We start from the raw sequence: 57,671 nt of genomic DNA, 5'->3' as shown, positions 1-57,671 counted from the left end.
CGCAGCTTGAGGATCTTGGCCAGCAGGCGCTCGGCCTGGGCCTCGCCGTCGCCGCGCTCGGCGCACAGCAGCACCAGCAGGCCGGGGCCGATCTCGCCGACCACGGCGCCGGCCACCCGCACGCGCGCCTCGCTGACGCGCTGAATCACGGAAATCAAATCAGGTCCTTGGGGTCGTCGAAATGCGCTTCCATGTCGCTGGGCAGCAGCTGTATGCTGGCGCGCAGGCCGGGCACGGCGCTCATCAGGGCCTGCTCGACGCTGGCGCGCAGCGCCGCCGCGCGCCCCAGCGTCCAGCCGGCCGGCATGTGCATGTGCAGGTCGACGAAGCGGCGCTGGCCGGCCTTGCGCGTGGCCACATGGTCGAAGCGGACGATGGCGGTGCTGCCCCGGTGGTATTCGAATCCGGCCAGGGTCTTGGCGATGTCGGCCAGCACCTCGGGCTCGACGGCTTCGTCCATCAGGCCCTGCGATGAGCGCCAGATCAGGCGCCAGCCCTCGCGCAGGATGTTGAGCGCCACGCCGAAGGCCACCAGCGGGTCTAGCCACAGCCAGTCCGTGAGCGCCACCAGGGCGATGCCGACCACCACGCCGACCGAGGTCCAGACGTCGGTCACCAGGTGCCGGGCGTCGGCCTCCAGCGCGATCGAGCGGTGCTGCTTGGCCGCGCGGAACATCACCCAGGCCAGCAGGCCGTTGAGGGCCGAGCTGCCGGCCGAAAGCGCCAGGCCCCAGCCCAGCTGCTCCAGCGGCTGCGGCGAGAACAGGCGCTGGCCTGCCGTCCAGGCAATGCCGGCGGCGGCGGCGATGATCAGCACGCCCTCGAAGCCGGAGGAGAAATACTCGGCCTTGTGGTGGCCATAGGGATGGTCGGCGTCGGCCGGGCGCGCGGCCACGGTCACCATCATCAGGCCGAACACCGCGCTGGCCAGGTTGACGAAGGACTCCATGGCGTCGGACAGCAGGCCGACCGAGCCGGTCAGGGCCCAGGCCAGGGTCTTGAGCGCGATCGTGATGGCGGCGACGAGCACCGAGGCCCAGAGCATGCGCTGCGGCGTCAGCGCGCGGGTAAGACCAGTCTTCATGCGTCGATTGTCGTGCAGCGCCATGTCAGAATTCGCCCGATGCGGCAGGCATGGCAGCGAACAGGATGGTGGGTGCTCGCCTGGTGCGTGATCACCGCGGCGGGCGCCCTGGTGTTTGCGCGCCAGGAGCTGCTGCGCCTGCGCGAGGGCTTCGAGACCGATGCCCGCATCGCCCACCGGCTGCTGAGCCAGCGCGTGGTCCAGCACGAGGCCGTGCTCGCCACCCTGGCCCTGCTGCAGCCGGCCGGCACGGCCGAAGGCGGCACGCCGCCCGAGCAGCGCCTGCCCTCGCTCTACCCCCAGATCCTGGCCGTGCAGCGCCGCGACCGCGGCGCCGACTGGCCCGACGCGCGCCTGCGGGCGGCCGAGGCGCCCTCGCAGGCGCAGCGCGGCGCGGCCCTGGCCGCGGTGGACTTCGAGCTCGGCCGCTACCAGCTGCTGCTGGCCGCCGAGCCCGCCAGCTTCGCCCTGAGCATAGACCTGCGGACCATGGTGCCCTGGTCCGAATGGCCCATGGCCGCCGACACCAGCCCGGTGCGGCTGACGCTGGAGCACCAAGGCCAGCGCTTCGTGCTCCAGCCAGGGCGCCCGGCGCCGGCGGCCGGCTGGCACTTCGAAGCCCGCAAGGCGCTGGCGGCGCAAAGCCAGCCCTTCGAACTGGTTGCCACGCGCCAGGTCGGCTGGGCCGAGCTGCCCTGGGGCCGCATGGCCGGCTGGGCGCTGGCGGTGCTGGCCGCGTTGGCGGCGCTGCGCCAGTGGCAGCGCCAGCGCGTGGCCAGGCGCCGTGCCGAGGAGCTGCTGCGCCTGGGCCAGGTGGCGCGCCTGAACACCCTGGGCGAGCTCGCCGCCGGCATGGCGCACGAGCTGAACCAGCCGCTGACCGCGGTGCTGGCCAACACCCAGGCCGCGCGCCGCCTGCTGGCCGAGGATCCGCCAGAGCTGGACACGGCGCGCCAGGCCATGGGCCAGGCCGAGGCCCAGGCCAAGCGCGCCTCGGACGTGGTGGGCCGGCTGCGCCGCGTGGTCGAGCGGCCCGGCCTGGGCGACCAGGCCCAGACCGTCAACCTGGCCGAGGCCGTGCGCCGCGCCCTGCACCTGCTGGAGCCCGAATGCCGGCGCCGCGGCGTGACGCCCGAGCTCGATGCGCCGGCGGCCTTGCCGGTACGGGCCGAGCCGGTGGCGCTGGACCAGATCATCCACAACCTGCTGATGAACGCGCTGCAGGCGCTGGAGCAAGTGCCGCCGGCCGAGCGCCGGCTGGCCCTGGGCCTGCAGCAGCACGGCCAGCAGGGCGAGCTCACGGTGGCCGACAGCGGCCCCGGCATCCCGGCCGAGCTGCTGCCGCGCATCTTCGAGCCCTTCTTCTCCACCCGCGAGGGCGGCCTGGGCCTGGGCCTGAGCCTGAGCGAGACCCTGGCCACCAACCTGGGCGGCGCGCTCACCGCGCAGGCCAACCCGCCGCGCGGCGCGCTGTTCCGCTTGAGCCTGCCCCTGCAGGCCACCCCAGCATGACCCACCAAGCAAGCGCCCCAGGCGCAGCCGGCACGGGCGCCATGCTCTCGCCCACCATCCACCTGGTCGACGACGACGCGGCCGTGCGCGACAGCCTGGCCCTGCTGATCGGCACCGTGGGCCTGCGCGTGCAGACCTGGGCCGACCCGCGCGCCTTCCTCGAGGGCTTCGACCGCCAGGCCATAGGCGCCATCGTGCTCGACGTGCGCATGCCCGGCCTGGGCGGGCTCACCGTGCTCGACACCCTGGTGGCCGAGGGGGTGGACCAGCCCGTCATCCTGCTGACCGGCCACGGCACGGTCGACATGTGCCGCCGCGCCTTCAAGGCCGGCGCCGCCGAGTTCCTGGAAAAACCGGTGGACGACGAACAGCTGCTCGAAGCCCTGCAGCAGGCGGTGCGCCAGCATGTCAAGTCGCGCGAGCGGCGCCAGGCCGGGCGCCAGGCGCGCGAGCGCTACGCCCAGCTCTCGGAACGCGAGCGCGAGGTGCTGGGCCTGATCGTGGCCGGCCTGACCAACAAGGAGATCGGCCGGGCGCTGGACCTCTCGCCGCGCACGGTGGAGACGCACCGCGCCAACCTGTTCGCCAAGCTCGAGGCCGACTCGCTGGCCCGCCTGATCCGCGACTACGCCGCCCTGGTCGAGGACGAGGCCGCTCCGTAGTTCTACGGAGCGCGGCGCGTAGCCGCACGCATGGGCGAAACGCCCGGCTTTTTCTACAGTTCTCCCACGGTGGAACGCACCGTTGCAACCACAACCCAAGGAGAACTCCATGCAGAAACTGATCCAGGCCGCCGCCCTCGCCCTGAGCTTCGCCGCCACCGCCGCCAGCGCCCAGGCCGTGCGCGTCGAGAAGAACATGTCGCTGGAGCTGGCCAACCAGATCGCCGGCGCCACCGTGGCCGCCTGCAGCGCCGCCGGCTACAACGTCTCGGCCACCGTGGTCGACCGCGCCGGCACCGTGCGCGCCGTGCAGCGCGCCGACAACGCCGGCCCGCACACCCTGGAAGCCAGCCGCCTCAAGGCCTTCACCTCGGCCTCGGCCAAGAACAACACCCTGGCCATCATGGAGATCTCGCAGAAGAACCCCGGCGCCGCCAACCTGGGCCAGATCCCCGGCTACCTGCTGCTGGGCGGCGGCGTGCCGGTCAAGGTCGGCAACGAGGTGATAGGCGCGGTCGGCGTGGGCGGTGCCCCGGCCGGCAACCTGGACGAGCAATGCGCCATGGCCGGCATCGCCAAGGTGCAGGACCTGCTCAAGTAAGCACCTACTCAGCGGTTCCGCCATGAGTTCCCGCAAGAATGTGCGTCGCTTCGGCAGCTGGTTGGGCCTGGCCCTGGCGGCCGCCTGCGGCCTCGGTGCGCTGGCGGCGGCGCCGGTCTCGGCCCAGGTGCCGCCCTCGGCCGGCGAGGCCACGCGCTACGCCGGCCTGCACGCGGCTGCCTGGCGCGGCGACCTGGCCCAGATCGACAAGCTCGTGGCCGCCGGGGCCGACCTGAATGCGCTCGACGGCCATGGCCGCACGCCGCTTCAGGTGGCGAGCTTCGCCCGCCAGCGCGCGGCGATCCGCGCCCTGGCCCGGGCCGGCGCCGACCTCGACCGCCTGGAGCGCGACCGCTACGACGCCGTGACCATCGCCGCCGTCGCCGACGACGAGGAGACGCTGCGCCTGCTGCTGAGCCTGGGCGCCAGCGCCAAACAGGTCACCAGCCGCTACGACGGCACGGCCCTGATCGCCGCGGCCCACCTGGGTCACGACGGCGTGGTGCGCCAGCTGATCGCGGCCGGCGCGCCGCTGGACCATGTGAACAACCTGCACTGGACGGCGGTGATCGAGTCCATCGTGCTGGGCAACGGCGGGCCGCGCCACCAGGCCACGCTCAAGGCCCTGATCGACGCCGGCGCCAAGCTGCAGCTGGCCGACCGCCAGGGCAACACGCCGCTGCAGCTGGCGCGCTCGCGCGGCTACGGCGAGATGGTCCGGCTGCTCGAGGCCGCCGGCGCCAAATAAGTCCTGGTCAGCTCAGCGTGACGCGCGCGAACTTGCGCTTGCCGACCTGCAGCACATAGGTGCCGGCGGCCAGCTTGAGGCCCTTGTCGCCGACCACGCCGCCGTCCACGCGCACGCCGCCGCCGTCGATCAGGCGGTTGGCCTCGCTGCTCGAGGGCGCCAGGCCCGCCATCTTGAGCAGAGCCGCGATGCCCAGCGGCGCCCCCGACAGCGCGAGCTCGGGTATTTCGTCCGGAATGCCGCCCTTGCTGCGGTTGACGAAGTCCTGCTCGGCCGCCTCGGCCGCCGCCGCGCCGTGAAAGCGCGCCGTGATCTCGCGCGCCAGCGCCACCTTGGCGTCCTTGGGGTTGCGCCCGGCCTGGACCTCCTCGCGCAGCGCCTCGATCGCCGCCAGGGGCTGGAAGGACAGCAGGGTGTACCAGCGCCACATCAGGCTGTCGGAGATCGACAGCACCTTGGCGAACATGGTGTTGGGGTCCTCGGAGATGCCGATGTAGTTGCCCTTGGACTTGGACATCTTCTCCACCCCGTCCAGGCCCTCGAGCAGCGGCATGGTCAGGATGCACTGCGGCTCCTGGCCGTATTCCTGCTGCAGGTGGCGGCCCATCAGCAGGTTGAACTTCTGGTCGGTGCCGCCGAGCTCCAGGTCGCTCTTGAGCGCCACCGAGTCGTAGCCCTGCATCAGCGGGTAGAGGAACTCGTGCACCGAGATCGGCGTGCCGGCCTTGAAGCGGTCATGGAAGTCGTTGCGCTCCATCATGCGCGCCACCGTGTAGCGCGAGGCCAGCTGGATCATGCCTGCCGAGCCCAGCGGGCTGCACCACTCGCTGTTGTAGCGGATCTCGGTGCGCTCGGGATCCAGCACCAGGCTGGCCTGCCGGTAGTAGGTCTCGGCGTTGAGCTTGATCTGCTCGGGCGTGAGCGGCGGGCGCGTGCTGTTGCGGCCCGAGGGGTCGCCGATCAGGCTGGTGAAGTCGCCGATCAGGAAGATCACCTGGTGGCCCAGGTCCTGCAGCTGGCGCAGCTTGTTGAGCACCACGGTGTGGCCCACATGGATGTCGGGCGCCGTGGGGTCCAGCCCCAATTTGATGCGCAGCGGCACGCCCTGGGCCTCGGCGCGCGCCAGTTTGCGCAGCCAGTCCTCCTGAGGAATCAGCTCCTCGCAGCCGCGCAGGGTCACGGCAAGCGCTTCACGGACCCGGTCGGTAACCGGGAAAGTTGTAACAGAGGCTTGATTCATAAGGGTTTTTTCGTAGGCGGCGGGGGCCATCGCCGGTATACTTGGCCCCTTGTCGGCCGCTGATTTTAAGTGGCCTGTTTTTTGCTCGATGTTGCGGCATGTAGTTCTTGTGCCGTCACCCCCGATACTGTTTCCGGAAGACCTGTTTTGAAACAAGGCCTGATCACTGCTGGCTTGGCCATTGCCGAGCTGATTCAAACCCATCCCAAGCGCATCACGGCGGTGCTCGCCGCACTGCTTTTGGGCGGCGGCGGCGGCGCCTTCGCCGTGGCCTCGCTGGCCCCCGACGCGGCCCAGCTGCCGGTCAGCGAAGTGCTGGAAGCCGTGCAGCCGCTGCCGCTGCAGGCCCAGATCGATGCGCTGGACCTGCATTCGCTGAGGCTGTTCCGCAGCGATGCCACCCGCTCGGCCGACACGCCGGAAGGCCTGCTCAAGCGCCTGGGCCTGGTCGACGCGGCCGCCGCGGCCTTTCTGCGCGGCAACCCTGTCGCGCGCCAGGCGCTGTTCAGCCGCGCCGGCCGCAGCGTGACGGCCGAGGCCAGCGACCAGCAGGAGCTGCTGTCGCTGACCACGCGCTGGATCGACAGCGAGTCCGACACCGACTTCAAGCGCCTGGTGATCGAGAAGACCCCCCAGGGCTTCGCCGCCCGCGTGGAAACCGCCCCGCTGACGGCCAGCATGCGCCTGGGCAGCGGCACCATCCAGTCTTCGCTGTTCGCCGCCACCGACGACGCCCGCATCCCGGACGCCGTGGCCACCCAGATCGCCGAGATCTTCGCCGGCAACATCGACTTCCACCGCGGCCTGCGCAAGGGCGACCGCTTCTCCGTCGTCTACGAATCGCTGGAAGCCGACGGCGAGCCGCTGCGCACCGGCCGGGTGCTCAGCGCCGAGTTCGTCAACACCGACAAGACCTACGAGGCCATGTGGTTCCAGGAGCCCGGCCAGAAGGGCGCCTACTACGCCATGAACGGCGAGAGCCTGCGCCGGGCCTACCTGGCCTCGCCGATGGAGTTCTCGCGCGTGACCAGCGGCTTCAAGATGCGCTTTCACCCGGTTCTGCAGAAATGGCGCCAGCACAACGGCGTCGACTACGCGGCGCCCACCGGCACCCCGGTGCGCAGCGTGGGTGAGGGCGTGGTCAGCTTCGCCGGCGTGCAGAACGGCTTCGGCAACGTGGTCATGATCAAGCACCGCAACCAGCACGAGACCGTCTACGCCCACCTGAGCCGCATCGGCGTGCGCAAGGGCCAGAGCGTGGGCCAGGGCGACACCATAGGCGCCGTGGGCTCCACCGGCTGGGCCACCGGCCCGCACCTGCACTTCGAGTTCCGCGTGGGCGGCGATCAGCGCGACCCGCTGGCCATGGCGCGCCAGAGCGAGAGCGTGGCGGTGTCGGCCGCAGCCAAGGCGGCCTTCGCGCAACGCGCGGCCGCCATGCGCATGCAGCTCGCGGCCGCCGGCCAGGTGCAGCAGACCCGCGTTCAGTGAACGCGGGCGCAGCGGCCGCTGCCGGCGGCAGCCCCATCGACGCCGCCGCGCCACGCTACATCGGCCTGATGTCGGGCACCTCGCTGGACGGGGTGGACGGCGTGCTGGCCCGCTTCGGGGCGGACGGCCTGCGCGTCGAGCAGCACGCCTTCGCCCCCTTCCCGGCGGCGCTGCGCGCCGAGCTGCTGGCCCTCAACACCCCTGGCGACAACGAACTGCACCGCGCAGCCCTGGCCGCCAACGGCCTGGCGCGCCTTTACGCCCAGGTGGTGCAGGCGCTGCTGACCCAGGCCGGCCTGGCGGCGCAGGACATCGCCGCGGTCGGCGCGCACGGCCAGACCGTGCGCCACCGCCCGCTGGAGTTCGACGGCGAGCCCGGCGTGCCGGCCGTGGGCTACACGCTGCAGCTGAACAACCCGGCCCTGCTGGCCGAGCTGACCGGCATCACCGTGGTGGCCGACTTCCGCAGCCGCGACCTCGCAGCCGGCGGCCAGGGCGCGCCCCTGGTGCCGGCCTTCCACCATGAGGTGTTCGGCCAGGCCGGCCAGCCGGTCTGTGTGCTCAACGTCGGCGGCATCTCCAACCTCAGCGTGCTCGGCCCCCAGGGCGCGGTGCTGGGCTTCGACTGCGGCCCCGGCAACGCGCTGATGGACCACTGGTGCCAGCAGCACACCGGCCAGCCCTTCGACCGCGACGGCGCCTGGGCCGCCAGCGGGCGCGTCGCCCCGCCCCTGCTGGCCGAGCTGATGGCCGAGCCCTACCTGGCCAAGGCCCCGCCCAAGAGCACGGGACGCGACCTGTTCAACCCGGACTGGCTGGCCGCACGCCTTGACGCCCACCCGGGCCTGGCGCCGGCCGACGTCCAAGCCACGCTGACCGAGTTCACGGCCAGCGCCTGCGCGCTCTGCGTGCAGCAGCACGGCAGCGCCAGCCCCCGCCTGGTGGTATGCGGCGGCGGCGCGCTGAACGCCCATCTGATGCACCGGCTGAGCGAGCGCCTGCCCGGGCTGCGCGTCGACACCTCCGAGGCCCTGGGCCTGCCGCCGCTGCAGGTCGAGGCCGCGGCCTTCGCCTGGCTGGCGCACAAGGCGCTGCAGCGCGAAACGGGCAGCCTCTCAAGCGTCACGGGCGCCCGAGGCGCCCGTGTGCTGGGGGCGATCTACCCCCGTTGAAGAAGCCGGCCCTCGGCCGGAGTCAGGCCGGCGCCGGGCCGCCCCAAGCCGGCCTGGGCCCCCTCGGGGGGCAGCGAATACACGAAGTGATGAGCGTGGGGGCGCGTCGCGTCAGACCGAGAACGAGGAGCCGCAGCCGCAGGTGGTGGTCGCGTTCGGGTTCTTGATCACGAACTGCGCGCCCTGCAGGTCTTCCTTGTAGTCGATCTCGGCGCCGAGCAGGTACTGGTAGCTCATCGCGTCGATCAGCAGCGAGACCCCGTTCTTGGTCATCGTGGTGTCGTCCTCGTTGACGATCTCGTCGAAGGTGAAGCCGTACTGGAAGCCCGAGCAGCCACCGCCCTGCACGAACACGCGCAGCTTGAGGTCGGGGTTGCCCTCTTCGGCGATCAGGTCGGCCACCTTGGCCGCCGCGCTGTCGGTGAAGAGGATGGGGGCGGGCATTTCGGTCTGGACGTTTTCGGCGACGGCGCTCATGGAGATACTCCGGAAAGGGATGGCCTGAATACTACTTCAAATTGCTCGGGAATTCCGGCGACCGGCTTTTGCCGGCATCGGGGGCATGGGCTTTCCCCCCCCCCCCTCAAACGACAAGGCCGCAGCAGGCGAACCTGCTGCGGCCTTGTGGGCAGGGCCAGCGGATTAACGCTTGGAGAACTGCTTGGCGCGGCGTGCGGAGTGCAGGCCGACCTTCTTGCGCTCGACTTCACGCGCGTCGCGCGTCACGAAGCCGGCCGCGCTCAGGGCGGGCTTGAGCGTCGCGTCGTAGTCGATCAGGGCGCGGGTGATGCCGTGGCGGGTGGCGCCGGCCTGGCCGGATTCACCACCACCGTGCACGTTGACCTGGATGTCGAAGGTCTCGACATGGTTGGTCAGATGCAGCGGCTGCTTGGCGATCATGATGGAGGTCTCGCGGCCGAAGTAGGCCTGGATGTCCTTGCCATTGACCGTGATCTTGCCGGTGCCTTTTTTCAGAAACACGCGGGCGACGCTGGATTTGCGACGGCCGGTGCCATTGTTCCATTCACCAATCATTCTCAAGGCTCCTTACAGTTCCAGCACTTTGGGCTGTTGGGCGGTATGCGGGTGCTCGGCGCCACCGTAGACCTTGAGTTTCTTGATCATGGCGTAGCCCAGCGGGCCCTTGGGCAGCATGCCCTTGACGGCCTTCTCCAGCGCGCGGCCGGGGTGCTTGGCCTGCATGTCGCGGAAGTTGGTGCCGTAGATGCCGCCCGGGAAGCCGGAGTGGCGGTAGTAAACCTTGTCGAGCTCCTTGGTGCCGGTCACCTTGAGCTTGGCCGCGTTGATGATGACGATGAAGTCACCGGTATCGACGTGAGGCGTATAAATGGCTTTGTGCTTGCCGCGCAGACGGAGGGCAACTTCGCTGGCTACCCGTCCGAGCACCTTGTCGGTGGCGTCAATCACAAACCACTCGTGCGTCACGTCAGCGGGTTTGGCGCTGAACGTCTTGGTCATGAGTCTTTTCTCTCGAAAAATGGTTTGGCGGGCCCTTTTCCACGGTCGGTGTTCTTCTGACGAGAACCTCTTAGGTGGGACTGCTTACTTAGAAAGCCTTCGCCGCGGGGCCACAAATCGCTGCGAAGCCAAAGATTATACGAAAAATCAAGCACTTGCGGCAAGGCACCGGGCGCAAGGGCGGGCGAAGAGGTACCATGCCGCCATGTTCAGCTACCGCCACGCCTTCCATGCCGGCAACCACGCCGACGTGCTCAAACACCTCACGCTGATCGCCACACTGCGGCATCTGATGCAGAAAGAGGGCGGCCTGACCCTGGTCGACACCCATGCCGGCGCGGGCCTGTACCGGCTGGACAGCGACTTCTCCGAAACCGGCGGCGAGGCCAAGGACGGCATCCTCAAGCTGCTGGCCATCAAGCCGGACGGCGACTGGCCCGAGGCCCTGCGCGACTACATGGAACTGGTCGCCGGCTTCAACCCCGACGGGCGCATGCGCATCTACCCGGGCTCGCCCTTCGTGATGCAGCGCCTGATGCGCGAGCAGGCGCGCGACAAGCTCAAGCTGTTCGAGATGCACCCCACCGACAGCAAGGTGCTGGCTGCCAACATCGCCCAGCTGCAGGCCGGTCGCCAGATCGCGGTGGCGCGCCAGGACGGCTTCGAGGGCCTGAAGGCCTTCTTGCCGCCGCCGCCCTCGGCCAGCGGTTCGCGCCGCGCCCTGGTGCTGATCGACCCCAGCTACGAGATCAAGTCCGACTACCCCAAGGTCGGCACCTGCATCCAGGACAGCCTCAAGCGCTTCGCCACCGGCAGCTACCTGGTCTGGTACCCGGTGATCCCACGCCCCGAGGCGCACGAGCTGCCGCGCCGCCTCAAGACCCTGGCCAACCAGGCCGGCAAGCCCTGGCTGCACGCCACGCTCAACATCGGCCGGGCGCCGGGCACGGAGAGCCACGGACTTAGCGCCAGCGGCATGTTCCTCGTCAACCCGCCGTTCACGCTCAAGGCCCAGCTGCAGGCCGCCCTGCCGACCCTGGTCACCCTGCTCGGCCGCGGAACCGGCCAGGCCTGGGCCGTGGAAAGCTCCAGCTGATCATCCGGGAAAACCCTCGACTTCGGACCCACAATTAACCGACCGATCGGTCGGTTAATTGTCTATACTCTGCTCCTGGCGCCGCATGACGCAGGCGCAGGAGACCGGCATGTACACCCAATCGATGGACCTGCCCGACGACGCGGCCGAACCCCGTTCGGCCGGCCTGAAGGCGGTTCCCCAAGCCCTGCACCCGTCCGAGGCGGAGTTGCAGGCGCAGTTCGACACGCGCATCGACGCCGACGGCAAGATCGAGCCGCGCGACTGGATGCCCGAGGCCTACCGCAAGACCCTGGTGCGCCAGATCAGCCAGCACGCGCATTCCGAGATCGTCGGCATGCTGCCCGAGGGCAACTGGATCAGCCGCGCGCCCAGCCTCAAGCGCAAGGCCATCCTGATCGCCAAGGTGCAGGACGAGGGCGGCCACGGCCTCTACCTCTATTCGGCCGCCGAGACCCTGGGCACCAGCCGCGACCAGATGCTGGACGCCCTGCACACGGGCCGCGCCAAGTACAGCTCGATCTTCAACTACCCCACCCTGACCTGGGCCGACGTGGGCGTGATCGGCTGGCTGGTCGACGGCGCGGCGATCATGAACCAGATCCCGCTGTGCCGCTGCTCCTACGGCCCCTACGCGCGCGCCATGATCCGCGTCTGCAAGGAGGAATCCTTCCACCAGCGCCAGGGCTACGAGGCCCTGCTGGTCATGATGCAGGGCACGGCCGAGCAGAAGGCCATGGTGCAGGACGCGGTCAACCGCTGGTGGTGGAAATGCCTGGCGATGTTCGGCCCGCCCGACGCCGACAGCCCGCACAGCGCCCAGGGCAAACGCTTTGGCATCAAGCGCATAGGCAACGACGAGCTGCGCCAGAAGTTCATCGACGCCACCGTGCCGCAGGCCCAGGTGCTGGGCGTGACCCTGCCCGACCCCGAGCTCAAGTGGAACGAGGAGCGCCAGCACCACGACCACGGCGAGATCGACTGGGACGAATTCTGGGCCACCGTGAACGGCAATGGCCCCTGCAACAAGGAGCGCCTGGCGACCCGCGTCAAGGCCTGGAACGACGGCCAGTGGGTGCGCGACGCCGCCCTGGCCCATGCCCGCAAACAGCAACACCGAGCACTCAAGGAAGCCGCATGAACACGACTGCAGGAACGACGTTGCCCTCCCCTGGACAGGGGAGGGAAGGGGTGGGGTCGGGTGTCAAGCCCGGCCAACAGGCCACCGCGCAGGCACTGCGCGAGTGGCCGCTGTGGGAAGTTTTCGTCCGCAGCAAGCAGGGCCTGGAGCACAAGCACTGCGGCAGCCTGCACGCCAGCGACGCTCAGCACGCGCTGCAGATGGCGCGCGATGTCTACACGCGCCGCCAGGAAGGCGTGAGCATCTGGGTCGTGCCCTCGGCCACGATCACGGCCAGCGAGCCCGACGACAAGGCCGAGTTCTTCGAGCCGGCCGCCGACAAGATCTACCGCCACCCGACCTTCTACGAGATCCCCGAGGAAGTGGGGCACATGTGATGGCGGCCCCGATAGCCTACCTGCTGCAATTGGCCGACAACGCCCTGATCCTGGGCCAGCGCAACGCCGAGTGGTGCGGCCATGGGCCCATCCTCGAGGAGGACATCGCCATGGCCAACATCAGCCTGGACCTGATCGGCCAGGCGCGGCTGCTCTACCAGTACGCTGCTCAGCTGAAAGCTGACGGCGCCACCGAGGACAGCCTGGCCTATTTCCGCGATGTCGGCGAGTTCCGTAACTACACCCTGCTCGAGCTGCCGCACCATGGCCCGCTGGCAGGGCCGGCCGCGGCCGACCTCGACTACGCGACCACCATCGTGCGCAACTTCCTCTACAGCGCGCTGATGGTGCTGCTGTGGGAACGCCTCGAGCAGACGCCGGACCCGCAGCTGGCCGCGATCGCCGCCAAGTCGCTCAAGGAGGTGCGCTACCACCTGCGCCATGCGCACGACTGGATGGTGCGCCTGGGCGACGGCACGGATGAGTCGCAGGCGCGCATGCAGGCCGCGCTGGATCACCTGCTGCCCTACACCGACGAGTTCTGGACCCAGAGCCCCGGCGAGACGGCCGCCTGCGACAGCGGCGCCGGCGTGGACCCGTGCGAGCTGCGCGAGGCCTGGAACGCCCTGGTCGACGAGGCGCTGGCCGAGGCCACGCTGAAGCGCCCCGCGCCGCACAGCGGCTACGTGAGCGAAGGCAAGCAGGGCCGGCATTCCGAGCACCTGGGCTTCCTGCTGGCCGAGATGCAGAGCCTGGCGCGCGCCCACCCCGGCGCGACCTGGTGACAAGGGCAAACCCATGAACGCCGTGGCCAAGCCCGCCCATGCCGAGGTCTGGTCCGCGCTCGAGGCGCTGACCGACCCCGAGATCCCGGTGGTCACGCTGCGCGAGCTCGGCATCCTGCGCGCGGTGCGCGAGGGTGCCGACGGCCGGCTCGAGGTGGTGATCACGCCGACCTACAGCGGCTGCCCGGCCATGGGCCAGATCGAGGACGACGTGCGCGCCACCCTGGCCGCGCGCGGCATGGACGCGCGCGTGGTCACCCAGCTCGCGCCGGCCTGGACCACCGACTGGATGAGCGAGCCGGCCAAGGCCAAGCTGCGCGAGTACGGCATCGCGCCGCCGCAATGCGGCAGCCAGGAAGGCGCCACCACGGCCGCCAACGTGCTGCGCTTCGCGGCGCGCGCCGCCGGTCCGGCCGTGCCCTGCCCGCACTGCGGCTCGCCCAACACGACGGAAACCTCCCATTTCGGCTCGACCGCCTGCAAGGCCCTGTACCGGTGCCTGGACTGCATGGAGCCGTTCGACTATTTCAAGCCCTACTGACGCGCCCAGCGCCCCACACCCATGTCCGCAGCCCCCCGTTTTCACGACCTCACCGTCTCGCGCATCAGCCCGGAAGCCGCGGGCGCGGTGGCCATCAGCTTCCACATCCCGGACGCGCTGCGCGAGACCTTCGCCTTCGAGCCGGGCCAGTTCCTGACGCTGCGCGCCACCATAGACGGCCAGGACGTGCGCCGCAACTACTCGATCTGCAGCACGCGCAGCCGCCTGGCGCGCAAGAGCGAGCTGCAGGTCGGCATACGCCCCATGGAGGGCGGCCTGTTCTCCAACTGGGCCGCCAGCTCGCTCAAGGCCGGCGACCGCCTGGCCGTGATGCCGCCCGACGGCCGCTTCGTCTCCAAGCGCCCGCGCGCCCTGCACCGGGTCGGCTTTGCCGCCGGCTCGGGCATCACGCCCATACTGTCCATCGTCGCGAGCACGCTGGAGGAGCAGCCCGGGACCAAGTTCACCCTGGTCTACGGCAACCGCCGCATGACCAGCGTGATGTTCAACGAGGCGCTGCAGGACCTCAAGGACCGCTACCCGGACCGCCTCACGCTGATCCACATCCTGTCGCGCCAGGCCCAGGAGGTCGATCTGCTGCAGGGCCGCATCGACGGCCCCAAGGTGCGCGCCCTGATGGACACCCTGCTGCCGGTGGGCAGCATGGACGAGGTCTTCATCTGCGGCCCCGAGGCCATGATCGAGGCCACCCAGGCCGCGCTGATCGAGGCCGGCGTGCCGGCCCAGCGCGTGCACACCGAGCGCTTCACCTCGCCCCTGCTGGAGGACATGAGCCCGGCCGCGCGCCAGGCCGCGATCGCCGGCCACATGCATGCCAGCGACGAGACCGGCCGCGTGGCGCTCACGGTGGTGCTGGACGGCAAGCCGAACGAGATGCACATGGGCCCGGGCGAGCATGTGCTCGACGTGGGCCTGACCAGCGGCCTGGACCTGCCCTACTCCTGCAAGGCCGGCGTCTGCTGCACCTGCCGCTGCAAGGTGCTGGAAGGCACGGTGGAAATGGACAAGAACTTCACGCTCGAGCCCGAGGAGATGGCCCAGGGCTTCGTGCTCAGCTGCCAGGCCCGGCCCACCAGCGCGCGCGTGGTGGTCAGCTACGACGAGCGCTGAGGCGCGCCCCAAGCCTGCCCACCCTGTCGTCGCCGGGCAGGCCGGCTGATTTCGACGAATAATGCAGGCTGCCATGCCTGCTTTTCCTATGCATGAAGCGCCGCCCGCGTCCGCACGCATGCGCTACCACGCGGTGGCCATCGTGCTGCACTGGCTGCTGGCGCTGATGATCACCGCCTCGTTCAGCCTGGGGCTTTACATGACCGATCTTCCACTGTCACCGATGCGCCTGAAGCTCTACAACTGGCACAAGTGGGCGGGCGTGACCATCCTGGCGCTGTCGGCGCTGCGGCTGCTGTGGCGGCTGGGCCATCCGCCGCCGGCCCTGCCGGCGGCCGTCGCGACGGCGATGGCGCCCTGGCAGCTGATCCTCTTCCGCGCAACACACCGCCTGATGTACCTGCTGTTCTTCGCCGTTCCCTTGGCGGGCTGGGCCCACAGTTCGGCCATGGGCTTTCCGGTGATCTGGTTCGGCGTGCTGCCGCTGCCCGATTTCGTGCCGGTGGATCGGGCCTTCGCGGAAGCCGTGCTCAAGCCCCTGCACGCGGGCTGTGCGTTCAGCCTGGCGGCCGCCGTGCTGCTGCATGTGGGGGCGGTGCTCAAGCATCAGCTGATCGATCGCGCCGACTTGCTGGCGCGCATGTGGCCGGCGCGGCACGGGGACCCGAGATGAGGTGCAAGGAAACTTGCTTGGCCAGCTTGGCTCAGGCGGCGGTGGCGCTGCTGCTGGCCGCCGGCCCGGCAGCGGCCCAGCCGATGGCAAAACTGGTGCCGGGCGAAAGCCGGATTGCCTTTGTCAGCAAACAGATGGGGGTGCCCGTCGAGGGCGTGTTCAAGCGCTTCGACGCGCAGATCGCGTTCGATCCCAAGAAGCCGGAGAACGGCAGCGTGGCGCTGCAGATCGACACGGCGAGCGCATCGATCGGCGTCGCGCCCGTCGACATGGAGCTGCCCAAGGCAGTGTGGTTCGACGTGGCCCGGTTCCCCAAGGCCAGCTTCCAGTCCAGTGCCATCAAGGCAATGGGCGATGGCCGCTACGAGGTCCTGGGCAAGCTGAGCCTCAAGGGCCATGCGCGCGAGCTGGCGGTGCCGGTGACGATCGCTCAGGCCGAGGGCAAGTCGGTCGCCAGCGGCAGCTTCACGCTCCGGCGCCTCGAATTCCAGGTCGGCGACGGCGAGTGGCGGGACACCGCCATGGTGGCCGACGAAGTGCAGGTTCGATTCAAGCTCACACTCAGCGACGGACTCTGAGGTCCTCGCTCCCAAGCCATTGCCCGAGAGGTCCCATCATGCCCGCTGTTCATGCTTCCACCGCCCGGCACGCTGTCGCCCTTGCCCTGGCGGCCATGGTTCTCGCCGCCGGGCCCGGCGCCCGCGCGCAAGTTGCGCAGCAGGCGCCCGAAATGCCGGCGGCACCCGGCGGTGCCCCGGTGAAGGGGGCCCGCTACGTGATCGACCCGACACACACCTTCGTGATGTACGAGATCGGGCACTACGGCACCTCCACCAACCGCGGCCGCTTCAGCACCAAGGAGGGCTCGGTTCAGATCGATGCCAGCGGCAAGGGCGGCCAGGTGGACATCACCATGGACATGAGCTCGATCAACACCGGCGTGGACCTGCTGAACCGGCATGTGCAGAGCAAGGACTTCCTCAATGTCGCGGATTTTCCGACCGCCCGCTTCGTCGCGGAACGGCTCGGTTTCGACGATGACAAAGTGCGCGAGGTGCGCGGCAGCCTCACGCTGCTGGGGCAGGCGCGGCCCATCAGGCTGAAGGCGCGCCGCTTCAATTGCTATATGAGCCCGCTGCTGAATCGCCAGGTCTGTGGCGGTGATTTCGAATCCACGATAGAGCGCAGCCAGTGGGGCATCACCTGGGGGATTCCCTTCGGGTTCGAGGACAAGGTGCGCCTGCTGGTGCAGGTGGAAGCGATCCACATCCCGTAGCGCTGATAGCGCCGGCGGCGCCGATCGCGCGCCTACAGCAGGCTCTCCGGCGTCAGTGGCGCCAGGAGCTCCAGCAGCAAGCGTTCCCAGAAACCGGAATCCGGCTCCTGCTGGCGCAGCAGCATGCCGTCCGGGTCGTTGCTCTGCCACTCCAGGCCGCTCCCGTCCTCGGTCAGCTGCAGGCGCCAGGCCCCTTGCTGCTTGAGCAGCTCCACCAGCTTGAGCGCCTGCTGCGCCAGTTCGGGACTGTGGATGAACAGGCCGATCTCGGTGTTGATCGAGTCGGAGCGGGGGTCGAAGTTCATCGAGCCCACGAACAGGGTCCGGCGGTCGATCACCGCGGTCTTGGCATGCAGCCGCCCCATGGCCGAGCCGAAGATGCCGAGCCGCACGCTGCGCCGCGTGCGGTACGAGCTGATCTCGTGGAGCTCGACACCCATCCTCAGCATCTCCAGCCGGTAGCGCCGATAGGCCGTGTGCACCAGCGGCTCGTCGGTGGCCGCGAGCGAGTTGGTCACGAGGCTGATGGCGACGCCGCGCTGACGCGCCTGGCGCATCACCTCGAGGCCGGCCTCGCCCGGAATCAGGTAGGGGGATGTCATGGTCACGTCCTGGCGTGAGCGACGCATGCTCTCGACCACGTTGTAGCGCACGCTGTCCACATCCAGCAGCGGCACGCCGCCATAGCTGGCCGTCTTGCCGACCACGCGCTCCGGCGAGTCGGCATAGGCCTCGGCCGTGCTCCAGGTCAGCCGCAGCTGGCCCGCATCGAGGTCCTCGACGATGGGGCCATAGCCCAGCAGGTCGTTCGGCGCGGGCCGCCGCGGCTCTGGCGTGCCGGGTGCGGCGGTCATTTCCTCGAACTGGCGCTGCAGCGCGTCGCGCGCCAGTCGGGTCTGCGCGACGCGCTCGATCGGCACCACGTAGGGGCTATTCCAGTACTGGTCGAACAGCTGGCCCAGGCGAGGCAGCAGGGCACCGGCGACGAAAGTGTCGAGGTCTATGAAGTTTTCGCCGCTGGACTGGGTGAAGTAGCGGCCGCCGATGTTGCGGCCACCCGCCACCGCCATCGCGCCGTCGGCGATGAACAGCTTGTTGTGCATGCGCCGGTGGACCCGGTCGAAATTCAGCAGCGAGGCGGCGAAACGCCAGGCCAGGCGCTCATGCCGGACCGGAAACGGATTGAACAGGCGCAGCTCCAGATTCGGCGTGGCGGCCAGCCCGAGCAGCAAGGCGTCTTCGCCCGCGGTATAGAGGTCGTCCAGCAGCAGCCGCACGCGCACGCCGCGCTGCGCCGCGTCACGCAGCGTGCGCAGGAAGTAGCGGCCGGTCGCGTCGTTTTCGATGTGGTAGTACTGCACGTCGAGCGAGCGTGTCGCCCGGCGCGCCAGTTCCAGCCGCGCACTCAGGGCGGAGTCGCCGCCTGGCATGAGCCTGAAGCCGCTGAGGTCCGGATCGGGCTGGGACAGCTTGGCGATGCGGCCCAGCGTGGTCTCGACCGACGCCTCGATCGCCCGCGATGGCGGCCCCGCCAGATGGTCCGGCAAGCTGGCGCAACCACCCGTCAGCAGCGCCACCAGGGTCAGGACGATCGCGACCATCAGCCGGGAGCTAGGAGGCTGCCGGGCTCCTGGGAGGCGGGGCGCAGATTCAGCGGCGGGAGCGTTCATCGCGGCGCGGTGGGATGGCGAGGCCTTGTTGTACCAGAGCCAGGCGGTTTGCGGCATAAGTGCCGTTCCGGCATGCGCAGCGTGACGAGCCGGCCAGCGCCGGGTAGACCTTGAAGCGGGCGGCGTTCAGCGGCGCGGCCCGCCAGACGGCCGCTTGCGCCGCGGCGCCTTGGCGCGCGGCGCGGGCCTGGCGGACTGGAGTTCCTGGCCTTGCGGCTCCTGCGCCTGGCCCACCACCGACAGGGTCACCGACTTCATGCCCAGGCCCAGCATGCCCAGGGCCTCGGCGGCCGCGCGGCTCAAGTCGATGATGCGGCCGGCCACATGCGGGCCTCGGTCGTTGATGCGCACCTCGACCTCGCGCCCGTTCACCAGGCTGCGCACCCGCACCAGGGTGCCGAACGGCAGGGTCCGGTGAGCCGCGGTGAACTCGTTCATGTCGAAGCGCTCGCCGCTGGCCGTGCGCCGGCCGTGGAACTTCAGCCCATACCAGGACGCCGTGCCGCGCTCGAGCTCCGGCAGCCCGTCGTCCAGGCGCAGCGCCGCGCTGCCCGCGGCATCGGGCGCCGCAGGCTCCGCCATGTCCGCCGGCGCATCGGGCTTCGCAGCAGGCTTGCCCGCGGCTCGCGTTGCCGGCCTGGCGGCGGGTGCGCCGGACGGCGGTGCCTCGCCGGGCTGCGGCGCCTGCAGCGTGGTGCAGGCGCTGAGCCCCCAGGCCAGCGCGACCAACAGTGCAGCGCGCAGCATGCTCAGAGCCCCAACCCCCGGCAGATCTCGAGTGTGGCCGCGCTCTGGTTCATGGTGTAGAAATGCAGGCCCGGCACGCCGGCGCTGCGCAGCTGCTGGCACAGCCCGGTCACGACGTCGAGGCCGAAGGCCCGGATCGAGGCCGTGTCGTCGCCGAAGGCCTGCAGGCGCAGGCGGATCCAGCGCGGGATCTCGGCGCCGCAGGCGTCGGAAAAGCGCATCAGCTGCGTGGAGCTCGTGATCGGCATGATGCCGGGCACCACGGGCACCGTGAGGCCCAGCTTGCGCGTGTCGTCGACGAAGCGGAAATAGGCGTCGGCGTTGTAGAAGTACTGCGTGATCGTCGAATCCGCGCCGGCGCGTACCTTGGTGGCGTAGGCCTGCAGGTCGGCCTCGGGCGAGCGGGCCTGCGGGTGCACCTCGGGATAGGCCGCCACCTCGATGCGGAAGTCGCTCCCGGTCTCGGCGCGGATGAAGGCCACCAGCTCGCTGGCGTAATGGAACTCGCCGCCCGCGCCATAGCCGCTGGGCAGGTCGCCGCGCAGGGCCACCAGGCGCTTGACGCCCATGGCCTTGAGCTGTGCCAGCTGAGTGCGCAGGCTGTCGCGCGTCGCGCCTATGCAGGAGAAATGGCTGGCCGCCTGGACGCCCTCGGCCAGGATCTCGGCCACGGTGCCGAAAGTGCCGTCCTGCGTGGAGCCGCCCGCGCCGTAGGTCACCGAGCAGAACTCGGGCCTGAGCGCGTAGAGCTGCTGGCGCGCCGCGCGCAGCTTCTCGGCCCCCTCGGGGGTCTTGGGCGGAAAGAATTCAAGACTGATGGGAAGGCTCATCGCTTCCTCCTTGTACATGCTTGGTCGCGCGATGCGCGTAAACAAAAAACTCACGGTTGCCGTCGCCGCCGCGCACCGGGCTGTCGAACCAGCCCCGCACCTGCACGCCCAGCGCGGCACAGGCCGCCCGGATGCGCTGCTCGACCTGGTCGTACAGCGCCGCGTCGCGCACGATGCCGCCCTTGGCGATCTGCGCCGGCTGCAGCTCGAACTGCGGCTTGACCAGCATCAGCAGCGCGCCACCCGGCTTCATCAGCGGCACCAGTGCGGGCAGCACCAGGGTCAGCGAGATGAAGGACAGGTCGCCCACCACCAGATCGAACGCGGCGGGCCCCGGCAGGTCGCCCGCCTTGAGCTCGCGCGCGTTCAGCTTCTCGACGCAGCTCACGCGCGGGTCGCCGCGCAGCCGCTCGTGCAGCTGGCCATGGCCCACGTCCACGCCGGTCACATGGGCCGCGCCCTGCTGCAGCAGGCAGTCGGTGAAGCCGCCGGTGGACTGGCCAACGTCCAGGCAGCTCAGGCCCCGCACGTCGACGCCACTGGCCGCGAGCGCGCCCTCGAGCTTGAGACCGCCGCGCGAGACATAACGCGACTCGGCCGCATCCAACAGCGCCAGCTCGGCCTGGGGCGGCAGCTCCTCGCCGTTCTTGGCCACGAGCCTCCAGTCCCCGCCCGCGCGCCAGCGCACGCCTGCGGCGATCAGCCGCTGGGCCTGCGAACGCGAGGCGGCCAGGCCGCGCTCCACCAACAGCTGGTCTGCGCGCACGCCTGTCAGCGTCAGTAGCGGTAGCTGTCCGGCTTGTACGGACCGTTCTTGTCGACGCCGATGTAGGCCGCCTGCGCGTCGGTCAGCACCGTGAGCTGGGCGCCCAGCTTGGACAGCTGCAGGCGCGCCACCTTCTCGTCCAGGTGCTTGGGCAGCACGTAGACCTTGCCGGCCTGGTACTCGCCCGGCTTGGTGAACAGCTCGATCTGGGCGATGGTCTGGTTGGCGAAGCTCGAGGACATCACGTAGCTCGGGTGGCCCGTGCCGCAGCCCAGGTTGACCAGGCGGCCCTTGGCCAGCAGGATGATGCGGCGGCCGGAAGGGAAGATCACGTGGTCGACCTGGGGCTTGATCTCGTCCCAGGCGTACTGTTCGAGGGAGGCGACGTCGATCTCGTTGTCGAAGTGGCCGATGTTGCAGACGATGGCCTGGTCCTTCATGGCCAGCATGTGCTCGTGGCGGATCACGTCCTTGTTGCCGGTGGTGGTCACGAAGATGTCGGCCTTGTCGGCCGCGTACTCCATGGTGACCACGCGGTAGCCTTCCATCGCCGCCTGCAGGGCGTTGATGGGGTCGATCTCGGTCACCCAGACCTGGGCCGAGAGCGCGCGCAGGGCCTGGGCCGAGCCCTTGCCCACGTCGCCGTAGCCGGCCACCACGGCCACCTTGCCGGCGATCATCACGTCGGTGGCGCGCTTGATGCCGTCCACCAGCGACTCGCGGCAGCCGTAGAGGTTGTCGAACTTGCTCTTGGTCACCGAGTCGTTGACGTTGATGGCGCGGAACAGCAGCTGGCCCTTGGCCGCCATCTCGTTGAGACGGTGCACACCGGTGGTGGTCTCCTCGGTCACGCCGATGATGTCCTTGCTCTTGCGGCTGTACCAGCTCGGGTCCTGCGCCAGCTTGGCCTTGATCGCGGCGAACAGGATGCGCTCCTCCTCGCTGCCGGGGTTGGCCAGCACGGACAGGTCCTGCTCGGCCTTCTGGCCCAGGTGCATCAGCAGCGTGGCGTCGCCGCCGTCGTCCAGGATCATGTTCGGGCCCTCGCCCTCGCTGCCCTGCGGGCCGAAGTCGAAGATGCGGTGCGTGTAGTCCCAGTAGTCGGCCAGGGTCTCGCCCTTGACGGCGAACACCGGCGTGCCCGAGGCGGCGATCGCGGCGGCGGCGTGGTCCTGGGTCGAGAAGATGTTGCAGGAGGCCCAGCGCACGGTCGCGCCCAGGGCCTGCAGGGTCTCGATCAGCACCGCAGTCTGGATGGTCATGTGCAGCGAGCCGGTGATGCGCGCGCCCTTGAGCGGCTGGGTCTTGGCGAACTCCTCGCGGATCGCCATCAGGCCCGGCATCTCGGTCTCGGCGATGCGGATTTCCTTGCGGCCCCAGTCGGCCAGGGACAGGTCGGCGATGGCACAGTCGTGCGTGGGAACGGATTTGAGAATGGCGCTCATGGGATCTCCAAAACGAGTCTTGAAAAACCACTGATCAGGGGGAACTCACCCCACAGACACGGTGGGCGAGCGTCGTTGCGATGGATGTTCCGAGCCTCACGCCGTGCGGCGCTGCAACGCTCCTCGGATAAGCCCGCATTATACGAACACCCGGCGGCGCCCTGCCCCGGGCCGGCCGGGTTGCGCGCCGCCCGGTCCGGGCTTTGGCCTTAGACTTGGTCCCAAAACAGCGGTGCGCCACCGCCCAAGCCCGCGGCCTCTGGCCGGGGCGCGGCCCGCGCGTCGCCCGGGAAGGCGCGCCATCGACGCCGCCGGGAACGACAAGAACTACAGAGGTTGAACATCGTGCTGCAAGCCACGGCGCCGCCAGGCCATGCCCTGAAAGACCGGCAGGTCATCTACCAGGCCAATCTGCACATGCTGGCCCTGGCCCTGCTGATTTTCGGCAGCACAGGGCTGCTTGGCCGGCTGCTGTTCCTGCAGCGCCCCTTCGGCAGCGAGCTGCTGCCCCTGGCCGGCAGCGCCATGGTCGGCATCCTGGCCGGGCTGGCCCTGGCCGCCGCGGCGCGCCAGGCGCGCCGGCTGTTCGCGCTCGCGGCCAGCCTGCTGGTCGGTCTGTCCCTGTACGCCCTGCTGGCCGGCCAGATGGAGCCGAAGCCCGGCTGGCTGGACCTCCTCCCGCGCCCGACCCTCGCGGTCGCCGGCATGCTGCTGTGCCTCGCGCTGCATCTGTGCCAGAGGGGCGGCGCCGCGCGCCAGCTGGGCCGGGCGCTGGGCGCGGGCCTGGCGCTGCTGGGCCTGGTGTCGCAGCTGGTGCTCTGGTTCCCCGCGCTGGACATGCTGCGCCTGGGCGCCAAGCAGGCCTCCACCGCCTTCGGCATCGGCAACCTGCTGCTGGTCTGGATAGGCACCACGCTGACGCAGTGGCCGGCATCGCCGGCGCGGCCCCTGGACCGCCGCACCGTGGCCGTGGGTGCGCTGGGCGTGCTGGCCACCTGCCTGGCCTGGTTCCTGCTGAGCTACCAGGCGATCCAGTTCATAGGCGAGCGCGGCGAAGCGCTGCTGTCGCGGGTCGAAGCCCGTTCGCAGCAAGGCGTCGATGGGCGCGTGCAGATGCTGCAGCGCATGGCCGAGCGCTGGCAGGTGCTGGGCGCACTGCCCAGCACCGCCTTCTGGGAACAGGAAGCGCGCAGCTACCTGCGCGACATCCCCAGCCTGGCCTTCATCGCGGTGCTCGACACCGAAGGGCAGACCCATTGGCTGGCGGACCGCGGGCCGGGCGAAGCGGACGCGCTGCGGGCCCACGCCGCCGACGCGGCCTGGCGCGCCAGCGTGCAGCAGGCCTCCCGCCCCCGCCTCGACGCGCTGGGCCAGGCCTCGAGCGCCCTGATCGCCCTGCCCTTGCGGCTGGGCAGCCATCCGGGTTGGCTGCTGGTCGCCGGCCTGGACCTCGAGAGCCTGTTCGCGCCGCTCGAGAAGGAACTGGAAGGCTTCGCCCTGCGCGTCGAGGGCGACAAGGGCCTGGTCTACGACTCCGGCAGCCTGCAGCGCTCGCCCCTGAGCACCCTGGTGGTGGAGCGCCACCTGCGCGTGCGTGGCGGCCAGCCGTGGCGCATGCAGATCTACCACCTGGACAGCCCGAGGAAGCTGTTCGTGGCCGGCCACCTGCCCGCCATGGCGATGCTGACGGGCCTGATCGCCGCGCTGTTCCTGATGATCAACCAGAGCCTCAGCGCGCTGGTCCTGGAGCGCTCCGAGCGGCTGGAAGCCAGTCTGGAGGAACAGGCGCGCACCCAGGCCCTGAACCAGCGCATCATGGCGCATTCGCAGGACGTGCTCTGCTCGATCGACGCCCAGGGGCGCTACACCCAGCTCAGCCCGTCCTGCGAGACGGTGTTCGGCTATCGCCCGCAGGAACTGATCGGCCGCAGCCACCTCGACCACATGCTGGCCGAAGACCGCCCGCAGGCCCACGCGGCAGCCCTGGCCGCGATGGCGGGCCACCCGGCCAGCCAAGTCCGCAGCCGCTACCTGCACCCGGACGGACACAGCGTGCATGTGCTCTGGTCGGCGAGCTGGTCGCCGCAGGACCAGACCCTGTTCGCGGTGGCCCACGACGTCACCAAGCTGGCGCACCAGGTGGCCTTCGTCGAGGAGCAGAGCCGGGTGCTGCGCATGATCTCGACCAACCGGCCGCTCGCCGACACGCTGAAGGCGGTCTGCCTGATGGTCGAGGCCCGGGCGCCGGGCGCCCTGTGCTCGGTGCTGCTGACGGACGCCTCGGTCCAGCATGTGCAGGTCGGGGCCGCGCCCAGCCTGCCCGAGGCCTACAACCAGGCCATCCATGGCGCGGCCGTGGGGCCCCGCGCCGGCAGCTGCGGCACGGCCGTGTTCCGCCGCGAAGCGGTGGTGGTGGAAGACATCCGCCTCGACCCCTTGTGGGAGGACTACCGGGAGCTGGCCGAGCGCCACGGCCTGCGGGCCTGCTGGTCCGTCCCCCTGATATCCAAGGACGGCCGGGTGCTGGGCACCTTCGCGATCTACCACCGCCAGCCCCACAAACCCGGCGAGGAGCAGTTGCAGCTGCTGACCGCCACCGGCCACCTGGCGGCCATCGCCATCGAGCGCGACCACGACCAGCGGCGGCTGGAGACCAGCGAGCAGCGCTTCCGCTCGCTCTACACCTTCAACCCCAACCCGGTGTTCTCGCTGGACCTGGACGGCCGGTTCCTGGGCATGAACGCCGCCGGCATCCGGCTCAGCGGCTACAGCGAGGCCGAGGTCACCGGCCAGCCCTGGGCGGCGGTGGTGGTCCCCGAGGACCGCCAGCGCGTGGCCGCCCATTTCGCGGCGGCCCTCGAGGGCCAGCCGCAGCACTACGAGGCGCGCATCCGCGACCGCCGCAACGCGCAGCTGACCCTGGAGGTCACCCAGCTGCCGATGATGGTCGACGGGCAGCTCGTGGGCATGTTCGGCATCGCCCAGGACATCAGCGAGCAAAGACGCTACGAGGAGGAGCTGAGCCACAACGCCAGCCACGACCTGCTGACCGGCCTGCCCAACCGTGCCCTGCTCGAGGACCGGCTGCGCCTGGCCTGCCAGCTGGGCGCCAGGTCCGGACGACAGCTGGCGGTCATGTTCGTCGACCTCGATGGCTTCAAGCCGATCAACGATGCCTTCGGCCATGCCTGCGGCGACCAGATGCTGGTCGAGGTGGCGCGCCGCATGCAGGCCCAGGTTCGCCCCGGCGACACGGTGGCGCGCATGGGCGGCGACGAGTTCATCGTGCTGCTGCAGGACCTGGCCGATGCGGACGACGTGCCGCCCGTGGCGGAGCGCCTGATCGAGGCGATCGCCAGGCCCTACCGGATCGACGGGGTGGAACTGCACGCCACCGCCAGCATAGGCATCGCCCTGGGCGAGGGCACGGTCAAGGAGCCCATGGGCCTGGTCCAGCAGGCCGACCTGGCCATGTTCAAGGCCAAGCAGGAGGGGCGAAACAACTACCAGTGGTACTCCAGCGACCTCAACCACAAGGTCAGCGAGCGCCTGAGCCTGCGCAACGAGCTGCAGAAGGCCATGAACCGCCGCGACTTCGAGCTGTACTACCAGCCCCAGATCGAAGGCGCCAGCGGTCGCGTCGTCGGCATGGAGGCCCTGCTGCGCTGGCGGCATCCCGAGCGCGGCCTGATCTCGCCGGCGGACTTCATCCCGATCGCCGAGGACAGCGGCCACATCGTCGCGCTGGGCCTGTGGGTGCTGGACACGGCCTGCGTGCACGCCGCCGCCTTGGCCGCGCAGGGCTTGCGGGGCCTGGTCGTCGGCGTCAACATCTCGGCCGTGCAGTTCCAGCGCGACAACCTGGTCGCCAGCGTGCGCGCCGCGCTGGAACTGCACGGCCTGGCCCCCGAACGCCTGGAGCTGGAGATCACCGAGAGCACGCTGATGCAGAACTCCGAGCGCGTCCTCGCGACCCTGCACGAGCTCCACGCCCTGGGCGTGCGCATCGCCCTCGACGACTTCGGCACCGGCTTCTCGGGCCTGAGCTACCTCAAGCGCCTGCCGATCGACACGCTCAAGATCGACCGCGCCTTCGTGCAGGAGGTCGACACCGACGGCCACGACGCGGCCATCTCGCAGGCCATCATCGCCATGGCCCACCACCTCAAGCTCAGGGTGATCGCCGAGGGGGTCGAAACCGAGGCGCAGCTGAAGTTCCTGAGGGACCGGGGCTGCGACGAGTTCCAGGGCTACCACTTCGCCCGGCCCATGCCCTTCGAGGAACTCAGGCGCTTCCTCGCCGAGCGCGCGGCGGGCCAGCCCATGGCATGAGCCGGCCGCCGGCGACCGCGGTCAACGGGCCCCTTCGGAGCAGCTCGCCGGCCAGGGCCCGCTAGATATTGCAGTTGGCGCGCACCTCGGCCAAGGTCGTGCGGCCCGCCAGCGCCCGCTCTATGCCGTCCTGGCGCAGCGTGCGGAACTGGCCATGGCGCATGGCGCTGTGGCGCAGCTGCAGGGGCGTGGCGCCGGTCATGATCAGGTGGCGGATCTCGTCGTCCACGACCAGCAGCTCGTGCAGGCCCAGCCGACCCTTGTAGCCGGTGTGCTCGCACTGCGCGCAGCCGGTCGCCCGGTGGCGCCGCAGCCGCCCGTTCACCCCGAAGCGCTTCAGCCAGTCGGCGCGCAGGGCGTCGCCCTGCGGGCGCGTGTCGGCGGGAAAGGCGCCCAGGTACTCCTGCAGCAGCAGCTCCTCTTCGGCCTCGGACACCGGCTGCGGCGCCTTGCAGGCCTCGCAGAGCTGGCGGACCAGGCGCTGCGCGAGCACCGCCAGCAGCGAGTCGGCAAAGCTGAAGGGGTTGAGCCCCATGTCCAGCAGGCGCGTGATGGTCTCAGGCGCGCTGTTGGTGTGCAAGGTGCTGAGGACCAGGTGGCCCGTCAGCGAGGCCTCGACCGCCAACTGGGCCGTTTCCTCGTCGCGCACCTCGCCGACCATGATGACGTCCGGATCGGCGCGCAGGAAGGTGCGCAGCACCTTGTCGAAGCTCCAGCCTATCTTGGGGTTCACCTGCACCTGGCGCAGGTCGGGGTTGGTGATCTCGATCGGGTTCTCGGCGGTCCAGATCTTGCGCTGCGGCGTGTTCAGGTGCTGCAGCACCGAATGCAGCGTGGTGGTCTTGCCCGAGCCCGTGGGGCCCACGCAGAGCACCATGCCGTAGGGACGCTCCACCACCTGCTGCAGTTGCTCGAAATTGGCCACCGACAGGCCCAGCCGGTCGAGAGGCAGCGGCCTGGCCGAGGACAGGATGCGCATCACCACGTCCTCTGCGCCGCCCTGGGTCGGGATGGTGGCCACGCGCAGCTCGATGTGGTGCTGGCTGGAGAAGCGGACAAAGTCGATCTTGCCGTCCTGCGGCTGGCGCCGCTCGGTGATGTCGAGGTCGCACATGATCTTCAAGCGTGCGACCAGCGCGGTCCGATAGCTTTGCGGCAGCTCCATGTAGGGCACCAGCACGCCGTCCTTGCGGAAGCGGATGCGCACCTTGCGCCGGACATGGGAGGTCTCGATGTGGATGTCGGACACGCCCTGGCGGTGCGCCTCGACGATCATGGCGTTGATCAGCAGCACCAGCGAGTTGTCGGACTGCTCGATCAGCGCCCCGTCGTCGTGGCTCCCGTCCGACTCCTGCTCCAGCGTTTCCAGCAGCCGGCTGACCGCGCCGGAATCCTGCGCCGACTCCTTGCGCTGCTCCTCGACCGCCGAGGAGGACGCCTCCGGCCCGTCGAACCCGGCGCGTGCGTAGGCCTGGGCCACCGCATCCGACAGCTCGCCGCCGCCGGCAATCGCCGTGAGCACCTTGCTTTGGGCCACGAACTCCAGCTCCTCGATGGTGGCCCGGCGGGACGGATCCTCGGCGGCCACCACCAGCAGGCCGTCGCGCGCCAGCAGCGGCAACACGTTCAGGCGGCTGGCCACCGCATGGGGCACCTTGCGCACGGCGTCCACATCCAGGGGAAACGAGTCAACGTTCACCACCGGGAAGCCCATCTTGTGCGCCAGCGCCGTCTGCAGGTCGCGGCGCGACAGCTTGCCACCGCGCACCAGCAGCTCGCCCAGCGGCACCCGGCGGTCGCGCTTTTGCTGCTCCAGGGCATCGTCGATCTGCGCCTGCGACACCAGGCCCAGCGCAAGCAGCGAATCGCCGATGCGCACCAGCGGCATCTTGGACTGCTGCTCCAGTGCCAGCAGCAGCTGATCGGGTGAAACCACCTCCTGCTTCACCAGGTAGTCGCCCAGCCGGCGCTCCCGCAGCGCCGTCTGCTCCTGCACGGCCTGCGCGATTTGCGTCTCGCTCAGCGACTGCTGCGCGACCAGGACGGTGCCCAGCCTATCCCCCACGTGCAGCCCGCGGCAGACCTCGCGCGGGTAGAACAGGCGCTGCACCCTGTCCTGCTCGTCCAGCGGGTGAAACAGGAACAATCCGGCGTCGTTTTCCACATAGCCTATGGTTTCGCCTTCGCGCGGGGTGCCGTCGGCCAGCTCCAGCCGGTACTGGATCCGGGCGCGGTAGGCCAGCAGGTCGTCATGCGCGGACCTGCGTTCCGGCCGCCCCGCCTGCAGCGGCTGCGGCGCCAGCGGCGGCGCCAGCGTGATGCGGCGGATCGCGTCAAAGCGCAGCGGCGCCGGGGCGCGTCCACCGGGCACATGGACCAGCGCCGCGCGACTCCCGGCGTCCAGCCCCATCAGCAGCCCCCGCAGGACATGACCGTTCACGCCCTCGACCTCGCAGGCCAGGGATCGCCCCTGCGAGGCGACCGTGGCGTAACTGGCATAGGGCGGAGTGGGCCAGCTGAGGGGGGGATCGGCCGGGGGGTGCGGCGGGATCGCCGCCATGGGTGAGGTACCAACAGGGCTCATGGATCTCGGGCTGGGTAGAAACGGGGGGCCAATGGCGTCGATGCGGATGCCGCCACTGTACCGCCTGCAAGGCTGATTCGTGCCGGCGCCCACCCGGCAGGCCGACCCGACAGCCCCTTGCCGGTAAAATCACGCCATCGTCCGGCTGCTGGCCCCTCGCCCGGACCGGCACCCGGTCCGCGCCGCCCAGGCGCCCGCGCGCCCTGCCCTCATCTTCTGGAACCCTCGTGTCCTACGCCCAAGAAACGCGGCGCCGCCGCACCTTTGCCATCATCTCCCACCCCGACGCGGGCAAGACCACGCTGACGGAAAAGCTGCTGCTGTTCTCGGGCGCGATCCAGATCGCCGGCTCGGTCAAGGCGCGCAAGGCCAGCCGCCACGCCACCTCGGACTGGATGGAGATCGAAAAGCAGCGCGGCATCTCAGTGGCCTCGTCGGTGATGCAGATGCTGTACCGCGAGCACGTGGTCAACCTGCTGGACACGCCCGGCCACAAGGACTTCTCGGAAGACACCTACCGCGTGCTCACCGCGGTGGACTCGGCGCTGATGGTGATCGACGCCGCCAACGGCGTGGAAAGCCAGACGCGGCGCCTGATCGAGGTCTGCCGCCAGCGCGACACGCCCATCATCACCTTCGTCAACAAGATGGACCGCGAGGTGCGCGACCCGCTGGACATCCTGGACGAGGTCGAGCGCGAGCTCGGCATGCCCTGCGTGCCCATGACCTGGCCGGTCGGCCAGGGCAAGCATTTCGGCGGCATCATCAACCTGCGCAGCCAGACCATGACGGTGTTCGAGTCCGGCAGCGAGCGCCGCCCGCAGGACTTCGAGACCCTCCCGCTTTCGGATACGGCGACGCTGAAGGCGCGCTTCGGCAGCGAGTGGGACGCCGCACTCGAGAGCATGGAGCTGGCAACCGGCGCCTCGCCGACCTGGGACCACGAGGCCTTCCTGGCCGGCAAGCAGACCCCGGTGTTCTTCGGCTCGGGCGTGAACAACTTCGGCGTGATGGAGGTGCTGGACGCCCTGGTCGACCTGGCGCCGCCCCCAGGCCCGCGCAAGAGCTCGCTGGTCGCCAACAAGCAGACCGTCGAGAAGATCATCCAGCCCGATGACGAGGGCTTCTCCGGCGTGGTGTTCAAGGTCCAGGCGAACATGGACGCGAACCACCGCGACCGCATCGCCTTCGTGCGCATGGCTTCCGGCAAGTTCACGCCGGGCATGAAGCTCAAGGTGCAGCGCACCGGCAAGGAGCTGCGCCCGACCTCGGTGGTCACCTTTATGTCGCAGCGGCGCGAGGCCGTCGACGAGGCCTACGCGGGCGACATCATCGGTTTCACCACGCACGGCGGCGTGCAGCTGGGCGACACCATCACCGACGGCGCCAGCCTGCAGTTCACCGGCCTGCCCTTCTTCGCGCCCGAGCTGTTCATGACCGTGATCCTCAAGAACCCGCTGCGCACCAAGCAGCTGCAGACCGGGCTGGAGCAGCTCGGCGAGGAAGGCGCGATCCAGGTCTTCAAGCCCGAGGTCGGCGGCCCCATGCTGCTGGGCGCCGTGGGCCAGCTGCAATTCGAGGTGGTGCAGCACCGCCTGAAGGCCGAGTACGACTGCGACGTGCGGCTGGAAGGCTGCCAGTACACCGGCGCGCGCTGGATCACCGCCGACACGCCGGCCGAGCTGCGCGAGTTCATGAACGCCTACCCGCAGCGCCTGGCCAAGGATGCCGCGGACACGCTGGCCTACCTCTGCACCAGCCCCTACGACGTGCGCCTGGCGCAGGAGCGCTTTCCCAAGATCCACTTCCACCCGCTGCGCGAGCATGCGGGCCTGGCGCTGCAGAGCGCCGGCTGACCCCCCCGGGCCGGGCCGCGACCATGCTGCCGCTCGCGCACTGGCCCGCGGCCGAGCGCCGGCAAATCGCCGGCGTGTTCACCGACATCGACGACACGCTGACCACGGCCGGCGCGATCACGCACCAGGCCTCGAGGCTTCGACCACCGTTCGCCGCCGCGACGCGACTCAATTTGGGCGAATGTTCTGGTTCATGTGGAAGAAATTGCTCGGGTCGTACTTTGTCTTGAGCTCCTGGAGGCGACGGTAGTTGGGCCCATAGGCGGCGGCGGTCGGATCGCCCGTCTCGTCATCGGACAGGTAATTCACATAACGACCAGAGGCCATGAAGGACTCCATCGCCGCGTACGTTTCCCGGGCCCACGCGATGCAGCGTTCAGTATGGGCCGGATCGATCCATTCGGAGAGCACGAGAAGGTTGTGACCGTCGGCGCGGTGTGGGAAGGCGGTGTCGCTAGCGCCCACCCGCGTTGCCGCGCCGTGGAAGTGCTCGAGGAGCAGTTGGCCCATCGGCGTAGGGCAGCGAGCGAAGCAGTCGATCATCGTATCGATGGCATCGTCGCTCAATTGCGCGAGGAAGCTCGACTTCCAATAGTTGAGCGCCCCTTTGGGAAAGCCTGCGTCGAGCATCCCGTTGAGCTGACAGTAAGGCATCGGGCCGATGGCATCCACCACCGGGGAGCCGAATTGCTTGAGCGGCCGCGTCGCCGTTTCGCCGATGTCGAGCACGCCACAGTGACACGTCACCATAGCCACCAGCTTCGCGCCCGATCCGTCGGGAGCGTGAACGAGCCCCCCGAACACAGTCATCTCATCAGGCAGCGACGCGGTGAAATCGCGGAAGAACCTCAGCACGTCACGAGCGTGTTCGAATGGATGTGCGACCAACCCGCCGGTGATCGCAGGCCCAACCGGGTGAAGCTGATACTCGAATGAGGTCGCCACGCCAAAGTTGCCCCCTCCGCCTCGAAGGGCCCAGAACAGATCGGGTTCCTCATCCTTGTTCACGCGCAACACCCGGCCTTCGGCGGTGACGAGCTCGACGGCGCGAAGGTTGTCGAGCGCCAATCCGTACTTGCCCATCAGCCAGCCCAGTCCACCGCCGAGGGTAAGCCCCGCGATGCCGGTGCTAGACACCACGCCGCCCGTGACCGCCAGGCCGTGCAGCTGCGTCTCGCGGTTGAACTCGGCCCAGGTGACGCCGCCTTGGGCCCGCGCGATACGGGTATGCGGATCAACGTGAATGCCTTTCATCGGCGCCAGATCGATCATCAGCCCAGCGTCGACGGTTGCGCGCCCCGCCACGTTGTGGCCGCCGCCACGGACAGCCACCTCGAGATTCAGCTTTTGCGCAAGCTTGACCGCGTCCACGACGTCGGCCACGCCACGGCATCGGGCTATCAATGCAGGGCGTTTGTCAACCAAACCGTTGTGCACTTTCCTTGCCTCCTCGTAGCCTGCGTCGGTGGGCTGGAGGAGTTGCCCCGAGAACCTGCTGGCGAGCTCGGTAACAGTGTCGGCGAGGGATGATGTCATGACCTTTTGCTCCTTCGAATCTGAAAGGACCGTCAACGTTCGAGCTGAGCCGTCCGCAGCGGACGGACGCCTTGCTCGCTTGGCCGATGATGAACAAGCTCAGTCAGGCTGGCAAGGCGGCCGGCCGTGGAGGGGCGCCTCTCGCAGGGTCAGGCTGCATCACGTACGCGGGCCAACCTCTTTGACTCTCTGCTTTTCCCCATGAAGTTCGACATGTCAGCCCAACCGCCCAGCCTACGCTGACGGGGGTTGCAGGCGGCTCAAGACATCAAGCATTCCAGGAGAGGTATCGGTGTGGTGGTGGATGAGCTTCCATCCACCGGCTTCGCGCTTATAGATGTTGGTGACTCGATGCTCGAGGCTGACATGGTGCCCCGCCATCTTGAACTCACCATGCTCTACGCCCAATTCATAGGCCATGTCGCCGAGCACTTGAATGAACTGGTCGTTCAGGCCGATCTTGGCGTCTGCTGCCATGCCTGCTACTTGGTCAAATGAGTCCCGTACCGCGTCCCAGCCCGTGGTTCGGCCACCAATGGGATGCATCGCCGTCACCGTAGGACCGTGGGACCACGCATCGGACATTGCACCCTTTTCGCCGTTACCCATGCGATTCAACGCAGCATAGAACTTCTCAGAAGCTTCACGGACGTCACCTTCCGCTGACATGGTTAGTCTCCTTACGTCGATGCCCATCTGGGGCGCGCGCGCCGGATCGGTACGGCACGATCGGGGCTGATGCTTGCCGGTATCTTCAGGAATTTAGAACAACAGCTTCGCCCAGTGTCAGATGCCTTTCAGTGCGAAAGAAGGTATTAGAAGTCTCGATGCCTGACGAGTCAAGCGGCTGCGGCCCCTTGGGCCTGGGCGGTGGAACACGGCAGTCGGCCATGGAGCGATGGACGTCGTTGCGGCGAGGCCGGAAAGGTCGACGGACGCGCGGCAACATGTCGGGCAGTTGGCCGCTGATGTCCGCGATGTGCCCATTGCGGTCGCTCGCGCTGCGCAAGACCGGACGCCCGCGGTCACGCAGCATCGGCCACCTCCGGTCATCCGTGCCTCAAGAAGAACCAGCCGCCAACGGCCGGTTTCAAGGTAGAGCTCCTACGGGAGCAGGCCCACGAGGTCTTTTTTGGGTCAGACAGCGCCCGGGGGCGCTGTGAATGGGCTTTGTCAGACCTCGAGTTGTTCCGCAAGGTCCAATGCGTCGTCTACCTCGATACCCAAATAGCGCACCGTGCTCTCCAGCTTGGTATGCCCGAGCAAGATTTGGACTGCCCGGAGATTCCTGGTCTTCTTGTAGATCATCGACGCCTTGCTGCGGCGCATGGAATGGGTCCCGTACTCCCTCGAGTCAAGTCCGATCTGATCTACCCATCCATGCAGGATCCGGCCGTACTGGCGGGTGCCAATGTGCGGGGACCGGTGAACTCGGCTGGGAAACAGGTAATCATCCGAGCGCAGGCCGGCCTCACGAATCCACGCCTCCACGGCTTCCCGGGTGGTTGGTGTGATTTCGAACTGGACGGGTCGCTGGGTCTTGCTCTGCATGACGATGGCCCGATTTGCGACTCTGTCACCGTGGCAAACGTCCCTCACACGGAGTGCGACGAGATCGCACCCTCGAAGCTTGCTATCGAAGCCAAGGTTAAACAGCGCGAGCTCCTTAATACGATGCTGCATCTGAAGGAGAAGCCGGATCGCCCAGATGTCCTTCGGCTTGAGCGGCGCCTTTTGTCCAACCAGCTTGCCCTTGTTCCAGGGTTCACGCCTTGCGGTCGTGGCTATTGCATCCATCATGGTCTCCTAGGAAAGAGGACGGGGCTCCGTCCATCCAGCGAGACCAAGGCCACCCCTGGCACCCGCCGGATCCATGACTGCGTACCAGCGTACTGCGGATCCTGTCCGAGGAATGAGAACTTACAGCTTATCAATGCGCTGCAGAGTTACAAAATAGAGACAATTCAGGCGTTGACCTGTGTGCTCGCCATTGATCTCCGCTACCATGAATAAAAATATCTAGGACTCCAGGGAGGGAGCAAGAATGAGCGCAAGCGCTGCAGTTGAGGCCTGCGCGTTAGATGAGGCAGTCCGGGATATCCGGGGGACGGCGAACAACCAATCCATCTTGGGGGCACTTGCTGCCCTGTGCTCCATCGCCAGATTCCATCTGGTCGCGGCCGACCCGGCCACGTTGGCCCACCAACTGGGTATCTCCTCTACTGAGGCCGTGAGCTCGGCCGTGCTGCTACGTGCGGCAAAGCATCTTGGTCTCAAGGCCAAACTGTCGAGCACTACGGTAGGCCGTCTCTCTCTGACCCCTCTTCCTGCCTTGGCGCTGATGCGTTCGGAAGACGGAGCTCCGCGTGTCGTCATCCTGGCCCAGTGCGACAGCAAGCGCGTGCTGCTGCAGGACCCGTCCGCTACAGCAGTGGGCGGCGCCGGCCGCCCCACCATCGAGTCGGTCGAAGCTTTTGCCGCTCAGTGGACCGGTGAACTCATCCTGATCACCAGCCGCGCGAGCCTGGCGGGTGAACTCGCACGCTTTGACTTCTCCTGGTTCATCCCCAGTCTGGTCAAGTACCGCCGGCTCCTCGGTGAAGTGCTGCTCATCTCCTTCATGCTGCAGCTGTTCGCTCTCGTCAGCCCACTGTTCTTCCAGGTCGTCATGGACAAGGTGCTGGTGCACAAAGGCGTGACCACGCTGGACGTGCTCGTCATCGGCCTATTCGTGGTCGTCGTCTTCGAGAGCGTGCTGAATGGCCTGCGCGCCTACGTCTTCAGCCACACCACCAGTCGTATCGACGTGGAACTCGGCGCCCGCTTGTTCCGCCACCTGGTGCAGTTGCCTCTGGCCTACTTCCAGGCGCGCCGCGTGGGCGACTCGGTGGCGCGCGTGCGCGAGCTGGAGAACATCCGCAGCTTCCTTACCGGCAATGCGCTCACCGTCGTGCTCGACGTATTTTTTTCCATCGTATTCATTGCCGTCATGCTGCTGTACAGCGTGCCGCTCACCCTCATCGTGCTCGCGAGCCTGCCGCTGTATTTCGGCTTGAGCCTGCTCGTCGTGCCCGTCTTGCGCCGGCGCCTGGATGCCAAGTTCGCGCGCGGGGCGGAGAACCAGGCCATGCTGGTGGAAACCGTCACCGGTATCCAGACCGTCAAGGCCACGGCCCTTGAGCCTGCCTTCGCTCGCCGCTGGGAGAACCAACTCGCCGCCTATGTCTCGGCCAGCTTCAAAACACAAAGCCTTGCAGCCTGGGCGCACGAAGGCGTCAACCTCATTGGCAAGTTGGTCAACGCCGCCACGCTCTGGTACGGGGCCCATCTGGTGATGGGTAACGAGTTGACTGTGGGCCAGTTCGTCGCCTTCAACATGTTCGCCCAGCGCGTGGCTCAGCCCATCATGCGCATGGCCCAGTTGTGGACGGACTTCCAGCAAACCGGTATCTCGGTGGCCCGCCTGGGCGACATCCTCAACACCCGCACCGAGGTGCCGCCTGCGAACGCGGCCCAATTGCCTCCCGTCAAAGGCCGCATCACGCTCGATGGCGTCACCTTCCGCTACCGGCCTGAAGCCTCGCCAGCACTCAACAACATCAGCCTCGATATGCAGCCCGGCGAAATCGTCGGCATCGTGGGCCGCTCGGGCTCCGGCAAGAGCACCCTTACCAAGCTCGTGCAGCGCCTGTACGTGCCCGAGCAGGGCCGGCTGCTGGTGGATGGCATCGACATCAGTCTGATCGACGCCGCCCAGCTGCGGCGACAGGTCGGCGTCGTGCTGCAAGAAAACCTACTGTTCAACCGCAGCGTGCGCGAGAACATCGCCATTGCCGACCCGGCTGCCCCCATCGAGGCCGTTGTTCATGCCGCGCAACTGGCCGGCGCGCACGATTTCATCAGCGAACTGCCCGAAGGCTACGACACCCTCGTGGGCGAACAGGGGTCATCGCTCTCCGGCGGCCAGCGTCAGCGTATCGCCATTGCGCGGGCCCTGTTTACTAACCCGCGCATCCTGATCCTGGATGAGGCTACCAGCGCACTCGACTATGAAAGCGAGGCCATCATTCAGCGCAACATGGCCCAGATCTGTCGTGGCCGCACCGTGCTCATCATTGCGCACCGCCTGTCGGCTGTGCGGCACGCCCAACGAATCATCGTCGTGGACAAGGGCCGCCTCGTGGAGGCCGGCCCGCACGACCTACTGGTCAAGCAGCCCAAGGGCCTGTATGCGCACCTATGGCGCATGCAGGATGGCAGTCGCCCGGCCGACGGAGATGAGGGATGAGCGATACCGCCCTGAAGCACCCGGCGCGAGAGCTGCTGGCCCGCTACGGCGCCATCTTGCGTGCCGCCTGGCAGGCTCGCCATGAGCTCGCGGGCCCATCGCGGCTGGCCGACGAGATTGCGTTCCTGCCTGCGGCGCTCAGCCTGCAAGAGACCCCGGTGCACCCGGCGCCGCGCCGCCTCGCCTGGGCCATCATGGCGCTGTTCGTTCTGGCCCTGGTCTGGTCCATCGTTGGGAAGATCGACATCGTGGCCGTGGCGTCGGGCCGCATAGTCGTGAGCGATCGCACCAAGCTCATCCAGCCGCTGCAGACCAGCGTGGTGCGTCGCATCATGGTCAAGGACGGCGATCGTGTGCACGAAGGCCAGGTGCTGGTGGAGCTGGATCCCACCATCGCCAGTGCGGACAAGGCCAGTGTCCGTGAGCAGTTGAGTTCGACGGTCAGCGAGGCGCTGCGCACAGCCGCGCTGCTCAAAGGGCTGGATGGCGGCCGCGTACCGACGCTGGACGACTCCCATGCCGATGCCACCATGCGCGCCCAGCTGAGCGCGGAGTGGCAGGACATCACAGCCAAACTCGCGAGGCTCGACGCCGAAGCTGCGCGTCGAAGGGCAGAAGTGGGGACTGTGCTCGAGAGCATTGCCAAACTCGAGGCCACCGTGCCCATGGCCCGCGCGCGCGAAGCCGACTTCCGGAAGCTCGTGGACCAAGGCTACATCTCCGGCCATGCCACGCAGGACAAGACCCGCGAGCGTATCGAGCTGGAGCGTGACCTGGCTACGTTGCGTGCTCGGCTGATCGAAGCGCAGTCTGCTCTAAGCGAAAGTCAGCAGAGCAAGGCCGCATACCTGGCCGAAACCCGCCGCACGCTCTACGACCGCCACGCCCAGGCGAACTCGAGGCGACAGCAACTCGCGCAGGAAGACACCAAGGCCAGCCAGCGCGAGCGCCTGACCCAGCTCACCGCCCCTGTCACCGGCATGGTGCAGCAATTGGCTGTGCACACCGCTGGTGGCGTAGTCACGGAGGCGCAGCCACTCATGGTGATCGTGCCGGAGGAGGCGCAGGTGACGGCCGAGGTGACGCTGGACAACAAAGACGTGGGTTTCGTGAATGCGGGCCAGGGGGCGGAGATCAAGCTGGAGACTTTCCCGTACACGCGCTATGGAACGGTGCCTGCCACCGTGCATCGCGTGACGGCCGATGCGGTGAACGACGAGAAGCGAGGAGCGGTTTTCCCCGTCACGCTCGCACTGGGCCAGCACCAGATTGCCGTTGACGGTAGGCCCATTCACCTAAGTCCAGGCATGAACGTGACGGCAGAAATAAAGACCGGGCAGCGGCGGGTTATTGAATACCTGCTTAGTCCGATTCGGCGAACAGGCAATGAGAGTTTTGGGGAGCGATAGATTGTTGCGCCGGCTATTTTTGGGGGCGAGGTGGTAATTTATAAACATCACCGACCGAGCGCAAGTGGTTTTCGCCTTCGGACGATTCGCTCTTAAAGTGCTCTTAAAAATTTTTCATCGTTTCTTGCTGACCTCGTTTGGTGAGAATTTTTTGTGGACAATGGCCTGAAAAATGTGAACTGCTTTTGAGGAGCAACTATGCGGAATTTTGTATTCTGGTTATTGGTCGTTATGGCGGCTTGGGCGCCAATGTTTAGTCTTGGATATTACGTAAACGGTGGTCAAGAAGATCGCTTGGATAGCGCGCTTTCGAAGATGACCCGCAGCGGTAGCTTCGCACGGCGTTGCCTGGGTGGTTTCCTTCACTTGTTGATGGGGAAGATCAGCCGCTGGGTTTTCTCTGTCATTGGTTTCTTGGGGTTATTTATTGCCAAATTGGGAAGCTTACTGTGAACTTTGCCGACGCGATTTCGACAACTCAAACAGCGGCAGCTCTGGCTGCGCGCATGATGGGCGGCCCGTTTGCAGCAGGGTTCGCCAATTTTCTACTGGGTCAAGCAAGCTTCACCGCGCAATTGGCCGATTTGGGGCAGAAGATTCAGGATGGCACGGCGATGCCTTCTGACTATGCCGATGTTTTTCAGGCGGGCGGGAATATTCTCACAGGGCTTGGAGTAATGACTGGGCTAGCCGGTCCAGTTACGCTCGGTGTCTGGACTGCGGTAGGAATTGGACTCTTTGTTTACAAGTACAAAGAGGAAATCTCTGAGACGTGGAACGCCTTGGGCACACAACCGTATCAGTGGAAATACGATTTGCCTGCTGACTTTCAGGTCGAAATTGATCGTCAAGCCCAGGCTTTATTCAATCCGTTTGATTCCTACGATACCAACTCGCAGATTAATGGCGTTAGGGAGGCGCTGATTAATTCGGCTCGACATCCTTTGGCCTCAATGAAATCAATGAGTTATGAAGGATAAGGTGCTTAAAAAGTGAATTAATCAGCGCTTCCTTAGTTCCACGACCAACGCCTCATTTACCTCGGCTCGCAACTTTGTCATCCAGCGCGACCCCCTGATCCTGGACCTCGACGGCGACGGGTTGGAATTGGTCGGCGCCTCGGGCAACATCTTGTTCGACCACAACGCAGATGGCATCAAGACCGGCACGGGCTGGGCCGGGGCGGACGACGGCATACTCGTGCGCGACCTCGATAGCAACGGTAGCATTGACAGCGGCCGGGAGCTCTTTGGCGTTGACACCGTCAAGAGTAACGGGGCACTCGCCACTCACGGCTTCGACGCCCTGGCGGACCTGGATAGCAACGCCGACGGTTTCGTCAACAGTTCCGATACGGCCTATGGCGAGCTCAGGATCTGGCAGGACGCTAACCAGGACGGCATCAGCCAGGCCGGTGAACTCAAGACTCTGGCCGAGCTCGGCATCACCAGCATCGGAGTTACCGGAAGCGCTACTGGTCCCCAAGCAGGCCAAGTCATCAACAACAACGCGGTCGCGTTGTCCACGACCTATACAGGAGATGGTGAGTCCAGAACCGTGGGCGCCATCGACTTGGAATCCAACGATTTCTACACCGAATTCCCTGCGGAATTGGTCGACGAAAACGGCAATCCCGTGGCCATTACCGAACAGGCGCAAGGCCTGCCTCAAATGAGCGGCTCGGGCATGGCGCGCAACATGCGCGCGGCCGCGAGCCTGGATGGAGAATTTGCCACCGCTCTGGCAGGTTTCGCCGCGGCCTCGACGCGCAGCGAGCAACTCGCACAGCTCGACGGCCTCATCACGCTGTGGGGCAAGACCTCCACGTACTGGAGCACGCTGGGCGAGTCGCTGGGTGGGACCTTCACGCTTCATCTGCCCAGCGACGGCTCGGGTTCAGGCTGGAGCAGTGTCGAAGGCCCCGAAGGTGACGGCTCCTACCTGATGCCCGTGACGCCTGAAGCGGCGGAATACCTCAACATGATCGCGGTGCTCGAGGTGTTCAACGGGAGTCGGTTCTACAGTAACGGGCAAGGGGAAGGCGCGCAGGCCCAGATTTCCCCATTCGTGGTTGGACAGGATGTTGAATACAACGGCGTCGTTGGCCGGCACTACCACATCACCGTACCGGCGCAGCAACTGGCTCTGCTGGAGCAGGCCTACGATGCACTTAGGCAAAGCGTCTACGACGCCCTGGTGCCCCAAACCCGCCTGAAGCCTTACCTGGATGCCATCGCCCTGAACATCGATGAGAGCGGCATCGCATTCGACACCACGGCGGTGGGGGCCTTGCTGGAATCGGCGAGGTCGGCCGACGCATCCACGGCCTTTGCCGACTTGGTGGAATTGAATCAGCTGTGCTACCAGACCTTGTCGAGCGTGGGTTTCGATGCTTTTGGTCTGCTGCGCGGCTGGGCATCCGAGCTGCTGCCGGAATCGCCCATCTGGGCAGAATTGGCGACGCTCAATGTTCACGTCAACAGCAACCAAGCTGGGACGAGCGCACACGACACCTACATCCTCGACGGCGTCAACGACACGGTTGAAGCCGGCGACGGAAATGACCGGATCTTCGGCGGCGGCGGCAACGATGTGCTGATGGGCGGCCTCGGCGACGATGTGATCGACGGGAGCTCGGGCAACGACGAACTGGCGGGCGAGTATGTCAACAGCTTTCAGGGCTGGTTTGCCGGGGGTGGCAATGACACCTACCTTTTCGGCCGAGGCGATGGACAGGACATCGTGTACGACACGGATACGACGGTTGGGAATGTGGACACGCTGATGTTCAAGTCGGGCGTCGCCCCCAGCGACATCCTGATGAGCCGCCTGGGCGATTCCTTAGTGCTGAAGATCGCCGGGACGACCGATCAAGTCACACTCCACAACTACCTTCAGAGCGATGGCGCGTCGTCCTGGGCCATCGAGCAGATCGGGTTTGCCGACGGCACGGTCTGGGATGTGGCAACCGTCAAAGCCAAACTCCTGACGGGTGGCGACGGCAATGACGCCATCCTCGGCTATGCCAGTGCCGATTCCATCACAGGCGGATTGGGCAACGACAACCTCCAAGGCGCTGGCGGCGACGACCTTGTCGACGGTGGTGATGGAGACGACGCCGTTTACGGCGATGGCGGCAAGGATACCCTGCTGGGTGGCTCCGGCAACGACCAGATCATGGGCGGCGCGGGCGACGACACCATGGATGGCGGCGCCGGCAACGACACGCTGTCAGGGGAATATCACAACACTTTCCAGGGTTGGTATGGCGGCGCGGGCAACGATACCTACCTCTTCGGGCGCGGCGACGGCCAGGACACTATCTACGACCTGGACGGCACAGCCGGCAACCTGGACACGATTGTTTTCAAGACCGGCGTGTCCCCGGGAGACGTACAGGTCAGCCACTCGGGCAATGATCTGTTGTTCAAGATTGCAGGGACGACCGACCAGTTGACAGTGAGGAACCATTTTGCGGATGACACCGCTGGTGCCTGGGCGATTGAAGGCATTCGTTTTGCGGACGACACGGCAACCACGTGGTCCATGACCGACGTCAGAACGATGGCGCTGACCGGCGGTGCGGGTGACGACTTGATCCATGGCTTTGCGAGCGATGACCTGCTGTCAGGCAATGATGGGATGGACATGCTGTACGGTGATGGCGGCAACGACGTGATCGCCGGTGGCGCGGGCTCGGATGCTCTATGGGGTGAGGCCGGCAATGACCAACTCGATGGCGCCGATGGGGCCGACTACATGCACGGTGGTACAGGTGACGACACATTCGACGGCGGCAGCGGCAACGACGTCATGATCGGTGACTACTACGATGCCTACTGGAATACTTACAGCGGGATCGGAAACGATACCTATCTGTTCGGCCGCGGCGACGGGCAGGACACCATCTACGAAAACGACACCGCGGTCGGCAACCTGGACAAGCTGATCTTCAAGGCGGGCGTGATGCCCGGCGACGTGGTGGCCAGCCGATCTGGCAACGATCTGATTCTTCAAGTCAACGGAACCACCGACCAAATCACGGTCAGCAACTATTTCCTGAACGAAAGCACGGGCGACTGGTTTGTCGAGGAAGTCCGATTTACCGATGCACCCGCGACGGTTTGGCGATCCGCCGAAATCAAGAATCTGGTCCTGCTCAGTGGCGGTTCGGGCAACGACGCCATCGTGGGTTACGCCTCCGATGACGTGTTGATGGGCTATGGCGGAAATGACACCCTGAGCGGAAGAGCCGGCAACGACACCTTGTACGGCGGCAACGATAACGATACCTTGAACGGGGAGGACGGAGGCGACATCCTGTATGGCGAGGCGGGGGCTGACAGCCTCAAGGGCGGCGCTGGTGCTGACACGCTTTACGGTGGAGCCGATGGCGACAACCTCCAAGGCGGGGATGGCAGCGACACCCTTGACGGCGGCACAGGCAACGACGTCCTGATAGGCAACTACTACGATGGCTACTGGAACACCTACAACGGGGTCGGAAACGACACCTACCTGTTCGGCCGTGGCGACGGGCAGGACACCATCTACGACAACGACACCACGGCCGGCAATCTCGACAAACTGATTTTCAAGGCGGGGGTGCTGCCCAGCGACGTAGCGGCCAGCCGGTCGGGATCTGACCTGATTCTGAAGATCAATGGAACCACGGATCAGGTCACGGTGAAGAGCTACTTCACCAGCGACGCCGCCGGCGGATGGACAGTAGAGGAGATTCGCTTCACCGATGACGCCGCCTCCGTTTGGAACGTGGCCTATGTCAAGACGGCGGTCCTGTCCGGAGGCTCCGGTAACGACACCCTGGTTGGGTATGCATCCAATGACGTCATGTCAGGCAATGACGGTAACGACACGATGTCGGGCGGTGACGGAAACGACACGCTCAACGGCGGTGCGGACGCAGACAGCCTGAAGGGCGAGAACGGCAACGACACCCTGAATGGTGGTGACGGTGCCGACTACATGCAAGGCGGAGCTGGCAGTGACGTCTTCGATGGCGGAACCGGAAACGACACGCTGATCGGCAACTACTACGATGGCTACTGGAATACCTACAACGGTGTCGGCAGCGATACCTATCTGTTCGGCCGAGGCGATGGTCAGGACACGCTCTACGACTACGACACGACTTCGGGCATTATCGATCGGCTCGTTTTCAAACCGGGTATCGCAGCCGAGGATGTGCAGGTGACCGCATCCGGGAACCATCTGATCCTGAAAGTCACCGGCACCACCGATCAGATCACGCTCGCCAACTATCTTTCGGGAGACGGCGCTGGTGGGTGGGCCATCGAAAACATCTCCTTCAGTGACGGTACTGTCTGGGATGTCACGACTGTTCAGGCCATGCTGGCGACAAATGTCCAGAACGGCACAGCTGCGGGCGATACGTTGACTGGTACGGCAGGATCGGATCGGCTTCTTGGCGGTGAGGGGGACGACGTGCTGAGCGGTGGGGCGGGCAACGACTGGCTGGACGCTGGCAGCGGCACCGACAACATGTCCGGCGGCACAGGCAATGATGTGTACGTCGTCGACTCGATGTCCGACGCGGTCGCGGAGAATGCCGGCGAAGGCAACGATACGGTTCGATCTTCGGTGTCCTGGACCTTGGGTTCCGAGGTCGAAAATCTGGTGCTGACAGGAAATTCGACGATCGATGGCATTGGCAATGCCCTGGGAAACAGGATTTTCGGGAACTCCGCCGATAACCGGATTGATGGCGGTGCCGGAGCCGACGTCATGGTAGGAGGGGCTGGCAAGGACACCTACGTCATTGACAGCGCGTCCGACATCGTGATCGAAAATGCCGCGGAAGGTGTAGATCAGGTCGAGAGCAGCATTGCGTACACACTGGGTTCAAACCTGGAAAACCTTGTCCTGACTGGCAGCGCCGCCATCAATGGCACGGGCAACGAACTTGCCAACATGTTGACTGGAAACTCGGCAGCGAACATTCTGAGCGGGGGCCTTGGCAACGATACGTATGGGCTCTATCGCGGGGCCGGCATGGACACTGTCCAAGAAAACGACGCCACCGCTGGCAACACCGACGCTGCCCAATTTGATGCAGGCATCGCAGCGGACCAGCTCTGGTTCCGCCAGGTTGGCAACAATCTGGAAGTCAGCATCATCGGGACGTCTGACACCTTCGCCATCAAAGACTGGTACCTGGGCAACCAGTATCACGTTGAGCAGTTCAAGACCAGCGATGGCAAGACCTTGTTGGACAGTCAAGTGCAGAACTTGGTGCAGGCCATGGCTTCGTTCTCCCCACCCGCGGCCGGCCAGACTACCTTACCAGAGAGCTATTCGGCTTCGCTGACGCCGGTGATTGCAGCCAACTGGCAGTAAGTCAGGAGTCGATTAAATCTGAACGGCGGGCGCCCAGCATGGGCGCGACCTCGGAGGTGTGGACGTCCATTTGCTGCCCTTGGTTAGCACCGATAGCTGAGTCGATGCAGCAGACAAGGCGGTCAACGAGACGCGTCAATGTCTGCTATTTCGTAGGCCGATCGGTCGCTAAGGCTGGCAGGGTGGCGGTCAGGTCGGACAAGTCCCGGCCACGTGCGTGCGGAAATTCTTGTATGTCAGATCCGAACCTGGAAAGCTGATGTTCGACTTTGAGCCCATCCCGGCCGACGCCGGGCCCTCGGGAGCGACCGCTGCTTACGAACATCGATTCCGCGCAGTGGTGGCCGACCGGTAGCTTGCTGGGTGGACCTGCCGGTCGGCCAGAGAGCCGCCACGGGCTCCTTTGGGGCGGTCGCGACTTCGAAGGTCCGGTTATCGGAGAGACGGCCGAGCGTCTCTTGATGGCCGTCACTTCCAGTTCGTGGACGGCCGGTCTTTTCGGGTGCGGGCGGCGGAAACGGGTCGCAACCGGCCCGCCACTCAGCAAAGCCTATCCTCCGCATCCTCCTCGTCACCGACACCGAAAGGCTCGCATCCGCGCGCCAAACCGGATGGCGTTTCGCCCTTCGAATGCCTGGCCAAGGAGCGCTTCCTTCGGCCCGCCTCCGTGACCTGGCGCACACAGCCAGCGGCGCGGCGCCGAACCCGGTCCGCTTGCGTCCGGGCCCGGCCCGCGCTATACAGCACCTTGCTCACAACAACACCCGGAGGGAAATCCATGAACAACATGAGCAGCTGGTACCTGCGCCTGGCCGTGCTGTACCTGATCGCCGGCGTGTCGCTCGGCATCTTCATGGCGGCCACCCACAACCCCACGATGAAACCGGTGCACGCCCACCTCAACCTGCTGGGCTGGGTCACCATGGGATTGTTCGGCCTGTTCTACCGCAGCTGGCCGGGCGCGGCCCAGTCCACGCTGGCCAAGGTCCAGTTCTGGATCTACGTGCCGGCGCATTTCGTGCAGATGCTGCTCTTGGCCCTGCTCTACATGGGCAATCCCGCGGTCGAGCCGGCCCTGGCCATGGCCTCGGTGCTGGTCGGCGTGGCCGTGCTGTGCTTCGCGGTCGTGGTCTGGCAGCACACGGACAGCTGAGCGGAGAGCCGCGCCGGGCCCCGGGCCGCTACTGCGGCTTGGCCAGGCCCAGCTTCTCGACCAGCGCCTTCTCCTTCGCGAAGGTGTCCTGGGCGAACTTCTGGTAGGCGGTGGTGCTCATGTACATGGGCACCATGTCGTAGCGCGCCAGCGCCGTCTTGTAGCTGTCCTGCTCCATGGCCTGCTTGAAGGCGTCGTGCAGGCGCTTGACCACGGCCGGCGGCGTGCCCTTGGGCGCGCCCAGGCCGAAGGGCGAGTTCTGCACCAGGTCCAGGCCCAGCTCCTTGAGCGTGGGCGCGTCGGGGAACTTGGCCAGGCGCTCGGCGCCCCAGGTGTTGAGCACGCGCAGCTTGCCGGCCTCGACCTGGGGCGCGAAGCCGGTGGAATCGGCCGCCGCCATGATCTGGCCGCCCAGCACCGACTGCATCAGGTCGGCGCTGCCCTTGTAGGGCACGTGCAGCAGCTCCAGGCCCAGCTTCTGCGCGATCAGCTCCATGGTCAGGTGCGGGCTGGTCAGCGCGCCGGTCGAGCCGTAGCTGAGCTTGCCGGGGTTGGCCTTGGCCCAGGCCACGAAATGGGTCCAGCTCTTGATCGGCGAGTCGGCCGGCACCACCAGGCCGAAGGCGTAGCCGGTCACGTTGAGCACGTAGGCGATGTCCTTGACCGGATCCCAGTTGATCTTGGTGGTGTAGGGCAGTCGGAACACACCCAGCGGGGTCTGCGCCAGCGTGTAGCCGTCGGGCGCGGCGGTCTGCAGCGCCTGGGCCGGCAGGGTCCCGCCGGCGCCGGGCTTGTTCTCCACGACCACGGGCTGGCCCAGCAGCTTGCCCGCGTTGTCGGCGAGCACGCGCATGGTGATGTCGGTCGGCCCGCCGGCCGGGAAGGCCACGAGCAGTTTGATCGGACGGGCCGGAAAGCTCTGGGCGCGGGCCACCAGGGCGGGCGCGGCCAGCGCGGCCCCGGCCAGCTGCACGATGTGACGGCGTTTCATGGTTTCTCCTCGAGCGGTTGGAATGACTCGTGGGATTGGACCCAATCCGCGAGCTCCGGGCAAGCTGGAAAGCCCGCGGACTGTCGCCGAAGCGCCAGCGCGACGCCCGCCGCCGGCTAGCTCTGGCGCGCGATCTCGTCGAGCAGGGCCGCCGCCATCGCGTCGAGCGGCGCGGGCTGGCCCGTGTACAGCTCGATCTGGCCGCAGAACTGGTGCAGCATCATGCGCGTGCCATCGATGGTGCGGCAGCCCAGGTCGGCGGCGTCGCGGATCAGGCGGCTGCGCACCGGGATGAAGGCCGCATCCATGACGAACAGATGCGGCGCCAGCCGGCCGGCGATGGGATTGACGTCGGGCGCCCGGAACCCGGCCGCGGTGGCATTGACCACGCCGTCGAATGCCGAGGCCTCGAAGTCGCTCAGGGCGCCGCCGAAGCGCAGGCCGAAGTCGCGCGCGAGCTGCTCGCCGCGCGCCGCCGTGCGGTTGAACACGGTGACCTGCGCGCCGGCCTGGCGCGCACCGTAGGCGATGGCGCGCGCCGCGCCACCGGCGCCGAGCAGCGCGATGCGCTGCCCGTCCAGGCGCGTCGCCTCCTCGATCGCCCGCACGGCGCCGATGCAGTCGGTGTTGTAGCCGGTCAGCCGGCCATCGACATGGTTGATGGTGTTGACCGCGCCGATCGCGCGCGCGGTGTCGTCGAGCGCGTCGAGGTGGGGGATCACGGCCTGCTTGTGCGGCATGGAGACGTTCATGCCCCTGATGCCCAGCGTGCGGATGGCCTGGATCGCGCCCGGAACGTCCTCGACGCCGAAGCAGACGAAGGTGTAGTCCAGGCCGAGCGCGCGGTAGGCGGCGTTGTGCACCTTGACGTTGAAGCTGAAGGGCGTGCCCATGATGGAGCCGCAGAGCGTGGGGATGGAACGGGGCATGGTGGACTCCGATGAGGTGTGACGGCGCTCAGTCGGCGCTCAGTCGGCGATGCCGGACAGGTCGAAGGCCGCGGCGGGCCGCTCGCCCGCCAGCGCGCGCAGCAGGTTGTGGGTGGCGAGCTCGGCCATGGCGCGGCGCGTCTCGTGGGTGGCCGAGCCGACATGCGGCAGGGCCGTGACCTTGGGGTGGCAGCGCAGGGGCGAATCCGGCGGCAACGGCTCGACGGCGAACACGTCCAGGCCCGCGGCGCGCAGATGGCCGCTGTCCAGCGCCGCGAGCAGCGCCGCCTCCTGCACGATGGCGCCGCGCGAGCCGTTGACGAAGACCGCCCCGGGCTTCATCGCCGCGAACGCGCGCTGGTCCATCAGCCCCCGGGTCTCGCCGGTCAAGGGCAGCGTGCAGGCGACGATGTCGGCGCTGCTCAGCACCTCGTCCAGGTTCGCACGCCTGGCGCGGCCGACCAGCTCGGGCAGCGCCACCTCGAACGGGTCGTGGTAGAGCACGGGCATGCCGAAGCCCAGCGCCGCGCGCCGGGCCACGGCCTGGCCGATGCGCCCGAAGCCGAGGATGCCCAGCGTCTTGCCGTGCACGTCCCAGCCGAACAGCTCCTCGCCGATGTGGCGCGTCCAGCGGCCCTCGCGGACCAGGCTGGACAGCTCGACCAGGCGCCGCGAGCAGGCCATGACCAGCGCGAACACGGTGTCGGCCGTGGTCTCGGTCAGCACGCCGGGCGTGTGGCACAGCCGGATGCCGCGGCGCTTGAGCAGCGCCAGGTCGTAGTTGTCCACGCCCACCGAGATGCTGGAGATCACCTCGAGACGCCCGGCCCCGGCCAGCTCGGCCGCGCCGAGCTTGACGCTGGAGCCGATCAGGCCCTGGGCCGTGGCCAGCGCGTCGCGAAAGCGGCCCTGCTGCTCGGGGCGGCGCGGGTCGGCCACCACCACCTCGTGCTGCGCGGCGATGCGCGCCAGCAGGTCCTCGGGCAGGGCCCGGAACACCAGCACCTGTTTTCTTTCAACGCTCACAATCCCACCTCCTTCAGTTCGTTCCTTGTGGGCAGGCCCTCGGTGTCGCCGATGACCTGCACGGCGCGTGCGCCTATCCAGGCGCCGCGCCGCGCCGCCTCGGCGATGCCGCGGCCCTCGAGCAGGGCGCTGAGCACGCCCACGGCGAAGCCGTCGCCGGCGCCCACGGTGTCGACCACGCGCGCCACGGGCCAGGCCGGCACCTGGCCGCAGCCGGCCTCGCGATCGTCGTAATAGGCGCCGTCGGCGCCGAGCTTGACCACCACGCGCGCCACGCCGCGCTCGCGGTAGAAGCGCGCGATGGCGGCCGGGTCGCGCGAGCCGGTCAGCACGAAGCCCTCCTCCAGACCCGGCAGCACCCAGTCGCATTGCGTGGCCAGCGCGTTCAGCGTGTCGCGCATCAGGGCCGGCGAGGCCCAGAGCGTGGGGCGCAGGTTGGGGTCGAAGGACAGGCTGCGGCCGGCCGCGCGCATCAGCGCGATGGCGCGCCGCGTCACGGCCAGGCAGTCGGCCGAGATGGCGGGGAACACGCCGGTCACATGCAGGTGGCGCGCGCCGAGCAGCCAGTCCGTGTCGAGCTGGGCCACGGTCATGCGGCTGGCGGCCGAGCCCTTGCGGTGGTATTCGACCGGCGGGTCGCTGCCGTCGCTGACCCGGCCCTTGAACTGCCAGCCGGTGCCGGCCTCGCCGCTCAGGGCCACGCGCGAGCAGTCTATGCCCTCGGCCTGCATCTGGGCCAGCAGGTAGCGGCCCATGGAATCGCTGCCCAGCCGGCTGCCCCAGCCGACGCGCAGGCCCAGCCGCGCCAGGCCGATCGCCACATTGGTCTCGGCGCCGGCGGTGCGCTTGTGGAAGCAGGCCACCTGCTCCAGCGGCCCGGGCTGGTCGGCCACCAGCATCAGCATGGCCTCGCCCAGGGTCACGACGTCCAGGCGGGCGCTCATTGGGTAACCTCCGCCTTGCAGGCTGCGGTATTCGCCTTGGGAACGGCCCGGCGGCTCATGCGCAGGCCTCCGCGCTGCGCACCAGGTCCAGCTGCTGGCGCGTGACGGCCAGCAGGTCATCGCCCTGCAGCGGGTACTCGATGGCGCGCGGCACCTGGCGCGGCAGGCCGCGCAGGATGGCGCGCCAGGGCGCGGCCGAGGCCGCCAGCGGCACGGCCGCCCATTGGCCCGGCTGGCGCTGCACGCCTTTGCAGTGCACATAGCGCACACGCGGCGCGCACTGGGCCGCGGCCTGCAGCGGGTCCTCGCCGGTCCAGTGCCAGTTGCCCATGTCGAAGGTCATGCCCAGCGCCAGGCCGGCCGCGCCGGCCTGCTCGAAGAAGGCCTGCAGCGCGGCCAGCGTACCGGCGGCCTCGGTCTGGTCGTTCTCGATCACCAGCTCGACGCGCTCTTCGGCCAGCCGCTGCGCCAGCGCGGGCAGGCTGGGGGCGCTGGCCCGCCCATAGCCGCCTATGGCCATCTTGAGCCGGCCCGCGCCCAGCACCTGGGCCGCGGCCAGGCCGCGCGCCAGCGCGCCCTCATCGAGCGCGCCCTGCCCGTTCCACAGTCCTTCGGGGCTCGAATACACCAGGGACAGGCCGCGCTCGGCCGCCAGCGCGGCGATGGCCGGCAGCTCGGCCTGCGCCTCATTCAGCAGCTCGCCGCGCACCTCGACCCCGTCGGCGCCGGCCTCGGCCGCCAGGGCGGCGAACCAGGCCTGGCCGCGGCGGCGCACTTCGGCCGCGCCGAACGAGGACAGCGAGACCAGCACCTCGGGTCGGCTCGCGCTCACTTGATCGCTCCCGCGCTCAGGAACTGCTGCAGCTCGGGCGTCTTGGGCGTGCCGAAGATCTCGGCGGACGGGCCGGCCTCGTGCACCTTGCCCTGGTGCATGAAGATGGTCTGGTGCGCCATGCGGCGCGCGAATTCCATCTCGTGCGTGACCAGCACCATGGTCATGCCTGAGGCCGCCAGCTGCTCCATCACGCGCAGCACCTCGCGCGTGAGCTCGGGGTCCAGCGCCGAGGTCACCTCGTCGAACAGCATCACCTGGGGCTCCATGGCCAGCGAGCGCGCGATCGCCACGCGCTGCTGCTGGCCGCCGGACAGCTGCTCGGGGTAGGCCTCGCGCTTGTCGAGCAGGCCGACCTGGGACAGCACGCGCTCCACGATGGCGGCGATCTCGTCTTCCGGAAGCTCGCGCACGATGCGCGGCGCCAGGCGGATGTTCTCCTCCACCGTCAGGTGCGGGAACAGGTTGTAGCTCTGGAACACCATGCCCACGTCGCGCCGCAGCTCGCGCACATGGCGGCCGCCGGCGTCGAGCTCGTGGCCGGCCACGCGGATGCTGCCGGCGTTCACGGTTTCCAGGCCGTTGAGGCAGCGCAGCATGGTGCTCTTGCCCGAGCCGCTGCGGCCGATGATGGCCACGACCTGGCCGGGATCTATGTCGAACGAGACGCCCTTGAGGATCTCGTTCTGACCGAAGGACTTGCGAACGTCCTTGACTTCAACGATGGGCATGGAGTTTCCTTTCCATGCGCTTGGCCGCCGTCGACAACGGGAAGCACAGCGCGAAATAGAGGGCCGCCACGACCAGGAACACCTGGAAGGGCTGGAAGGTGGCGTTGTTGATCAGCTGGCCCGAACGGGTGAGCTCGACCACGCCGATGATGGAGGTGATGGAGGTGTTCTTGACCACCTGCACCGAGAAGCCCACCGTGGGCGGCAGCGCCAGGCGCAGGGCCTGCGGCAGCACCACATGGCGCAGCTGCTGCCAGCGCGTCATGGCCAGCGAGCTGCTCGCCTCCCACTGGCCGCGCGGCACGGCCTGTATGCAGCCGCGCCAGATCTCGCCAAGGTAGGCGCTGGCGTAGATGCTCATGGCCAGCGTCGCGGCGACCAGCGGCGAGAGCTTGAGGCCCAGCAGCGACAGGCCGTAGTAGCTGAGGAACAGCACGATCAGCACCGGCGTGCCCTGCACCAGCTGGATGTAGGCTGCGGTCAGCGTGCGCAGCGCGCCGCTGCGCGCGGTGCGGCCCAGCGCCACCGCGAAGCCGGCCAGGCCGCCGCAGGCGAAGGCCAGCAGAGAGACCAGCACGGTCCAGCGCGCCGCGGCCAGCAGCAGGACCACATGGGACAGAGAGAATTCGCTGATCATGAGGCTTCTCCAGGGACCAGGCGCGACGCGGGGACGGTGCGGCGCGGCAGATGCTTCAGCAGCTCGACCTGGCGCTTGCGGCGGAACACGAACAGGCCGATGAGGAAGAAGGCGCCGCGCAGCAGCAGGGCCAGCGCGATGTAGAGCACCATGACCACCAGGTAGGACTCGAAAGTGCGGAAGGTCTGCGAGTCGATCACGCTGGCGATCGCCGTCAGCTCCTCGACCGAGATGGTCGAGACCACGCTGGAGGTCAGCATCATCAGCGTGAACTGGCTGGCCAGGGCCGGGTAGACCTTCTCGAAGGCCGGCACCAACACCACATGGCGTATGGTCTGCCAGCGCGTCATGGCCAGGGCCGCGGCGGCCTCGATCTGCGTGCGGTGGATGCTCTGCACCCCGGCGCGGATGATCTCGGTGGCGTAGGCGCCGAGGTTCACCGTCATCGCGATCAGCGCCGCGGCCACGGCGTCGATCTGCAGGCCCACCGTGGGCAGGCCGAAGAAGATGATGAACAGCTGGACCAGGAAGGGCGTGTTGCGTATCGCCTCCACGTAGGCGGCGACGCCGCGCCGCAGCGCGGGCCCGCCGTAGCTGGCCGCGATGGCACCTGCGGTGCCGACCAGGGTGCCCAGCGCGATCGCGGCGAAGCTGAGCTCCAGCGTCATCAGCGCGCCCTGGGCGAAGCGGTCCGCATGCGCGAGCATCGGTCCGAAGTCGAGTTGGTAGGCCACGGTGGGGCTCCGATGCGCGGGACTCAGAACACCGGCAGCTCGGGCAGCGGGTTGCCGGTCCACTTGCGCGCGATGGCGTCGAGCTCGCCGTTGAGCTTGACGTAGTAGATGGTGTTGTTGAGCCACTGGTGCAGCTCGTGCGCGTCCTTGCGCGTGGTCATGGCATTGGGCTGGAGGGAGAACGCGAACTTGGCGTCGTACTTGCCGTTGCCGCGCGCCTTCATGATCTCGCGGCCTATGGTGTTGGGCAGGGCCACGGCGTCGACCTGGTTGCTGATAAGGGCCTGGGCCGAGGTGGCGTCGTCCTCGAAGCGCACGATGTTCGTGCCGGGCAGGGCCAGGCGGGTCAGGGCCGCGTCCTGCGTGGTGCCGCGCGTGACGCCGACCTTCTTCCTGGCCAGGTCCTGCAGCTTGCCGTACTTTGCGGCCGCGGGCGCGAAGATCGAGAGCTCGAAGGCGCTGTAGGGCATGGTGAACATCACGGCGCGGGCGCGCTCGGGCGTGGGCGCCAGGGTGGCGACCAGGAAGTCGACCTTGCCCGACTCCAGCGCCGGAATGCGCGCGGGCGAGGTCAGCGGCACCAGCTCGGCCGGCACGCCCAGGTACTTGGCGATCAGGTTGGCGACGTCGACGTCGTAGCCGGCCGGGTTGCCGCTGGCGTCGGTGGTGCCGAAGGGCGGCGCGCCGGACACCACGCCGATCGTGACCTTGCCCTTCTTGACGATCTCGGCGGTGGACTGGGCCTGGGCGGCGGCGGTGGCCGTGGCCAGGGCCAGCAGCAGGGCGAAGGGGCGCAGCAGGCGCTGCAGGGTGGCGGACTTGATCACGGGTGACTCCTCGGAAAAGGTGGATGGGGCCGGAAGGCCCGGCTTCTGTCTGGCGGCATTGCCAGGCCTGAAACCGGTTTCTTGATTCTAAGAAACCGGTTTCAAAGCGCGATCAGTGAAAACCCTAGGCCGGGCGCAAACCCGAAAAAGGAGAGCCGGAGATCAGGGCCGGGAGGAGCCGCGCACGACCAGGCGGCCGGGCAGCAGGATCTGGCGTGCCGCCAGGTCCTGGCCCTCGATGCGCTCGATCAGGCAGCGCGCGGCCAGGCGGCCGATGTCGTCGGTGGGCTGGGCGATGGCGCTCAGGCCTGGCCCCACCAGTGGCGCCCAGTCGGGGTCGTCGAAGCCGACCAGGCCCAGGTCGCGGCCCAGGGTCCAGCCCAGTCGGGCTGCGGCGGCGGCGACGCGCAGCGTGGTCACGGCGTTGGCCGAGAGCACGGCCGGCCGCGCCTGGCCGGCCTGGCGCTGGAGGGCGCGCAGCGCGGCGTCGAGTGCCGCCTCGTCGACGCCGTCGCTCTCGAACACCGCGCCGGCACGGGCCGGCTGCGCCTCGGCCAGGCAGGCGCGGAAGGCGGCCGCGCGCTCCTCGCGCGAGCTCACGCCCTGCATGGGCTCGGTGACGAACAGCAGCGGCCCGTAGCCGGCCTCGGCCAGGTGGCCGGCGGCCAGGCGCACGGCGGCCGCGTTGTCCAGGCCCACCAGGTCCAGCTGCGCGTCGCCAAGCCGGCGGTCGATCAGCACCACGGGCCGGCCGCGCTGGGCCGCGGACTCGAGGGCTCCGGCGTCCTGGCCCAGGGTGTGGAGGATGAAGCCCTCGACCTGGTAGGACGAGAGCGCCTGGATGGCCTCGCGCTCGCGCCAGTCGTCGTTGCCGAGGTTGAACAGCATGACCATGTAGCCGGCGTCGCGGCAGGCCTTCTCGGCGCCGCGCAGCACGGCCACGGAGAAGGGGTTGGCGACGTCGGCGACGACCAGGCCGATCAGGCGCGAGCGCCCGCGCTTGAGCGCCTGGGCCATGGGGCTGGGCGCGTAGCCCAGCCGGTCGATCGCGGCCTGCACGCGCTCGGCGATCTCGCGCGTGAGCAGCTCGGCGCGGCGGTTGAGCACGCGCGAGACCGTGGCCTTGGACACCCCGGCGGCGCGCGCCACGTCGTCGATGGTGATGCGCGCCGGCACGGCGGCGCCGGCGGGCTTGGCGGGAGGGACAGGCGGGCGGCTCATGAGGCCCGCACTGTACCGCAAGCGGAAACCAGTTTCAGGCCCGGCTCGCCCGCGCCGTCACGTTCTGGCCAGCACCGGCGCCAGCGCGCGCCCGGTGTGCGTGCCCAGGCGCACCACCTCCTCGGGCGGCGCCGCGGCGACGATGCGCCCGCCGGCCTGGCCACCCTCGGGGCCGAGGTCTATGATCCAGTCGGCCTCGGCGATCACGTCCAGGTCATGCTCGATCACCACCACGCTGTGGCCGCCGTCGACCAGGCGGTGCAGCACGCGGATCAGCTTGTCCACGTCGGCCATGTGCAGGCCCACCGTGGGCTCGTCGAGCACGTAGAGCGTGTGCGGGGCCTTGTTGCCGCGGCGCGTGACGTCGTCGCGCACCTTGGTCAGCTCGGTCACCAGCTTGATGCGCTGCGCCTCGCCGCCCGACAACGTGGGCGAGGGCTGGCCCAGCGTGAGGTAGCCCAGGCCCACGTCCTTGAGCAGCTGCAGCGGGTGGCTGATGTTGGGCATGGCGGCAAAGAACGCCACCGCCTCGTCCACCTCCATCTGCAGCACCTCGCCTATGCTCTTGCCGCGCCAGGTCACGGCCAGGGTCTCGGGGTTGAAGCGCGCGCCGTGGCAGGCCTCGCAGGGCACTTTCACATCGGGCAGGAAGCTCATCTCTATGGTGCGCACGCCCTGGCCTTCGCAGCTGTGGCAGCGGCCCTCGCCGGTGTTGAACGAGAAGCGCCCGGCCGCGTAGCCGCGCGCCTTGGCCTCCAGGGTCTCGGCGAACAGCTTGCGTATGGTGTCCCAGAAGCCGATGTAGGTGGCGGGGCAGCTGCGCGGCGTCTTGCCGATCGGCGTCTGGTCGACCTCGAGCACGCGGTCCACGCCCTCGAAGCCCTTGAGACCGGTGCAGCCAACCAAAGCTGGAGCCTTGCCCGCGTCCATGGCCTCGCGCCCGGCCTTGGTGGCGCGCTGCGCGACCCAGGCCTGCACGTTGGCCAGCAGCACGTCGCGCGCCAGCGTGGACTTGCCCGAGCCCGACACGCCGCTCACGGCCACCAGGCGCTTGAGCGGCAGCGCCAGCTCGACCTGCTGCAGGTTGTGCAGATGGGCGCCGAGTACGCTGAGCCACTTGAGCTCGGCCCCCTCCTCCTCCGCCCCGGCCACGGGCCGCCGCGGCTGCAGCGGGTGCTTCATCGCGTGCAGCAGGTAGCGGCCGGTGACCGAGTCGGCCGTGCCGGTCAGGTCGCTGGCCTGGCCCTGGGCGACCAGGCGGCCGCCGCGCTTGCCGGCGCTGGGGCCGATGTCGATGATGTGGTCGGCGCGGCGTATGGTGTCCTCGTCGTGCTCGACCACCACCAGGGTGTTGCCCTTGTCGCCGAGCTTGTGCAGGGCGTCGAGCAGGATCTGGTTGTCGCGCGCGTGCAGGCCTATGGTGGGCTCGTCGAGCACGTAGCACACGCCCTGCAGGTTGCTGCCGAGCTGGGCCGCGAGGCGGATGCGCTGGGCCTCGCCGCCCGACAAGGTGGGCGCGCCGCGGTCCAGCGTCAGGTAGCCCAGGCCCACTTCCTCGAGAAAACTCAGGCGGCTCCTGATCTCGGGCACCAGGTCGCGCGCGATGCCGGCCTCGCGCCCCGAGAGCGCCAGGGTCTCGACCCAGCGCCGGACCTCGCTCACGGCCAGGCGCGCGATGTCGGCGATGCCCACGCCGCTGAACTTCACGGCGCGCGCCGTGGCGTTCAGGCGCGTGCCTGCGCAAGCCGGGCAGGCGGTGTCCACGACATCCTCCACCTCGGGCTCGGCGAAGCTGCGCTCGCGGCCCTTCTGGTCGTCGGCCTGCACCGAGTCGTCGAAGGCCTTGCGCTGGGCCGAAGTGAGCTTGACGCCCGTGCCCACGCAGTCGGGGCACCAGCCATGCTTGCTGTTGTAGGAGAACAGGCGCGGGTCGAGCTCGGCGTAGGAGGTGGCGCAGACCGGGCAGGCGCGCTTGGTCGAGAACACCTCGCAGCGGCCTATGCCGGCCGTGGCGACGCCGGCCATCATGGCCGCGCGCAGGCCGTCGAGCTGGCTCAGCACATGGACCACGCCCTTGCCGTGCTCCAGCGCCAGCGCCAGCTTCTCGCGCAGCAGGGCCTCGTTCTCGGGCGCCACGTCCAGGCTGGCCACCGGCAGCTCGATGGTGTGCTCCTTGAAGCGGTCGATGCGCGGGAACTTCGTTGTAGGCAGGAACTCGCCGTCCACGCGCAGATGGGTGTAGCCGCGCGGGCGGGCCCAGTCGGCGAGCTCGGTGTAGACGCCCTTGCGGTTCACCACCAGCGGCGCCAGCAGGCCGATGTGCTGGCCGCGGAAGTTCTTCATCAGCTGGGCCGCGATGCTGTCGGGCGTCTGCGGCTGCACCGCCGCGCCATCGTGCACGCAGTGCTGCACGCCGAGCTTGACGTAGAGCAGCCGCAGGAAATGCCAGACCTCGGTGGTCGTGCCCACCGTGCTCTTGCGCCCGCCGCGCGACAGGCGCTGCTCGATCGCCACCGTGGGCGGGATGCCGTAGACCGCGTCGACCTCGGGCCGGCCGGCCGGCTGCACGATGCTGCGCGCGTAGGCGTTCAGGCTCTCGAGGTAGCGGCGCTGGCCCTCGTTGAACAGGATGTCGAAGGCCAGGGTGGACTTGCCCGAGCCGCTGACGCCGGTGATCACGTTGAACTTGCCGCGCGGGATGTCCACCGTGAGGTTCTTGAGGTTGTGCTCCTTGGCGTTGACGATCTGTATGACCCCCTCCCCCGCTGGGGGAGGGTTGGGGTGGGGGCCCGCCCC

At 68.0% G+C, this 57,671-nt stretch carries 49 protein-coding genes and 1 riboswitch (1 of these 50 running past the window's edge); of the genes, 23 read left to right on the top strand and 26 right to left on the bottom strand.

What is annotated here, in order from left to right; genetic code table 11:
• Positions 1–158, bottom strand: the 5' end (the start) of a protein-coding gene (gene dtd / locus FFS10_RS14090; protein WP_137895096.1) for a D-aminoacyl-tRNA deacylase. 286 nt of this gene lie to the left of the window's left edge; the window shows 158 of its 444 coding nt (coding positions 1–158); the start codon lies at positions 156–158; the stop codon falls past the left edge of the window.
• Entirely contained in the window at positions 155–1,084 is a 930-nt protein-coding gene (locus FFS10_RS14085; protein ID WP_137895095.1) for a cation diffusion facilitator family transporter, read from the bottom strand. The genes dtd and FFS10_RS14085 overlap by 4 nt, the downstream gene beginning before the upstream one ends.
• Positions 1,085–1,123: 39 nt before the next feature.
• Between FFS10_RS14085 and FFS10_RS14080 the strand changes: the two genes are divergently transcribed.
• The 4 genes from FFS10_RS14080 to FFS10_RS14065 all read left to right on the top strand — a co-directional run bounded on the left by FFS10_RS14080 (position 1,124) and on the right by FFS10_RS14065 (position 4,607).
• The gene (locus FFS10_RS14080) at positions 1,124–2,596 is read left to right on the top strand and encodes a sensor histidine kinase (RefSeq protein ID WP_137895094.1); all 1,473 of its coding nucleotides are present in this window, start codon (positions 1,124–1,126) and stop codon (positions 2,594–2,596) included.
• A complete protein-coding gene (locus tag FFS10_RS14075) occupies positions 2,593–3,258 on the top strand; it encodes a response regulator transcription factor (protein WP_249931302.1) in 666 nt (221 codons plus the stop codon). The genes FFS10_RS14080 and FFS10_RS14075 overlap by 4 nt, the downstream gene beginning before the upstream one ends.
• A gap of 109 nt (positions 3,259–3,367) precedes the next feature.
• Positions 3,368–3,859, top strand: coding sequence for a GlcG/HbpS family heme-binding protein (locus FFS10_RS14070; RefSeq protein ID WP_137895093.1), 492 nt, complete (start codon positions 3,368–3,370; stop codon positions 3,857–3,859).
• A gap of 22 nt (positions 3,860–3,881) precedes the next feature.
• The gene (locus FFS10_RS14065; RefSeq protein ID WP_137895092.1) at positions 3,882–4,607 is read left to right on the top strand and encodes an ankyrin repeat domain-containing protein; all 726 of its coding nucleotides are present in this window, start codon (positions 3,882–3,884) and stop codon (positions 4,605–4,607) included.
• A gap of 7 nt (positions 4,608–4,614) precedes the next feature.
• Here FFS10_RS14065 and tyrS read toward each other — a convergent pair whose 3' ends face one another.
• The gene (gene tyrS, locus FFS10_RS14060; RefSeq protein WP_137895091.1) at positions 4,615–5,847 is read right to left on the bottom strand and encodes a tyrosine--tRNA ligase; all 1,233 of its coding nucleotides are present in this window, start codon (positions 5,845–5,847) and stop codon (positions 4,615–4,617) included.
• 147 nt (positions 5,848–5,994) lie between these two features.
• Here tyrS and FFS10_RS14055 point away from each other — a divergent pair, with 147 nt between their 5' ends.
• A complete protein-coding gene (locus tag FFS10_RS14055; protein WP_137895090.1) occupies positions 5,995–7,338 on the top strand; it encodes a M23 family metallopeptidase in 1,344 nt (447 codons plus the stop codon).
• A 35-nt stretch (positions 7,339–7,373) separates the two neighbouring features.
• Positions 7,374–8,510: an anhydro-N-acetylmuramic acid kinase gene (locus FFS10_RS14050; RefSeq protein ID WP_283957663.1), complete on the top strand. Its 1,137-nt coding sequence runs from the start codon at positions 7,374–7,376 to the stop codon at positions 8,508–8,510.
• 111 nt (positions 8,511–8,621) lie between these two features.
• Here the strand turns inward: FFS10_RS14050 and erpA are convergent, their stop codons facing one another.
• The 3 genes from erpA to rplM form a co-directional block, all read right to left on the bottom strand.
• On the bottom strand, positions 8,622–8,987 hold the full coding sequence (gene erpA / locus FFS10_RS14045) for an iron-sulfur cluster insertion protein ErpA (protein WP_137895089.1): 366 nt from the start codon (positions 8,985–8,987) through the stop codon (positions 8,622–8,624).
• A gap of 165 nt (positions 8,988–9,152) precedes the next feature.
• Positions 9,153–9,545 carry a 30S ribosomal protein S9 gene (gene rpsI, locus FFS10_RS14040; RefSeq protein ID WP_137895088.1) on the bottom strand — a complete coding sequence of 131 codons (393 nt, stop codon included), beginning with the start codon at positions 9,543–9,545 and terminating at the stop codon, positions 9,153–9,155.
• Between the two features lie 12 nt (positions 9,546–9,557).
• Positions 9,558–9,989 carry a 50S ribosomal protein L13 gene (rplM, locus tag FFS10_RS14035; protein WP_137895087.1) on the bottom strand — a complete coding sequence of 144 codons (432 nt, stop codon included), beginning with the start codon at positions 9,987–9,989 and terminating at the stop codon, positions 9,558–9,560.
• Positions 9,990–10,194: 205 nt separating this feature from the next.
• Between rplM and FFS10_RS14030 the strand changes: the two genes are divergently transcribed.
• From FFS10_RS14030 to FFS10_RS13990, 9 genes are all read left to right on the top strand, one after another.
• On the top strand, positions 10,195–11,085 hold the full coding sequence (locus FFS10_RS14030) for a 23S rRNA (adenine(2030)-N(6))-methyltransferase RlmJ (protein ID WP_137895086.1): 891 nt from the start codon (positions 10,195–10,197) through the stop codon (positions 11,083–11,085).
• 109 nt (positions 11,086–11,194) lie between these two features.
• On the top strand, positions 11,195–12,226 hold the full coding sequence (paaA, locus tag FFS10_RS14025; protein WP_137895085.1) for a 1,2-phenylacetyl-CoA epoxidase subunit PaaA: 1,032 nt from the start codon (positions 11,195–11,197) through the stop codon (positions 12,224–12,226).
• Between the two features lie 95 nt (positions 12,227–12,321).
• On the top strand, positions 12,322–12,603 hold the full coding sequence (gene paaB, locus FFS10_RS14020; protein WP_171016166.1) for a 1,2-phenylacetyl-CoA epoxidase subunit PaaB: 282 nt from the start codon (positions 12,322–12,324) through the stop codon (positions 12,601–12,603).
• Entirely contained in the window at positions 12,603–13,388 is a 786-nt protein-coding gene (paaC, locus tag FFS10_RS14015; protein ID WP_137895084.1) for a 1,2-phenylacetyl-CoA epoxidase subunit PaaC, read from the top strand. Before paaB ends, paaC begins: the two co-directional genes overlap by 1 nt.
• A 13-nt stretch (positions 13,389–13,401) precedes the next feature.
• On the top strand, positions 13,402–13,929 hold the full coding sequence (gene paaD, locus FFS10_RS14010; RefSeq protein WP_137895083.1) for a 1,2-phenylacetyl-CoA epoxidase subunit PaaD: 528 nt from the start codon (positions 13,402–13,404) through the stop codon (positions 13,927–13,929).
• 21 nt (positions 13,930–13,950) lie between these two features.
• Positions 13,951–15,060: a 1,2-phenylacetyl-CoA epoxidase subunit PaaE gene (gene paaE / locus FFS10_RS14005; RefSeq protein ID WP_137895082.1), complete on the top strand. Its 1,110-nt coding sequence runs from the start codon at positions 13,951–13,953 to the stop codon at positions 15,058–15,060.
• A 73-nt stretch (positions 15,061–15,133) separates the two neighbouring features.
• Entirely contained in the window at positions 15,134–15,733 is a 600-nt protein-coding gene (locus FFS10_RS14000) for a cytochrome b (protein ID WP_249931301.1), read from the top strand.
• On the top strand, positions 15,730–16,311 hold the full coding sequence (locus tag FFS10_RS13995; protein ID WP_137895103.1) for a YceI family protein: 582 nt from the start codon (positions 15,730–15,732) through the stop codon (positions 16,309–16,311). The genes FFS10_RS14000 and FFS10_RS13995 overlap by 4 nt, the downstream gene beginning before the upstream one ends.
• 38 nt (positions 16,312–16,349) lie before the next feature.
• Positions 16,350–17,009, top strand: coding sequence for a YceI family protein (locus FFS10_RS13990; protein ID WP_349654587.1), 660 nt, complete (start codon positions 16,350–16,352; stop codon positions 17,007–17,009).
• Positions 17,010–17,041: 32 nt separating this feature from the next.
• On the opposite strand, the gene FFS10_RS13985 is transcribed toward FFS10_RS13990, so the two are convergent.
• From FFS10_RS13985 to ahcY, 5 genes are all read right to left on the bottom strand, one after another.
• Positions 17,042–18,610: a phospholipase D family protein gene (locus FFS10_RS13985; RefSeq protein ID WP_137895080.1), complete on the bottom strand. Its 1,569-nt coding sequence runs from the start codon at positions 18,608–18,610 to the stop codon at positions 17,042–17,044.
• Between the two features lie 195 nt (positions 18,611–18,805).
• The gene (locus FFS10_RS13980) at positions 18,806–19,426 is read right to left on the bottom strand and encodes a septal ring lytic transglycosylase RlpA family protein (protein ID WP_249931300.1); all 621 of its coding nucleotides are present in this window, start codon (positions 19,424–19,426) and stop codon (positions 18,806–18,808) included.
• 2 nt (positions 19,427–19,428) lie between these two features.
• Complete coding sequence (metF, locus tag FFS10_RS13975) at positions 19,429–20,256, bottom strand: methylenetetrahydrofolate reductase [NAD(P)H] (RefSeq protein ID WP_137895079.1); 828 nt, start codon at positions 20,254–20,256, stop codon at positions 19,429–19,431.
• Entirely contained in the window at positions 20,234–21,022 is a 789-nt protein-coding gene (locus FFS10_RS13970; RefSeq protein ID WP_137895078.1) for a TlyA family RNA methyltransferase, read from the bottom strand. The genes metF and FFS10_RS13970 overlap by 23 nt, the downstream gene beginning before the upstream one ends.
• Positions 21,023–21,033: 11 nt before the next feature.
• On the bottom strand, positions 21,034–22,467 hold the full coding sequence (gene ahcY, locus FFS10_RS13965; RefSeq protein ID WP_137895077.1) for an adenosylhomocysteinase: 1,434 nt from the start codon (positions 22,465–22,467) through the stop codon (positions 21,034–21,036).
• Between the two features lie 60 nt (positions 22,468–22,527).
• Positions 22,528–22,598, bottom strand: a riboswitch (S-adenosyl-L-homocysteine riboswitch).
• Between the two features lie 214 nt (positions 22,599–22,812).
• Between ahcY and FFS10_RS13960 the strand changes: the two genes are divergently transcribed.
• Positions 22,813–26,799 carry an EAL domain-containing protein gene (locus tag FFS10_RS13960; RefSeq protein WP_137916463.1) on the top strand — a complete coding sequence of 1,329 codons (3,987 nt, stop codon included), beginning with the start codon at positions 22,813–22,815 and terminating at the stop codon, positions 26,797–26,799.
• A gap of 61 nt (positions 26,800–26,860) precedes the next feature.
• Here FFS10_RS13960 and FFS10_RS13955 read toward each other — a convergent pair whose 3' ends face one another.
• The gene (locus tag FFS10_RS13955) at positions 26,861–29,383 is read right to left on the bottom strand and encodes a GspE/PulE family protein (protein WP_249931299.1); all 2,523 of its coding nucleotides are present in this window, start codon (positions 29,381–29,383) and stop codon (positions 26,861–26,863) included.
• Positions 29,384–29,610: 227 nt separating this feature from the next.
• On the opposite strand from FFS10_RS13955, the gene FFS10_RS13950 reads away from it, so the two are divergent.
• Positions 29,611–31,239 carry a peptide chain release factor 3 gene (locus FFS10_RS13950; RefSeq protein WP_137895075.1) on the top strand — a complete coding sequence of 543 codons (1,629 nt, stop codon included), beginning with the start codon at positions 29,611–29,613 and terminating at the stop codon, positions 31,237–31,239.
• A 168-nt stretch (positions 31,240–31,407) separates the two neighbouring features.
• Here the strand turns inward: FFS10_RS13950 and FFS10_RS13940 are convergent, their stop codons facing one another.
• The 3 genes from FFS10_RS13940 to FFS10_RS13930 all read right to left on the bottom strand — a co-directional run bounded on the left by FFS10_RS13940 (position 31,408) and on the right by FFS10_RS13930 (position 34,572).
• Positions 31,408–32,775 (bottom strand): FAD-binding oxidoreductase, encoded by a 1,368-nt coding sequence (locus FFS10_RS13940; protein WP_137895074.1) that lies wholly within the window; start codon positions 32,773–32,775, stop codon positions 31,408–31,410.
• A gap of 234 nt (positions 32,776–33,009) precedes the next feature.
• Positions 33,010–33,444, bottom strand: coding sequence for a YybH family protein (locus FFS10_RS13935; RefSeq protein ID WP_137895073.1), 435 nt, complete (start codon positions 33,442–33,444; stop codon positions 33,010–33,012).
• 504 nt (positions 33,445–33,948) lie between these two features.
• On the bottom strand, positions 33,949–34,572 hold the full coding sequence (locus FFS10_RS13930; RefSeq protein WP_137895100.1) for a tyrosine-type recombinase/integrase: 624 nt from the start codon (positions 34,570–34,572) through the stop codon (positions 33,949–33,951).
• Positions 34,573–34,819: 247 nt separating this feature from the next.
• Here FFS10_RS13930 and FFS10_RS13925 point away from each other — a divergent pair, with 247 nt between their 5' ends.
• The 6 genes from FFS10_RS13925 (at position 34,820) to FFS10_RS13900 (ending at position 46,003) form a co-directional block, all read left to right on the top strand.
• Positions 34,820–37,063 (top strand): type I secretion system permease/ATPase, encoded by a 2,244-nt coding sequence (locus FFS10_RS13925; RefSeq protein WP_137895072.1) that lies wholly within the window; start codon positions 34,820–34,822, stop codon positions 37,061–37,063.
• Positions 37,060–38,472 carry an HlyD family type I secretion periplasmic adaptor subunit gene (locus FFS10_RS13920; RefSeq protein ID WP_137895071.1) on the top strand — a complete coding sequence of 471 codons (1,413 nt, stop codon included), beginning with the start codon at positions 37,060–37,062 and terminating at the stop codon, positions 38,470–38,472. Before FFS10_RS13925 ends, FFS10_RS13920 begins: the two co-directional genes overlap by 4 nt.
• Positions 38,473–38,670: 198 nt before the next feature.
• The gene (locus FFS10_RS13915) at positions 38,671–38,925 is read left to right on the top strand and encodes a hypothetical protein (RefSeq protein WP_137895070.1); all 255 of its coding nucleotides are present in this window, start codon (positions 38,671–38,673) and stop codon (positions 38,923–38,925) included.
• Entirely contained in the window at positions 38,922–39,452 is a 531-nt protein-coding gene (locus FFS10_RS13910; protein WP_137895069.1) for a hypothetical protein, read from the top strand. The genes FFS10_RS13915 and FFS10_RS13910 overlap by 4 nt, the downstream gene beginning before the upstream one ends.
• A 16-nt stretch (positions 39,453–39,468) precedes the next feature.
• Positions 39,469–44,850 (top strand): calcium-binding protein, encoded by a 5,382-nt coding sequence (locus FFS10_RS13905; RefSeq protein ID WP_502702874.1) that lies wholly within the window; start codon positions 39,469–39,471, stop codon positions 44,848–44,850.
• Between the two features lie 778 nt (positions 44,851–45,628).
• On the top strand, positions 45,629–46,003 hold the full coding sequence (locus FFS10_RS13900) for a hypothetical protein (protein ID WP_137895067.1): 375 nt from the start codon (positions 45,629–45,631) through the stop codon (positions 46,001–46,003).
• Positions 46,004–46,031: 28 nt separating this feature from the next.
• On the opposite strand, the gene FFS10_RS13895 is transcribed toward FFS10_RS13900, so the two are convergent.
• From FFS10_RS13895 to FFS10_RS13850, 11 genes are all read right to left on the bottom strand, one after another.
• Positions 46,032–46,994: a tripartite tricarboxylate transporter substrate binding protein gene (locus tag FFS10_RS13895; protein WP_137895066.1), complete on the bottom strand. Its 963-nt coding sequence runs from the start codon at positions 46,992–46,994 to the stop codon at positions 46,032–46,034.
• Between the two features lie 116 nt (positions 46,995–47,110).
• On the bottom strand, positions 47,111–47,923 hold the full coding sequence (locus tag FFS10_RS13890) for a shikimate dehydrogenase family protein (RefSeq protein ID WP_137895065.1): 813 nt from the start codon (positions 47,921–47,923) through the stop codon (positions 47,111–47,113).
• 39 nt (positions 47,924–47,962) lie between these two features.
• On the bottom strand, positions 47,963–48,952 hold the full coding sequence (locus tag FFS10_RS13885; protein ID WP_502702873.1) for a 2-hydroxyacid dehydrogenase: 990 nt from the start codon (positions 48,950–48,952) through the stop codon (positions 47,963–47,965).
• Positions 48,946–49,893 carry a sugar kinase gene (locus FFS10_RS23535; RefSeq protein WP_249931297.1) on the bottom strand — a complete coding sequence of 316 codons (948 nt, stop codon included), beginning with the start codon at positions 49,891–49,893 and terminating at the stop codon, positions 48,946–48,948. The genes FFS10_RS13885 and FFS10_RS23535 overlap by 7 nt, the downstream gene beginning before the upstream one ends.
• 55 nt (positions 49,894–49,948) lie before the next feature.
• The gene (locus tag FFS10_RS13880; protein ID WP_137895063.1) at positions 49,949–50,725 is read right to left on the bottom strand and encodes a sugar phosphate isomerase/epimerase family protein; all 777 of its coding nucleotides are present in this window, start codon (positions 50,723–50,725) and stop codon (positions 49,949–49,951) included.
• Positions 50,722–51,456 carry an amino acid ABC transporter ATP-binding protein gene (locus tag FFS10_RS13875; protein ID WP_137895062.1) on the bottom strand — a complete coding sequence of 245 codons (735 nt, stop codon included), beginning with the start codon at positions 51,454–51,456 and terminating at the stop codon, positions 50,722–50,724. The genes FFS10_RS13880 and FFS10_RS13875 overlap by 4 nt, the downstream gene beginning before the upstream one ends.
• Complete coding sequence (locus tag FFS10_RS13870) at positions 51,443–52,093, bottom strand: amino acid ABC transporter permease (RefSeq protein ID WP_137895061.1); 651 nt, start codon at positions 52,091–52,093, stop codon at positions 51,443–51,445. The genes FFS10_RS13875 and FFS10_RS13870 overlap by 14 nt, the downstream gene beginning before the upstream one ends.
• Positions 52,090–52,827 (bottom strand): amino acid ABC transporter permease, encoded by a 738-nt coding sequence (locus FFS10_RS13865; protein WP_249931296.1) that lies wholly within the window; start codon positions 52,825–52,827, stop codon positions 52,090–52,092. Before FFS10_RS13865 ends, FFS10_RS13870 begins: the two co-directional genes overlap by 4 nt.
• Before the next feature lie 23 nt (positions 52,828–52,850).
• The gene (locus FFS10_RS13860; protein WP_212744134.1) at positions 52,851–53,654 is read right to left on the bottom strand and encodes a transporter substrate-binding domain-containing protein; all 804 of its coding nucleotides are present in this window, start codon (positions 53,652–53,654) and stop codon (positions 52,851–52,853) included.
• 162 nt (positions 53,655–53,816) lie between these two features.
• Positions 53,817–54,875 (bottom strand): LacI family DNA-binding transcriptional regulator, encoded by a 1,059-nt coding sequence (locus tag FFS10_RS13855; RefSeq protein WP_137895060.1) that lies wholly within the window; start codon positions 54,873–54,875, stop codon positions 53,817–53,819.
• A 57-nt stretch (positions 54,876–54,932) separates the two neighbouring features.
• On the bottom strand, positions 54,933–57,671 hold a 2,739-nt coding region (locus FFS10_RS13850), incomplete at its 5' end, for an excinuclease ABC subunit UvrA (protein WP_502702871.1).

The sequence above is a fragment of the Ramlibacter sp. 2FC genome (genome assembly GCF_005503345.1).
Lineage (GTDB): Bacteria > Pseudomonadota > Gammaproteobacteria > Burkholderiales > Burkholderiaceae_C > SCMQ01.
The sequence above is the reverse complement of the archived record's forward strand: the minus strand, read 5'-3'. Positions and strand labels throughout refer to the sequence as shown.

Bases quoted from the DNA above. Each gene is read 5' to 3' on its own strand.
- FFS10_RS14085 (WP_137895095.1), bottom strand. From the start codon at position 1,084: ATGAAGACTGGTCTTACCCGCGCGCTGACGCCGCAGCGCATGCTCTGG.
- FFS10_RS14080 (WP_137895094.1), top strand. From the start codon at position 1,124: ATGCGGCAGGCATGGCAGCGAACAGGATGGTGGGTGCTCGCCTGGTGC.
- FFS10_RS14075 (WP_249931302.1), top strand. From the start codon at position 2,593: ATGACCCACCAAGCAAGCGCCCCAGGCGCAGCCGGCACGGGCGCCATG.
- FFS10_RS14070 (WP_137895093.1), top strand. From the start codon at position 3,368: ATGCAGAAACTGATCCAGGCCGCCGCCCTCGCCCTGAGCTTCGCCGCC.
- FFS10_RS14065 (WP_137895092.1), top strand. From the start codon at position 3,882: ATGAGTTCCCGCAAGAATGTGCGTCGCTTCGGCAGCTGGTTGGGCCTG.
- tyrS (WP_137895091.1), bottom strand. From the start codon at position 5,847: ATGAATCAAGCCTCTGTTACAACTTTCCCGGTTACCGACCGGGTCCGT.
- erpA (WP_137895089.1), bottom strand. From the start codon at position 8,987: ATGAGCGCCGTCGCCGAAAACGTCCAGACCGAAATGCCCGCCCCCATC.
- rpsI (WP_137895088.1), bottom strand. From the start codon at position 9,545: ATGATTGGTGAATGGAACAATGGCACCGGCCGTCGCAAATCCAGCGTC.
- rplM (WP_137895087.1), bottom strand. From the start codon at position 9,989: ATGACCAAGACGTTCAGCGCCAAACCCGCTGACGTGACGCACGAGTGG.
- FFS10_RS14030 (WP_137895086.1), top strand. From the start codon at position 10,195: ATGTTCAGCTACCGCCACGCCTTCCATGCCGGCAACCACGCCGACGTG.
- paaA (WP_137895085.1), top strand. From the start codon at position 11,195: ATGTACACCCAATCGATGGACCTGCCCGACGACGCGGCCGAACCCCGT.
- paaC (WP_137895084.1), top strand. From the start codon at position 12,603: ATGGCGGCCCCGATAGCCTACCTGCTGCAATTGGCCGACAACGCCCTG.
- paaD (WP_137895083.1), top strand. From the start codon at position 13,402: ATGAACGCCGTGGCCAAGCCCGCCCATGCCGAGGTCTGGTCCGCGCTC.
- paaE (WP_137895082.1), top strand. From the start codon at position 13,951: ATGTCCGCAGCCCCCCGTTTTCACGACCTCACCGTCTCGCGCATCAGC.
- FFS10_RS14000 (WP_249931301.1), top strand. From the start codon at position 15,134: ATGCCTGCTTTTCCTATGCATGAAGCGCCGCCCGCGTCCGCACGCATG.
- FFS10_RS13995 (WP_137895103.1), top strand. From the start codon at position 15,730: ATGAGGTGCAAGGAAACTTGCTTGGCCAGCTTGGCTCAGGCGGCGGTG.
- FFS10_RS13990 (WP_349654587.1), top strand. From the start codon at position 16,350: ATGCCCGCTGTTCATGCTTCCACCGCCCGGCACGCTGTCGCCCTTGCC.
- FFS10_RS13985 (WP_137895080.1), bottom strand. From the start codon at position 18,610: ATGGTCGCGATCGTCCTGACCCTGGTGGCGCTGCTGACGGGTGGTTGC.
- FFS10_RS13980 (WP_249931300.1), bottom strand. From the start codon at position 19,426: ATGCTGCGCGCTGCACTGTTGGTCGCGCTGGCCTGGGGGCTCAGCGCC.
- metF (WP_137895079.1), bottom strand. From the start codon at position 20,256: ATGAGCCTTCCCATCAGTCTTGAATTCTTTCCGCCCAAGACCCCCGAG.
- ahcY (WP_137895077.1), bottom strand. From the start codon at position 22,467: ATGAGCGCCATTCTCAAATCCGTTCCCACGCACGACTGTGCCATCGCC.
- FFS10_RS13955 (WP_249931299.1), bottom strand. From the start codon at position 29,383: ATGAGCCCTGTTGGTACCTCACCCATGGCGGCGATCCCGCCGCACCCC.
- FFS10_RS13940 (WP_137895074.1), bottom strand. From the start codon at position 32,775: ATGACATCATCCCTCGCCGACACTGTTACCGAGCTCGCCAGCAGGTTC.
- FFS10_RS13935 (WP_137895073.1), bottom strand. From the start codon at position 33,444: ATGTCAGCGGAAGGTGACGTCCGTGAAGCTTCTGAGAAGTTCTATGCT.
- FFS10_RS13930 (WP_137895100.1), bottom strand. From the start codon at position 34,572: ATGGATGCAATAGCCACGACCGCAAGGCGTGAACCCTGGAACAAGGGC.
- FFS10_RS13925 (WP_137895072.1), top strand. From the start codon at position 34,820: ATGAGCGCAAGCGCTGCAGTTGAGGCCTGCGCGTTAGATGAGGCAGTC.
- FFS10_RS13920 (WP_137895071.1), top strand. From the start codon at position 37,060: ATGAGCGATACCGCCCTGAAGCACCCGGCGCGAGAGCTGCTGGCCCGC.
- FFS10_RS13915 (WP_137895070.1), top strand. From the start codon at position 38,671: ATGCGGAATTTTGTATTCTGGTTATTGGTCGTTATGGCGGCTTGGGCG.
- FFS10_RS13900 (WP_137895067.1), top strand. From the start codon at position 45,629: ATGAACAACATGAGCAGCTGGTACCTGCGCCTGGCCGTGCTGTACCTG.
- FFS10_RS13895 (WP_137895066.1), bottom strand. From the start codon at position 46,994: ATGAAACGCCGTCACATCGTGCAGCTGGCCGGGGCCGCGCTGGCCGCG.
- FFS10_RS13890 (WP_137895065.1), bottom strand. From the start codon at position 47,923: ATGCCCCGTTCCATCCCCACGCTCTGCGGCTCCATCATGGGCACGCCC.
- FFS10_RS23535 (WP_249931297.1), bottom strand. From the start codon at position 49,893: ATGAGCGCCCGCCTGGACGTCGTGACCCTGGGCGAGGCCATGCTGATG.
- FFS10_RS13875 (WP_137895062.1), bottom strand. From the start codon at position 51,456: ATGCCCATCGTTGAAGTCAAGGACGTTCGCAAGTCCTTCGGTCAGAAC.
- FFS10_RS13870 (WP_137895061.1), bottom strand. From the start codon at position 52,093: ATGATCAGCGAATTCTCTCTGTCCCATGTGGTCCTGCTGCTGGCCGCG.
- FFS10_RS13855 (WP_137895060.1), bottom strand. From the start codon at position 54,875: ATGAGCCGCCCGCCTGTCCCTCCCGCCAAGCCCGCCGGCGCCGCCGTG.